Raw genomic sequence first — 57,671 nt, 5'->3', positions numbered from 1 at the left:
GTTGGTTTACCCGAAGACCTGCATCGGCACTGCTCTTTAACTGGAAAAAGTTTTGTGCCGCAATGACATCGCCTACGTTTGCACCTGGTATGGTTTGGCCACCTAAAAAAATGCTGTTGGGATCATAAATGGAGAAAAATCGCCTGAGTTGCTCATTGTGATCAAGTGAAACAGTACCATCAATTTGGGGCAACCCAATGCCTACTGTTTCTTTTACACGGGCTGTAGCAATTTTCTCATCGAGGTTTGCATTTTGAACGGCAATAGAATTTTGCAGGGCATATTCAACACACTGCTCTAACGTAAATGTTTGCTTACTATCTTGAGAATAGCCAACCAGTGAAACACTGAAAAATAATAGGGTAACGATATACTTCATAAAACTGATGAGGGTTGGTGGTTGAGGGTCTTACACTTTTGGTAGAGTTTTTTTCCTTTTTCGGTAACCAGTCCGTAAACGAAATGATCGAAGATTTGCTCCTGCACTTCGGCTAACTTGTATTGGTTTGGAGGAAAAATTTCATTGTTAAACGCAAGCTGCACCAATTCGATGCGCATCGCGGCCATTATTTCCGGATTTATATCAGCCCGGATGTAACCATCCGCTATGCCCTTGGACAAATTGCGGATTACATTTTCCCGTATGTATTTGTTTTTGAATACAATCCATTCGCCCCAGGCTTTGGGGTGAAATTTCTGCAAGTCAAAAAGCAACGTTGGGTTCATGGTTTCCATGTTTGTACGCATGCATGCCGAAATTTGAGCCAACTCTTCAATAGGATTCTTAGCACTTTCCCAAATACCTTCAAACTCAGCTTTATTTCGTTGCAGGTGGCTGCGTGAAACCGAAAGCACCAGGTCATCTTTATCGGCAAAGTGCTGGTACAACGTTTTCTTTGAAACCGTAAGGTGCCGCGCAATGTCATCCATGGATATGCTGCGTATGCCGTACCGCATAAACAACTCCTCGGCACCTTTCAAAATCTTGTCTTTTACGTCTAGTTCTTCCATAAGGGGGGCAAAACTATGGAAACTTTTTATATTACAAAAGTTTCTTACGTTTCCTTAAACGCCCTAAATCCATCAGGGTTTAGGTTTTTAGATTAAATTTTTGAGATTTTTTTGGATAATGTGGCGCAACCGTTTGAATGACATCAATTGGGCGCGGTTGGCTCATCGGTTGGCATCCTGCACCATTTGTCTTTCATCCTTTCTTTAAACCGGGCACGTTGCTCAGGTGTCATGGATGACCATTTTTCGTAATAGCGATGCTTCCAATGCCCGGAGTGGCCACGCTTACCGCCAAACCCTGAAAACAAAATTTTAGAAAGAACCAACAGGCCCAACGCCTGCCAAAAAGTTAAGGTTGGCCCGTTAAAAAGTACTGGCACAAGCCAATTCCATAACTGCATGGTAATCAAGCCAACAACTCCAATGAATACTGTGCCCAGCACAATCCATTTCAATATTTTCAATCCCTTTTTCATGTCCGTCAATTATTCAAGTTCATCATACCATCGTTGTAATTTTTTCCTGAGCGCCAGTATTGCGTAACGCTTTCGCGAAAGCAAAGTGTTGATGGATATACCTGTAGCTTCTGAAAGCTCACGGAAACTCTTTTCTTCCAATTCATTTTGAATAAAAATGTCGCGTTGGTCGGCAGGCAGTTCCTCTACGGCATCCATTATAGCATCCCACATGGATTCGCGCAGCAGAACCTCATCCGGTGAGTTTCCAAAATCCGGAAGTATGTCCTGCAGGGTAAGTGGCGAATCATCATCAAATTCTGAAACCGAAGTAAAACCTGCTTTTTGAGGCCTGGCCGATTCCTTCCTGTACCGGTCAATAATCTTGTTCCGTGCTACTGAAAAGAGCCATGAGGTAACCCTGTCAAACGATTCAATGGTATCATAACCGGCTATGAACTGGTAAAATACATCTTGCAGAATGTCTTCAGCTTCTTCAAGCGAGGAAACACGGTTGCGAATGAACCCCAGCAACTTGCCTTTTTCTTTCAGAAATGTTTCTTCTTTTAACTGCATAGCCAGGTCCATCGCTTGCTCATTTAACAGGATAGTCGATGAAAGCAACTGATTTATTGTAGTGCCTGCAAAATATTAACTTATTTGGCACACAGCTATATGGCTATCTTTGCAAGCATCAGGTCATTCAAGCTTGTAAACGAAATGCATTACGTCTCCGATAACTTCTTTTCTTATAAAAATATCGTTTTACAGTATTACAAGATTGGTAATGGCGCTAAAGCTTTGATTTGCTTTCACGGTTTCGGACAAGAAGGTACGGCTTACCTAAACCTGGCCGAAAAAAACGGAGACCAATACACATTTTATTCATTCGATTTGCCCTTTCATGGTAGAAGTTCGTGGACGTTGGGTGATAAACCAATCGAGAAAAAACAATGGCTTGAGTTCATCGGAGCTTTTATTACTGAACAAGGCATAAAAAAGTTTGCGCTGGCAGGTTTCAGTTTAGGTGCCCGTTTTGTACTGGTCATGACCGAATGTTTTAGCAACCAAATCGATCGCCTTTACCTGATAGCACCGGATGGTATCAAACCAAGCACCTGGTACACCCTGGCCACCTCAACCGCCTTGGGGCGAAGCTTTTTTAAAAGCATGATTTTCAATCCGCATCGCTTTTTCAATCTTGCCCGGATAGTGGCCAAATTAAACCTTGTCGATAAACGCCTGATCCGTTTTGCCATAAGCCAAATGGATACCGTGAACAAGCGCACCAAGGTTTACCATGCCTGGGTTGTGTTCCGCAAACTTTCAATTTCAAGGGCAAACCTTATCCGTAACCTAAACCAGCACAACCTGCCAGTTACCCTGATTTTAGGGGACGGGGATCGGATGATTACAAAAAAACATGTAAAACAGATTTTAAAAAATGTACACACTGCTTCGCTTGTTATACTGCCGTCCAGCCACCATGCCTTGCTTTCGGTGATGGCCAAAACCGGTTTACCTGAATAATTAATAATCACCCATAGGGCATACAGCCAAACTCTTATTATTTTTGGGCTTCCAATAACGAGCCCCGTTTTATCAATGATTTTGTTCTTCCGCTCCCCCGCCAACACAGTATTTGCTGTTGGCACGGTACAGCCTTTACAACATACTGATATCCAAAAACTTGAATGGCTATTCGGTGGTGCTGCTCCCGTACAGGGAGCAACATTTAACGGCTATTTTGTGGGGCCGCGAAAGGAAATGGTGACACCGTGGAGCACTAACGCGGTTGAGATTACACAAACAATGGGCATCAGTGGCATTACCCGGATAGAGGAATTTGCTGTGGTAAAGGATGAGCATGCCCCGTACGACCGCATGCTCCAGGTGCTGTACAAACAACTGGACCAAGAATTATTCACCATACACCATCAACCCGAACCCGTACTTGAGATTGAAGATATTGCCGCCTATAACGAAAAAGAAGGCCTGGCACTGAGCCACGAGGAGATTGAATACCTTAAATCTGTTAGCAAAGAACTGGGGCGAAACCTTACCGATAGCGAAGTGTTCGGCTTCTCGCAGGTAAATTCAGAACATTGCCGCCATAAAATATTCAATGGAACATTTATAATTAATGGCGAAGAGAAAAAAAGCACGTTGTTTCAACTCATAAAAAAAACATCGAAGCAAAACCCCAACTACATTGTTTCAGCCTACAAAGACAACGTAGCGTTTATCAAAGGCCCAACCATTGAACAGTTTGCACCCGCGCGGCAAGATGTAGCAGGCTTTTTCGAACTGAAGGACATTGATTCCGTGATTTCATTAAAGGCAGAGACCCACAACTTTCCCACCACGGTTGAACCGTTTAATGGCGCAGCTACGGGTTCTGGTGGAGAAATCCGTGATCGTTTAGCCGGGGGAAAAGGTTCCTTACCGTTGGCCGGAACGGCTGTTTATATTACCGCTTACCCTCGTTTGGAAGGTGGCCGTGCATGGGAGAAGAAATTTGAAGCGCGTAAGTGGCTATACCAAACCCCTGAAGAAATATTGATCAAAGCATCTGATGGGGCTTCGGATTTTGGCAACAAGTTTGGGCAACCCCTCATCAATGGCAGCGTGCTGACCTTTGAACACTTTGAAGGAGACAAGAAGTTTGGCTTCGATAAAGTGATTATGCTTGCGGGTGGCATTGGCTTTGGAAAACAAAAAGACAGTCAGAAAGAACACCTCACCCCGGGCGATAAAATTGTTTTGCTGGGAGGTGATAACTACCGCATCGGTATGGGTGGCGGGGCGGTTTCATCAGTTGCAACCGGTGAATACGGTAATGCCATTGAGTTAAATGCAATACAACGCTCAAACCCCGAAATGCAAAAGCGCGCCATGAATGCCATTCGGGCCTTGGCCGAACTTGACCACAACCCCATTGTTTCCATACACGATCACGGTGCCGGAGGGCACTTCAACTGCCTTTCGGAATTGCTGGAGGAGACCGGGGGCGTTGTTCATATCGAAAAAATACCGGTGGGCGATCCTACCTTATCCGACAAGGAAATACTGAGCAACGAATCGCAGGAACGGATGGGTTTGGCAATCCATGAAAAAGACCTTAGCCTGCTCCAAAAAATTGCCGATCGCGAACGCGCGCCTATGTATGTAATCGGTGAGGCTACCGGTGACAAGCGCCTTGTGTTTGAAAAGAAAAACCAACAAAAAAAGCCAGTTGATTTTGAGGTAAGGCATCTGCTGGGCTCATCGCCTAAAACTATTTTAACGGATACCGCAAATGCTTCCAGGTTCAACCCTGTGCAATATGATGCCTCCTATCTGCAATCCTATATTGAACAGGTGTTACAACTTGAGGCGGTAGCCTGTAAAGATTGGCTTACCAATAAAGTAGACCGATCCGTTACCGGAAAAGTGGCAACCCAACAAACCTGCGGAGCCATTCAATTGCCGCTGAACAATGTTGGGGTTATGGCACTTGATTTCACAAGCAATAAAGGCATGGCTACCGCCATTGGCCATGCCCCCGGTGCGGCCCTTGTTGATGCGGCAGCCGGAAGCAAGCTTGCCATTGCCGAAGCGCTTACCAATATTCTTTTTGCGCCACTTGCACATGGATTAAAGGGAGTTTCGCTAAGTGCCAACTGGATGTGGCCGGCAAAACAAGCTGGCGAAAATGCGAGACTATACCAGGCGGTTGAAGCGGTAAGTGATTTTGCCATCGCCTTGGGCATTAATATCCCAACAGGAAAAGATTCGTTATCGATGACGCAGAAGTACCCCAATGGTGATGTCGTTCTTTCCCCGGGAACGGTTATCATTTCGGCAGTAGCTGAGGTTGCCGATATACGCAAAACAATTTCGCCTGCATTGCAAGCGGTAGATCACACTTCCATCGTTTACATCGATTTATCGAAAGACCACTATAAGCTTGGCGGCAGCAGCTTTGCCCAGATCAACAACACATTAGGCCATGAAGTACCCACCATTGGCGATCCACAGTATTTTGCATCAGCATTTAACGCTATCCAGCAACTCATCAGCACTGAAGAAGTAGTGGCCGGTCATGACATTTCATCCGGTGGTTTAATTACAACACTCTGTGAAATGTTATTCCCATCAATAGGGTTGGGTGCCCATGTTGATATCTCTTTATTGGGGGAAGATATCATCAAAATTCTTTTTGCTGAGAACCCGGGCGTTGTACTGCAATTAAAAAATGAAGCGCTGCAAGCATTAGAACTTCAACAGGTTAACTATAAAAAAATCGGGCATATAACCACATCACGCGAATTGGTTATTCAACACCTTGGCCGGTCTTATCCGTTTTCCATCAATTCCCTGCGGGACATTTGGTTTACAACCTCCTACCTGTTGGACAAAAAACAGCGCAACCCCGGCCATGCAAAAGCCCGGTTCGATAATTATAAAAAACAACCGCTGGCGTACGCTTTTCAAAAAAGCTTCACAGGAAAGTTATCAGCCTATGGCATGGATGCAAAACGAAGAAAACCTACCGGTATAAAAGCAGCGATTATACGCGAGAAAGGTGTAAATGGCGACCGTGAAATGGCTTACTGCCTTTACCTGGCAGGCTTTGACGTTAAAGATGTGCACATGACCGACCTGGTCTCCGGCCGTGAGGACCTGGCTGATGTGAACATGATTGTTTATGTTGGTGGGTTTTCAAATTCCGATGTGCTGGGATCGGCAAAAGGTTGGGCTGGTGCTTTTTTGTATAATCCAAAAGCCAAGCAAGCCCTTGATAATTTCTATAAACGAAACGATACATTAAGCCTTGGCGTATGCAACGGCTGCCAGCTTATGATGGAGTTGGGGTTAGTGTACCCCGAAATGGGTGCCAACCATCCACGCATGCACCATAACGGTTCAGGGAAATTCGAATCCGCTTTTGTAAACCTTTCTATTCCAGAAAATAACTCCATTATGCTTGCCTCACTGACAGGAACCCGATTAGGCGCTTGGGTGGCCCATGGTGAGGGGCGGTTTATCCTGGCTGATGGTTCCTATTCAACTGCTGCAACGTATTCGTACGCACAATATCCCGGTAATCCCAATGACTCCGATGGTGCCGTAGCCGCTCTGTGCTCACGCGATGGGCGGCACCTGGCAATTATGCCGCACATCGAACGATCTATGTTCCCCTGGAACTGGCCTTATTACCCGGCCGAAAGGAAAGCTGATGAAATTTCGCCTTGGATTGAGGCCTTTTACAACGCCCGCGAATGGATTGCAAAAAAAATAACGCAACCTTTTACTTAAGTTATTGTTCCTTTAGGGCCGGGGCATTACCTTCATTAATCTAAATTTATTCCCTATGAGAAATTTATTTCTTCTCATGCTCTCCTCTACCCTATTAGTTGGCTGCCTGGGATACAAGGAATTGCCGGTTGAATACGATTACAGTTATAAAGGGCAATTTAAAAAGTACCGAAGCTTTGAAATCATGAAACCCGCTGGCCTGTCGGATGTATCGATGGCCAATGAACAAATTGAATCAGCCATCATTTCTCGTATGAAATTTCTGGGCTATCGCCAAACCGACAATAAACCCCATTTACTCATTAGTTTCAGGATGTACGAAGACAGTTTAAAATTCAATGGGTACAACCAACCTGAAATTGAAGAATGGATCAAAAACCAGGATCCTAACCTGAATTACGATCGGAAAAAACTTGATTTACGAACCGGGACCCTTCTCATTCAATTTTACGACAGGCGACAAAACCGTTCGGTTTGGCAAGGTTATGCAACTACCCTATATGGCCCTATAGATTACAATAACCAACGGCACCTTCGTAATGCTGTTATTTCAATTTTAGATAAATACCGGTTCTGGGCTGAAGGGTTTATGGAAGGCACCGCCAGTAAGGACACCGATATATAACACCGCAAAAAGTCCAGAAAAATCAGGGGCCGAACTCCTTTTTCAGAAAATTAATTCTACCTTTGCAATCCCAAAAAATAGGGTTTTCTTGCTTTAAAACAAGGAAATTGTCCGATGGTGTAACGGTAGCACAGAAGATTTTGGTTCTTTTAGTCAGGGTTCGAATCCTTGTCGGACAACAAAATCCCTCCCAGGCGGGAGGGATTTTCGTTAAAATCCAACAGCATGGCGGTAAAGCTTTTTAGCGGCAGAGCAACTACATATCTGGCAGAAAAAATTGCTGATGCCTATGGCGAATCCCTGGGCAAAGTAATGTACCAGCAATTCAGCGATGGAGAAATGTCGCCCTTTATTGCCGAATCAGTGCGGGGCCACGAGGTATTCCTTATCCAATCTACCATACCGCCATCCGATAACCTGATGGAGCTTTTGCTGATGGTTGATGCCGCTAAACGGGCCAGTGCTTCCAGCGTAAACGTAGTAATACCGTATTTTGGATATGCCCGTCAGGATAGAAAAGACAGGCCACGTGTGTCCATTGCAGCCAAACTTATTGCAAACCTTATATCAGCGGCCGGTGCCGATAGGATAATGACCTGCGACTTACATGCCGATCAGATACAGGGATTTTTTGACATTCCGGTTGACCACCTGGATGGTTCATACATTTTTGTTCCATACCTGAAATCACTCCAATTGGATAACATCATATTCGCATCGCCCGATGTTGGTGGTATTAAGCGCGCCAGAAGCTTCGCTAAGTTTTTTGATGCCGACCTGGCCGTGTGCGATAAATACAGGAAAGAAGCAAACAAAGTGGAATCGATGCGATTGATTGGTGAAGTGGAAGGGAAAGACGTTATCCTGATCGATGACCTGGTGGATACCGCAGGAACCATTTGCAAAGCTGCTGCCTTGCTGAAAGAAAAAGGTGCAAAAACAGTTCGCGCGGCTTGCACACACCCGGTATTGTCCGGTAAAGCTTACGAAAACATTGAAAACTCGGTGTTGGAGGAATTGGTCGTTGCCGATACATTGCCCTTAAAGCATGCGACACCTAAAATTAAAGTATTAACCGTATCGGATTTATTTGCGAAAGCCATTCGCAAAATCCACGATCACGAATCAATAAGCTCCTTATTTATAAAACTTTAATTCATATAACTAACTAAATTTTAAAACTATGAAAACTGTTGAGGTTGTAGGGTATAAAAGAGCGAATCTCGGCAAGTCTGAATCTCAAAGACTGAGAAATGAAGGATTTGTTCCCTGTGTTGTTTATGGCGGAGATCAGCAGGTGCATTTTTATGCGCCTATGATCCTTTTCCGCGAATTGGTGTACACCAATGAAGCGCACTTTGTTCACCTGAACATTGAAGGCGAAGAAAGTCAAGCCATTCTTCAGGAAGTTCAATTCCACCCGGTAAGTGAAATTATCCTGCATGCCGACTTCCTGAAAATTGAAGAAGGCCGGAAAATCAAAATGAATATACCGATACGCCTGGTTGGCAAAGCCCCCGGTGTAGATAAGGGCGGTGCATTGATCCGGAAAAAAGCTACGCTAAAAGTTTCTGGGTTCCCCAAGGATATGCCTGATCATATTGATGTGGATGTATCAACACTCGATTTCCACCATGCCGTTAAAGTTAGCGACATGAAAATGGAAGGACTTGAATTCCTTGATCCGAAAGCTGCTGCCATTGCTGCGGTTGAAGTGCCACGTGCCGCGAAACTGGCGGCTGAAGAAGCTGCTGCTGCACCGGCTGAAGGTGCTGCACCGGCTGCTGGTGCTGCTGCACCGGCTGGTGATGCCAAGAAAGCCGAAGCACCTAAGAAGGAAGAAGGCAAGAAATAATACTTTGAAAATTGCCTTAGTTGGTGATTTGAAAATTTTGCGTCTTTTTGAATTTAAACCTTCCCGGTACCGGGAAGGTTTTTTTGTTGGTCATGGAATCATAAATTGAAATGAAATTTTCAAATCAATTCATTTTCAAATTTTAAAATTAATCGTGTGAAATACCTGATTGCCGGACTTGGAAACATAGGACCAGAATATGAGTTGACCCGTCATAATATTGGTTTCCTCGTGCTTGATCGACTGGCCGATGTGCAAAAGGTTTCTTTTACCATAACCCGTCATGCAGAAAAAACCGAACTAAGGTTCAAAGGCAAGCAAATTCACCTGATTAAACCCACCACTTACATGAACCTTAGCGGTAAGTCCATTGCCTATTGGCTTCAGGAACTGAAAATACCAAAAGAAAACCTGCTTGTGGTGGTAGACGATATTGCTCTACCCTTTGGAACATTGCGCATGCGCAAACAAGGCAGTGCAGCCGGCCACAACGGGCTCACCCATATTGAACAGGTTCTTGGGGGATCAGACTATGTGCGCCTACGCTTTGGTATTGGAAAGAACTTTAACAAGGGACAACAGGTAGACTATGTACTTGGAAATTTTACACCAGAAGAATTTCAGGCATTGCCACCGCTGATGGATAAAGCCAGTGAAATGATTTTATCTTTTTGTACGATCGGTGCTGATAAAACGATGAGCCTCTATAATTCTTGATCCCTGAACTTTTATTAGTGATTTGAATAATAACTAATGACCAATAATTAGCTAACCGTAGAACCCGGAGTGACTATTTCTGAAGGAAATACAAGTCTGAGCTTTCCATCCACATCTTCCGCCATTAAAATCATTCCCTGTGATTCAATCCCCATCATTTTGCGAGGCGCCAGGTTAGCGATTAAAGTAACTTGCTTACCTACCATTTCTTCGGGGGAATAGTGTTGTGCAATACCACTCAAAACCGTTCGCTGATCCACACCGGTATCAACAATTAGTTTTAGCAACTTATTCGATTTCTCCATCCGCTCAGCCGACAACACCTTACCGATTCTTATATCCAATTTAGCGAAATCATCAATTGAGATTTCAGGTTTTAATGCCTTAACGGTTGAAACCGGTTTCTCGTTTTCCATTTTTGTCTTTCGTAATTTTTCAATTTGCTTACCAATTTCTTCATCCTCAACATTTCTGTACAGCAATTCTGGTTTTCCCAACAGGTGGTTGGCAGGAATCGCATTTATCAATTCCTCTTTTACCCACAATTGCTTCCACATACCATCCAGGGAGGCACCATTCAATTGCTTCTTCATATTCAACGAAGCATCCGGAAGAAACGGATCACTTGCTACGGCAAGATTAGCCACCATGTTAAGGGCATTAGATAAAATAAAACCCACTGCCTCCATATCTTCTTTGGCTAATTTCCATGGCTCGGTATCGGCCAAAAATTTGTTGCCTATGCGGGCTATGCTCATCAGTTGAAACTGAGCTTCCCTGAACCTGAATTCCTGGAGCGCACGGATCATTTCCTTCACACAGACGTTCAGATCAGCCTGCACCTTTTGATAATGCTCCAGGATTTTCTTTCTCCTTTCATCCGTGCCGGATAATTCAAATCCGGTTGGGACTTTGCCACCAAAATATTTCCACGTAAGCACCATTACTCGGTTTACAAAATTGCCCAGAATGGCCACCAGTTCACTATTTACCTTTTGTTGGTAATCTTTCCAGGTAAAATCGGCATCTTTTGTTTCGGGTGAAATAGAGGTTAGAACGTAGCGAAGTTCATCCCTTCTTCCCGGAAAATCAGCCAGGTATTCATGCAACCAAACTGCATGGTTACGCGATGTGGAAATTTTATCCCCTTCAAGGTTTAAAAACTCGTTAGCCGGAACATTATCGGGTAAAATGTAATCGCCTGCAGCTTTTAATATGGACGGGAAGATTATGCAGTGAAATACAATATTGTCCTTGCCGATAAAATGGATCAGTCGGGTTTCGGTATCTTTCCAATACTTTTCCCAATCCTTAGGTTTTAACTCTTTGGTGGCCGATACGTAACCAATGGGTGCATCGAACCAAACATACAGAACCTTGCCCACGGCATCAGGCAAAGGAACAGATACGCCCCAGTCAAGATCGCGGGTTATGGAGCGTGGTTGTAAGCCCTGATCGATCCATGATTTACACTGACCATAAACATTAACCTTCCAGTCTTCTTTGTGGCCCTCAACAATCCATTCCCGTAACCAGGATTCGTATTTATCAAGCGGAAAATACCAATGCCGGGTGGGCTTAAGCACAGGGGTTTTTCCCGATACGGTAGAACGCGGATTGATCAACTGTTTTGGGCTTAAACTAGTACCGCATTTTTCACATTGATCTCCATAAGCATTGGAGTGTCCGCAGTTTGGGCATGTTCCAACGATGTAGCGATCGGCCAGAAAAATCTGCTCCTGCTCATCAAAATATTGATCAGATGTTTCCTCCAGGAAGATTTGCTTATTGTAAATATTCGTAAATAACGCTTGTGCTGTTTCGTGATGCGTTGGGTTAGAAGTACGTGAATAGATATCAAAGCCTATCCCGAAATCAGCAAAGGCCCTTTTCATCAGCTCGTGATATTTGTCAACAAACTGTTTGGGTGATATACCTTCCTTTTTGGCACCTAAGGTGATGGCCACACCATGCTCATCAGATCCACAAATAAATATCACATCTTCACCCCGCTGACGCAAAAACCGAACGTATGTATCGGCCGGTAAGTAGGCCCCGGCAATATGCCCGATATGGAGCGGCCCATTGGCATACGGGAGTGCAGCCGTAACGGTGGTGCGTTTAAATTTCTTCATAAAACTGTAACGAACTAATACAACTAAACCGCAAAGATGAACATTGAAATGGAGGTAAAAAAATTTACACCCGAACCGGAGGAGGGATCATCTTATTGTCTTCCTTCTTTTCCAATAGTGCTTCCGGTATTTTCAAGGGCAGGGTAACATAAAATTCAGTGAAGGATTCCGGGGTGAGGCGTAAGCCAACATCGCCACCAAGGCGGGTGGATGCTTGCTTAATCAGGTACAGGCCCAGACCGCCCGTGCCTGATTTTTCAGATGCCCGGGTGAACATTTGAAAAATCTTATCCGGCTGAACCGAGGATATGCCTACCCCATTGTCAATCACGTGGATGTTTAGGTTCTTCTCATCGGTATAGATCCTGATCAGGGCAAACGGTTGGATCCGTTCGGAGTCGTTATAAAATTTAACTGCGTTATCAATAAGGTTTTCAATGATAATCCGCATCAACGCATCATCCGACTTTATGTTCATGTTGCGTTGGATTTCGCGCTTGAATGTGAAATCGGCCGGTAACCCCTTTTTCGACTCAAACCGGATGATATCATCCACGATCAGGTCTATATCAAGCGGTTCGGGATTTGGGGTAGCATTATTGATTTGATTGATGATGAGCAGGCGCGTGAGAATACGGTTTAATTTCGTTGCCGTAACATCCAGTTTGCGCAGGTAATCCAATGCCAGGTCATCTTTCACATCAATGAGGGCCACATTGCACATTCCCTTTAAACTGGCCAGTGGGCCACGTATATCGTGCGATGTTTTATAAATGAAGTTATCGAGTTCCTTATTTACATTATCCAGTGCCTGATTTGAAATCAGCAGGTCGGCTGTAGCCTTATTCACCTCTGCTTGCAAAGTATTGGAATGTTGCTGAAGTTGTTTGTTCTGCTCGGCAATAATGGCGTTGGCATCCGAAAGTTTGGCGTTAACCCTGCGCTTTACTTTATTACTTTGAAACAATACAAAAACTAACAGGGCAGCTAAAAAGGCAATAGTTCCTATAGCCAGGTTAAGCATGCGCTGGCGAGAGAGAGCTTCTTCTTTTAGCGCAATTGTTTTTATGTTTTCGCGCTCTTCAAATTGGGTTTGGGTACGCGCAATGTTTTTCACCAGTTCTTCACCAATCAGGCTGTCTTTCAGGTTTATGTATTGATTCTGATAAACCGATGCATTCTGAAAATCCCTGGAAAGGTTGTAGAGATTCGAAAATTCCCGATAGCTATCCAATAATAGCTGGTTATATTTGTACGCGCGGGCAATTTCTTCTCCTTGTAAAAGATATTCTTTGGCTTCTGGCAACCGATTGGTTGTTATGGCCAGGCGAGCCAGGTAAACAAGGTTTTCGGCCATCCATCTTTTGAAATCTAGTCTTTGCGCCAATTCGTAAGAGACTTTGAAATGACCTTCGGCCTGTTCATAATTCTGTAAATTAAAATTTGCTACGCCTCTGCCAAATTCTCCCTCAACGACAATTTCATCCGAACAATTATTACCACAAATACCAAATCCGGCATTAATGCTTTTTAGTGCTTCCTGGAAATTCTTGAGGTGAATGTTGCAAAGCCCAATGTTTATATAAAGTCTATCCAAGTCGTGTAAGTCGTTTTCACTTAGTTTTAACTTTAAAGATCTAAGATAATAGTCTAAAGCCTTTTCATAATTTTTCAATTTAAAGTAAACAAATCCAATATTATTTAAAGTAATACTCACTTCAGATTTTGTTCCAGTCTCTTCTCTAAGAATTAGTGATTGAAAATGGAAATCAAGAGCCCGATCATACTCAGCCTTTAAAGAATGTGCAACAGCAAGGGAATTCAGAAGAATTTTACGTTCACTCAAGAAATTATTCCGGGTCGAAATTTCTAAGCCATACTCTGCTGCCTTAATTGCGCTGTCGATTTGTTCTAATCTTCGAAAAGCTGAACTAATTACCAAAGAAGCCTTTACTATCCTCAGGCTATCACCAATCTCTAACGCAAGTTGCTGACTTAATCTTGCATTTTTAAGGGCTCCCGAAAGATCACTGAATATATACTGATAAGCTAACTGGTAAAGAAGATCAACCTTCTCTGTTCTAACACTAGTAGTATTCAGCATTTTATTGAGTGAGTCGAGCTCTCTGGTCTGAGAAAAAGCATGAAAAAATTGAGAGAGGCCCAACATAAGTCCCAGTAATAGGCGCACGCTTTTTGTAAAGTTAGAAAATTGGTACACTAGTAATTTCAAAAAATTTATTAGCGAAAACAGTTAAAGTACAACTATGATATTTGCCTAGTAAATTAATAACAAGAACAAAATTTTAGTAATTAATAAACTTAAACCCCATAAAATGTTATGAAAAAGCTATTCTACATCTTTTTATTTCTTTCAGCCAGCTTGGTATCGATAACTTCATGCAGCGAGGAAGAAATTAAACCCTCAACTGAATTGGAAAATGGTGGAGGAGGTCTGTCCACAGATAAAGGTTTCTAAAGTTGTCCATTTTTTAATTGAAAAAAAGTATGAAAAACAAGATAATTTCCGGCCTTATTTTGATAGCTATTGCAACCTTCTCTTTCACTGCAATCTCAACTCAACGATCAGTTATTGCTACGCGTACTACTACTAAAGAACTAAAGGTAGTCAAGAAATTACAAAACGAACCAATCGGTGGTTTTGTATCAGAGGATCAATTTTAACTATTTGTAATTCATAGGGTTACAGTACTTGTGGGTAAAGCCGCGGGTACTGTTTCCTTTTTAACTGCCTTTCAGTAGTTGTCCTCCAACACGAATAGTATTGTCTTCCTGATCGATCCAACTTAAAATTTTAACAACACCTTAATAGTGTGATTCAACTGCTATAGCATTCATTCATTGTAGGGTGTCAAAGAACACCTACTAAAGAACGGTCTATTCATTTTGAGATAAATTCAGGGTTTCAACCAAACACTACAGGCGTTTAACTTCACTTTAGGTTGATGACTGGCAGGTGGTCACCTCAGGATTTTAAACGCCATGATGTTTGATTTCAAGATGAAACCGCTAAAAAGTCGGTTGATCGCCAACCTGTGCCAGGCAGTTAATTGAAATGCCCATGTATAAAAGGTACTTAAAGTGTTACTTTAAGTACCTTTTTTTACAAAATCCGCTTAAACCTTACATGGAAATCAGTCGGTTTTTCGGGGGTAAACCCCTTATCCAACAGGCCAATCAGGGCACCTTATTGAATCTGCAATTCAAACGGCATCCTGGCCTGTACCCCTTCAAACTGCTTCAATTTAACGGCTTGTAGATACCAGGTGTAATACTCACCCATTTCCTTCTTCAGGGTATTGGTGCGGGCATTCTCGCTTAATGATTCCATAAGCTGCTCAAAGAATGGCTTCTGGCGTGGATAAAGTTTTAAAGAGTAATCAGCAAGTCCTGCTGCCTTGGCGGCAATGTCAATGGCATCGTTATAGCCGCCCAGAACATCTACCAATCTGCGTTCAATAGCCTGCGAGCCTGTCCACACTCTGCCCGAAGCCACTTTCTTCAAATCATCCTGGTTCATGCTGCGGCCTTCAGCTGCCTTGCCAGTAAAGGTTTCATAAATTTCTTCGGTGCGTGTTTGCCAAACGTTTTTCTCACCTTGTGTTAACGGGCGACTGATGGTAACCAGTTCGCCAAACTCACCGGTGTTCACTTCATCGAAGGTGATGCCCAGTTTATTTCCTAAAAAACCGCTGGCGTCAAATAAAACACTGAATATCCCAATCGATCCTGTAATGGTGTGTGGTTGTGCCACAATGGTATCGGCTGCCATGGCCAGGTAATAACCGCCCGAAGCCGCATAATCGGACATGGAAGCGATAACGGGTTTAACTTCTGTAGCAAGTTTTACTTCGCGCCACATAGCATCGGAGGCCTGAAAAGCTCCACCCGGTGAATTCACACGCACCACAATGGCCTTTACTTTTTTATTCAGGCGCGCTTTTCGTATTTCCTCAGTTATGGTTGCTGATCCGATAATTCCTTCGCTTGATTTACCCGGCATAATGGTACCATCCGCAACAATCACAGCAATTTCATCTGCACTTCCTTTCCTTTCACTTATGCTCTTATTGTATTTATTACGGGCAATGAATTTTACTTTTTCCGTTTCTTTCAAACCCAGGCGGCCACGAAGTTCGTCAAGCACTTCATCGTAGTATAACAAGTCATCGACAAGCCCATGCTCTACCGCCAGTTTCGCATTCCGCACAAGCATCTTGTCGGATATTTCACGGAGCTTCTGTTGAGGAATGTTTCGCGATTCTGAAATACCCGACAATACGTGATCGTAAATAGAGTTTATCAACGAGGTAAGTTGTAAACGGTTTTCGTTGCTCATCTTCTCCAGCATGAAAGGCTCTACCGCGCTTTTGAAATCTCCCACCCTGAATATCTCAGGTTTGATTTCCAGTTTGTCGAACAGTTTTTTGAAAAAACTGATCTCCACCGTAAGGCCATTGAATTCCACTTCACCTTCCGGGTTCAGGTAAACTTTATCGGCAACAGAGGCCAGGTAATAGGCTGGCTCCGACATCGCATCGGCATAAGCCACCACCCACTTTCCACTTTCTTTAAAATCAATAAGCGACTGACGGATTTCTCCCAAAGTCGAGAAGCCGGTCATGGGAAAACTCACGTTTAGAAAGATGCCTTGAATTTTAGGGTCGGATTTAGCGTGTCGAATGGTTTCCTTCAGCTTTAACAGCCCAATATTTTGTACCTCGCCACCAGGAAAAGGAAGTCCCGCAAAAGGGTTTTCAACTTCTTGCTCCGTAATCTGGGCATCCAGCTTGAGGTGCAATACAGAATTGTTGCTTACCACCACCTTCTCCTCCGCTCCGAGGGAAGCTAAAATGCCAATCATGAGCAAAAAGCTAACTACCGTAAAAACCGTTAAGGCTAAAAGGGCCGCTAAAAAAGACTTGAAGAAATTCATATCAATACATTAAGTTTTACAAAATAAACACAGGCTTCAGCTAATTCGAAGTAAGTTTACCGGCAAATTTATGACAACCGTTCATCTTCTCTTAGGCAGCAACCTAGGTAACCGGGAACACAACTTACAGTTGGCCAGCCGGGAAATTGGTCGGCTTTTAGGGCCGATTATTACAGCCTCTTCTTTTTATAAAACAGCAGCCTGGGGCAAGACAGATCAGCCGGAATTTTATAACCAGGTAGTGGTTTCAACAACCGGAAAATCGGCTGAAGAAGCCCTCCAGTTTATCCGCGACATTGAAGACAGACTGGGCAGAAAACGAACTGAAAAATGGGGTTCACGGATCATCGATATTGACATTTTGTTTTGGGATGATCAGGTCATTTCAACCCCCGAACTAACGATACCTCATCCGGGTATCCCCCAGCGAAGGTTTACGCTGATCCCTTTACAGGAAATTTCTCCGGATTTCATTCACCCCATTCTCCATAAATCTGTTCATGAACTTTTACAAGAATGTACAGATAGGCTACCGGTTGAAAAGGTACTACACTAGATACTCATGGCTTCCACGTGGGGTGCTATTTTCTTCACAAGGCCCTGAAGTACTTTACCGGGCCCGCATTCAATAAAGGTTGTGCCACCATCAGCCACCATCTTCTGTACCGATTGGGTCCACCGAACAGGGGCGGTGAGTTGTGCAATCAGATTTTTTTTGATGGTGTTAACATCAGATGATGGTGAAGCATTTACATTTTGATACACCGGGCAAACGGGTGTACTGAAGTGAGTGGTTTCAATGGCTGCTGCAAGTTCTTCGCGGGCAGGTTCCATTAAAGGGGAGTGAAACGCCCCGCCTACCTGTAGCGGAAGTGCACGTTTTGCTCCAGCTGCTTTCATTTTTTCGCAGGCAATTTCAATTCCTTTTATGGAGCCGGAGATAACTAACTGACCCGGGCAATTGTAGTTAGCTGCCACAACAATCTCATCGGTAATGGAAGCACATATTTCTTCAACTTTAGCGTCATCCAAACCCAGTATAGCGGCCATAGTTGAAGGATTAATTTCACAGGCGCGTTGCATGGCCATGGCGCGTTTGTATACAAGTTTTAAACCGTCTTCATACGAGAGTGCTTTATTGGCAACGAGCGCAGAAAATTCTCCTAAGGAATGTCCGGCTACCATATTGGGCGAAAACGAATCATGAGACAATGCACTGGCAACCGAATGAATAAAGATAGCGGGTTGTGTAACACGGGTTTGTTTTAGCTCATCGGCAGTTCCATTAAACATAATGGAAGTGATGTCAAACCCCAACACATCATTGGCCTGATCAAACAAAATTTTGGCTTTGGGGTTGGCATCGTAAATATCTTTACCCATTCCGGTAAACTGTGCACCCTGGCCAGGGAAAACGTATGCTCTCATAGTGGGATAATATAAGTTTCGAAAATACAAAAGACAGGACAAACGACACAAGCCTTAGGATATAAGACAATCACAATTGCAGATTATCCAAAAAGCGATTCTTTAAGTCAGGTGTTGGTATCCAACATTCATCCTTCTTTCCAAACCACCGATAGCGGTTGCGGGCAACCCAATTATAAATCGGGTCGCGCAGAAAACGAGGAACGATTTTAAAAGTATGAAGTAGTGGCCAGGCACCCGATAAGTGTCGTGCTATTTCCAATGCAGCGTTGCTTCTTTCTTTAAATGTATTGCCCTGCACCAGAATAATACTATGCAGGTGCTGTGTATCCAGTTTAAACTGGCTTGACAACTTTTGTCCAAAGGCTGACTGCAACGAAGCAAATCGAAACTTTGCCGTTGGATCTCTTTTGATAATGAATTGAACGGAATTACTGCAAAGATTACAAACACCGTCAAATAAAACGACCGGCCGGTTTTCTAACGAATCACTCATCGCACCAGATGAACCCAGCCCTTAATAGTTTGATTTCGTTTAGCCGGGTCAGCCATATCGAAGGTTACATTAGCAACATAATAATACACAGCAGAGGCCAGTGCGTTACCATTTTTATCTATACCATTCCACCGGATATAGATTCCGTTTTCATCATTTTTTCTTCCCGAGTAGGCATATACTTCATTTCCCCACCGGTTGTAGATTTTGACATCCACCTGTTCAACAAATCGAGCACATTTTATTCGAAAGGTCTCTGAGTTTGGATCTGCACTGTTGCAAAGCACGTTTGGGCCGGGGTTTTCTTCACCCACCGGTGGCACAAATCCCCACGCTCTGAATTCATCGTTGCAATTATCTCCGTTAGGTGTGAAGATGTTTGGTAACTCATAGTAGGGACAATTCTCAAAACACACTTCATTACTAAACCCGCTTTCATTTCCTGAGCGATCCAGAGCTGTAATTTTATAGCATCGTGCAAAGGATGGTAAATTTGAATCGACATAAAAAGTATCACGCACATTAGTTGCCAGTAAAGAATATGTTCCATCCTTGGTTGATGCCACATAAATATTGTAGCTGCGGGTATCGGAAAGACACTCTACGTCTGTAGGACGATTCCATCGCAAGGTATTACTAAACGTATTGGAATTACAAGCTTCCTGAAAGCGATAATCGTTACAGTCAAATTCTTCAAGAACAAGTACAGGCTCACAAGGTGGATCTTCATCTAAAGGTTGCGCACAAATAATTTGTGAAAAATTATCCTGAGGCACATCAATCTCTGGATTACCATAGCTACCCCGTGTCATTACCCGGTAGCAATAAACGGTGTTGTCATCAAGTCCTTCATCTAAAAAATAAAAACCTCTTTCAAATATGTTTTTCTGGGCGATCAGAACCAGTTCACTTTCCGTGGCACCTTCCGGACCTCTGTATATATAGTGCTCCGGAAATGATTGTATCTGGTTAGACCATGGAACTGCGGCTGACCAGGTTAATTCCATTTGTCGCGATGATGGTCGTAGTTCAAGCCGGACGGTAGAGGCTGGAGCCGATTGATCAAAAGGTTGACCTTGCGAAAAAGCGACTACGCGATAGTTAAAAATTCGATTTTCCGTATCCAGGTCGGTATCGAGAAAGGTTGTATCGCCTGGTAATGTACCCGAATGAACCGGAACGTAATTCGTACCGGTAAATCCTTCGGCACGCTCTAAGCGGTAATCATAGCCATAGGGCTCCTTAGGGAATTGAGCCGGGTCGGCATCAAAAGGTGAACGCCAGCTTACCCGAATTTCGCCATCATTTGTGGATGTCTTGTCGATGGTTACATGCGTAATAACCGGTGCATCAGCCAATATGGGTGGTATACATATTTCCTGCGACACATAACTTTCACCTCCGCCCGGTAACGGAAAAACCGCCACAAGCCGGTAGCAATAGCGCGCACCCGCATCCAGACCGGTATTGGTAAATTGTGTTTGCGAAGATGGTACCTGCCCTATTAAAGAATAGCCGAGAAAAGCAGGCATACCGGTTTGACAATCATCGGGGGTAAAGTTTATGCTATCCACCTTGCGCCATACTTGAATAGAAGCACCCGGCCGTGCGCAGGCGTAGTTCTGCCAATCAAGGTTAGCACTTCGATCGGCAAAATTTACGGTAGCCGTATTCCAAATGGGTGGCGGTGCCACTACTTTTATGCGCCAGGTTTTAAAGGTTACCAACCGGGGGCCTTGGGGCGGGTTGTCGGTTATTTTGAACACCACCTGATAAAAGAGTTCTTTTACATGAACACACGATGTATTCCATGTAAACTGAAGTTGTGCCGGAGGATTGGAAGGTTGAAAATCGTTTGGTCCCGGAACCGGACTAAAGGTTGCCGGTGAAGGGAACCCTAAGGCAAAAATTTCAGAAAAGGCTTCAATTTTTACGGGATGGTTTTCAGGGTCGATACCGAAAATAGTGGCCGTTAACGTAGTGCCTGCCACCACGCATACATCTTCTGGAACAATTAAATCAGGTCGTTCATTGTTGCAGTCTTCCACTATAATCTGCATATCTCTGCGAACAAAACCCAACCTGAACCAGATGCCATTTACTTTTCGCCATTCAACAATTATAAAAGCAATATTGTACTCACCCTGCCGGCCGGGTGCATCCCAAATAATAGTCCCGTCTACAGGATTGATCGTAAATGTTGGTGGGCCGGTACCTTGCTCATTTCCAGTGGGAAAATTATTGTAAAAGCTGGGGTGATTGGGGTCTCTGTAGTTGGCAACGGTTTGATTTTTATCGCGGAGGGGCACCACAAACTCGTATGATAAACTGTCTCCATCCGGATCGAAAGCACCGGGGTTATGAAAAAAAGCAACACCAACACACCCACGGTCGATGGGGGGTATTAGAAGCCTAGGGGTAAATTTATTACAAAAAAAAGGATCCAAGTTAATCTGAGTCTCTAAGTAAAATGTCGTTGAGATAGAGTTATCCATATTTAATACCCCACCATTTCGATTTGGCTCAAGGTAACTTATGGTGTACCTTCCCTCACCAGGATAATCATGCTCGATTGTAAAGGAAGCCTTACCAATTCCTGGACCAAGGGCGGGATCAATTATATTTGGGGTTTCAGGAACAAGAATGCGAGGAGAACCGTCACCAAAATCCAGGTAATCCATTTCGCCACCAAAGAGTACGGGCGAGCCGGTATTGGTATAAACGGTTACGGTTATTCGGAATCTTCGTGTAAAGCATTGCGGAAGAACCCGCTCAGCCACAATTTCTCCAGCCCTTAAATGGGTTGCACTTACAGTAGATACTGAGATTACTGATAAAAATGTAACTACGGAAATCAGGAATATGAAGCCTATTCTTCTCATGAATCAAACCAACATAACCGTAAATGTTATTAATTAAAACGTGCAATTTGTCGGCATAAATATACAGTTTAACGAAAGCAACTGGTAACTTATTGTTAACAAAATAAATTAGTCTGAAAGTTCATTTAATGTCCCCAACTTAAACAACAATTTTATGAAAATCTTTCTATCGAGTACAGTACTATTATGCTTGTTTTCAGTCATCCTAACCGCTCAAAATCTAGGCTCTAATGGGGTCGGTTTTATTGAGAATAAGGGTCAGATTTTGGATCAAAATAAAAAACCTATCTCTGAGATTTTGTATTTGTTTCCAACAGCAAACAACAACGTAACTTTAAGAACTGATGGGTTCAGCTATGATACCTACAATTTAGAATACGGAAATAAACTTAAGACCGAGTCTCAAAGCAAAACCGGGAACACTAATCCCAAAAAAATGTATCATCGAGTCGATGTTTATTTTAAGAATGCAAATCCAAAAGTGCTAATTGAGGCAAGCGAAAAAGCTACTGACTATCTGGTTTATGCTACTGGAATAAATAGTGATAATAATTTAGTGTCTCATTTCAACAAAATAACTTATAAAAATATCTACCCCGGAATAGATGTGGAGTTTATAGCCAATCAAAGTAGCAACAAGCCATTTGAATATAATTTTATACTTCATCCAGCTGCGAATATTAATGACATTCGATTATTATATAAGGGCTCAGATTCTGGTAGTTTGTTAAATGGAAATATTGTTCTCACTCTCACACACGGCCAAGTTACCGAGACCATTCCCGCTAGTTATTTTCTAAAGAGTAAAATACCCGTAGACATTAGTTACGATCTCATTTCAATTAATGAAAATGAGTTATTAGTTGGATTTTCAGGTTCGATTTCTAGTCAAAGTGAAGAAAGCCTAGTTATTGACCCTACACCCCATCTTTCATGGGGTAGCTATTATGGTGGCTCATCGTTCGATCAAGGTGAGGCAATTGCGATTGATGGAAGTGGGAATGTATACATTGCTGGTTCTACCAATTCCACGGGATCTATTGCGACTTCAGGAGCACATCAGACAACAATTTCAGGTACCAATGATGCTTTTATTGCAAAGTTCAATAACGCAGGAGTGAGGCAGTGGGCTACATATTTCGGTGGCACATCAGATGATTCTGCAATAGGTATTGCTATCGATGATTCTGGAAATGTATATGTTGTTGGTGAAACGAGATCAAGTTCTTCTATTTCAACTTCAGGCGCACATCAGACAACTCTTTCTGGTAGTGTTGATGCTTTTATAATTAAGCTGAACTCAAGCGGAGTTAGACAATGGTCTACCTACTATGGAGGAAGTGGTACAGATTGGGCAGAAGGTGTTTGTACGGATGGCTCTGGCAATCTATTTGTTGTTGGAACCACTACTTCAACAAACTCAATTGCAACTTCCGGTGCACATCAAACTACCTATGGTGGTGGAATTCAAGACGCTTTCATTGTAAAGTTTAATGAAAACGGTGTGAGACAATGGGGATCATATTACGGAGGAAGTGGTTCGGATTATGGTGAGGGTGTTAGCATCGATGGATCAGGTAATATATATATTACAGGTGGAGCATATTCAACATCAGGTATAGCAACAACAGGCGCTTATCAAACAAGTCATTCTGGAAATGGTGATGCGTTTTTAGCTAAACTTAATAGTAACGGAGTAAGGCAATGGGGTACTTACTATGGCGGTTCTGGAAGCGATTATTCAGAAGATGTTGCTGTAGACGGTTCAGGCAATATCTATATTGTAGGAAGTACTGCATCCACCAGCTCTATTGCCACAACTGGGGCACATCAAACTTCACATGCAGGAGGAACATTAGACTGTTTCATTGTAAAATTTAATAGCAGCGGAGCAAGACAATGGGGTACCTATTATGGCGGCACACAAAGTGATAATGCTAGGTGTATAGCAACAGACGGCTCCAATAACATTTATATAACTGGTAATACACAATCTACAGGTGGCATTGCCACAAGTGGGGCTTATAAAACCTCTTATGGAGGCGGAATAGATGCTTTTCTAGCAAAATTCAATTCAAGTGGAGCAAGACAATGGGGTTCCTACTATGGAGGTTCTGGTCAAGAATCTGGTCAAGGTATTTCTGCTTATGGCTCAGGGGAAGCAAATGTATATTTAGTTGGGTATACTGCATCAAGTTCATCTATTGCTACATCTGGTGCACATCAAATTACATATGGGGGCGGCTCTTATGATGCATTCATTGCAAAATTTACGTGTGACCCAACAGGAACTATTTCTGTGGTTGGCAACTTTTGCCAAGATGGATATGTGCAATTGACAGCTGGAAGTGGAAGTTCGTATTCTTGGTCAACTGGTGCCACAACTCAGGTTATAACGGTTTATGCAGGCGGGGCATATTCAGTTTCATACATATCCCCAACTGGCTGTAACAAGACAGCTCAAACTTACGTGGATGATAATTGTCCTAGCTGTCCCGATCCCTACAATCCCCTGTGTCCATGTCCACCTGGTGAAAACTGCGCACGTATGAGAACACCTGATGCCGAACAAGAGCAGGATTTGATAGAATCATCTCAACCTGGGCTATTTCCAAATCCAGCAAAAACTGAGTTTAATGTTACATTGTCTACCTCAGCAAATTTTGATACTAAAATTGAACTTTGTGATATGAATGGAAAGGCTGTGATAACCGATATAATCAAGGCTGGTGAAAAAAATAAAACAATCAATACACAACTACTTTCAATGGGAGTTTTTTTAGTAAGGTACATGGACAATGGCGTGCTTCAGGTCAAAAAAATAGTTATTGCGGGTGATTAATGCTATTTAGCGAAGTCAAATTAATTTTTAGAGGTTCCGAAATTAATTTCGGAGCCTCTATTATTTAAAACTTTGTCATGCGCATCATAGGCGAAATACCAAACCCGGATTGCAAAATCACCCTGTTTAGCTGGAATAACCGGTACCTGATCAAACTTGAACAAGGCCTTTTGGAGCAAACGTATAAAATCAACCAGTTTGAGTTAACCAGTGAAAACGACTTGCAAAAGATTGTAAATACTGAGTTTATCAACGATGCCCTCGCCCGGTTTTCCTCCATGGCCAGCACGTTACAGCGGTCGCTCGAAAACTTATAATCAATTCGTGTTTAGCGCAGGTGATTGAAATTATAGTATTTTGTGCCCGTGGAAGTACTGGAGAAAAAGAATAAGAACAAGCAATACAAGCCCATTCTGGAAGGAATACCCGACTGGCCGGTATACCGGCTAAGCCGAAACCGGAAGGAATTTATTGAAGAGGTTGCACAGAAATCTGCTGAGCGCATCAAGCAACTTCGCCCAACCCGCAAACAACTTATTGACGAACTGGAAGCCACCGTTTACCGGGAACAACAACGCATGAAGCGTAACCGCTGGCGCGTTGATCCCCCCGATGAAGGTAAATTCTGGTCGAAGATCAAGCAGGATTTAATTGACCTTTCCGGTAAGCCCCTGGATGAGCATAACCGAAAAGAGGAGGAAATCCTGAACGTAATTGTGCATCGGTATGCCAGTGAAATAGCCGGTAACTTTAAACCCAGCTCCTACCGCTTTGCACGGGAGATGATAAAGTTTTGGTTTTCACGATTACTCAATGCCTCACGCGTTAAAAAATTCGGAGGATTCTTTCGCAATCAATATACACTGCGAGACAAGATTCAGATTGTGGGCAAGGTAAAGCAATTGCGCAGCCTGGCACGAAAGGGCACCATCGTAATGGTACCAACACACTTCAGCAATCTTGATTCAATTTTAATTGGCTGGATTATTCATGCCTTAGGTTTACCGGCCTTTATATATGGTGCAGGGTTGAATCTTTTCAACATGAAAATATTCGCCTACTTTATGAACAGCCTCGGAGCGTATAAAGTAGACAGGCGCAAAAAGAATTTGCCTTACCTGGAAACACTGAAGATGTATTCCGGTATTGCCATTCAACGTGGCGCACATAGTTTGTTCTTTCCTGGTGGCACCCGGTCACGCTCAGGTATGATCGAAAAAATGTTGAAGTTGGGATTACTCTCCACCACCGTGGAGGCACAACGGAATATTTATCTCAATACACCCCCCGGGGAAAAACCGCAGAAAATTTTTGTGGTACCCGTTACGCTTAACTATCATTTTGTGCTGGAGGCTCCGGAACTTATTGATGATTATCTATCCATTAAAGGACAAGATCGCTACCTGCCTGAGCAAGATCCGCATGGCAGCTGGGGACTTGTTAAATTTATGATTAAGTTTTTCACGAAAGGATCTAACATTTCCGTATCCATTGGCCGTGGGTTAGATGTGCTGGGCAATTACGTGGATGATGAAGGTAACAGCCTGGATGTACACGGCCGGGTAATCAACACCGAAGACTATTTCATTTCCAACGGCCAGCTTACAGTTGATGCCCAACGGGAGAATGAATATACCCGGATGCTCAGCCAGCGTATTGTTACGGAGTATCATCGCATCAATCGAATTTTCGCGAGCCACCTGGTAGCGTTTGTGGCATTTGAGATGTGGCAAAAAAAACACCCTAAACTGGATTTATTTGGCTTGTTGCGATTGCCGGAAGAAGAGTTAGCGCTTGATTATGCCGAATTCAGAAAAACCTGCAAGCGCATCCGCAAGAAGATTTACCAACTTAAAAAAGAAGATAAGGCGAATCATGCTACACACCTCAAGGGAAAGATAGATTTAGTGATTAAACACGGTCTTGAGAATGTGGGCATATTTCATCTGAAGCGCCCCCTGCTCTACAATAAAGAAGGCAACATCATCACGCAGGATCTCAACCTGCTCTACTATTATCATAACCGGATGGTTGGCTATGACCTCGAAAAATTTATCTGACACCCGACCTGTAGGCGTAATTGGTGCCGGTAACTTTGGTAGCGCTGTGGCCAACTTGCTGGCCCGCCAGCGCAATGTGCTGTTATATGTTCGCGATGAGAAAGTTAGTAATCGCATATCGCAAACCCGCGAAAACCGTGGCCACACCATCCATAAAAATGTTACCCCTACCAACGATTTGGAATATTTAGCTCGCGCGTGCGAAGTGATTTTTCCCATAGTACCGTCATCGCACTTCCGCTCCATGATGAAAAAACTCTCGCCCCACCTTCACCCCTACCACATATTAATCCATGGAACAAAAGGCCTTGACATTACCCTTCCAAAAGGGCATACGATAGAGTCGGTAACGAAGCTTAACCGAAGTCAGGTAAAAACGATGAGCGAAGTTATCCGCGAAGAAAGTGTAGTGGTACGCGTTGGTTGCCTGGCCGGACCAAATTTGTCGAAAGAGCTTGCTGCGCGACACCCGGCCGCCACGGTAATTGCAAGCCCGTTTAACGAGGTGATTAGTTTAGGTAAGCGTTTATTGCGTAACGATCGGTTTCAGGTGTACGGCAACAACGAATTAATAGGTGTAGAACTGGCCGGGGTATTAAAAAACATAATTGCCATTGCATCGGGTGCATTAAGCGGTATGGGGTATGGCGAAAACGCCCGGGGCCTGCTCATCAGTCGTGGGGTAGTTGAGATGATCCACGTGGGGCGGGCGCTGGGCGGAAATGTAAAGGCTTTTCTGGGCGTAGCCGGAATTGGCGACCTGGTGACTACCAGCAACAGTACCTTAAGCCGCAACTTCCAGGTAGGTTATAAACTGGCACAAGGCATGACGCTCGAAGAAATTTTAGCCAGCATGGACGAAATTGCCGAAGGGGTTAACACGGTGCGCATTGTTAAAAAGTGTGCCGACTACTATAAACTGAGGGCGCCCATCACAAACACTCTTTATAAAGTTCTTTTTGAAGACCTTACCGTAAAGCAGGCCATCAGCTACCTGATGCGTTATCCTTTAAATGTGGATATTGATTTTCTCGATTAGGTCGAAAAATCAGAACAAACACCTAAACCTATCCTGAATAAACCTTAAGCGTTTGCTGAAAAAGCTTTCCTGATTTTCCCGGCTACTGATGCCAACTCCTCTTGCGATGGTTTCAATTTGGGTTGCGAAAAATTAATATCGGCCATGGCATTCATAGGCACCAGGTGAATGTGCGTATGGGGCACTTCAAGACCAATTACCGCAACACCAATGCGCTTGCAGGGTACTGCTTTTTTCACGGCAATGGCTACACGCTTGGCAAAAAGATTAAGCGCTGCGAGCGTCTCATCATCCAAATCAAAAATGTAGTCAACCTCTTGTTTGGGCACCACCAGGGTGTGGCCCATCACCAAAGGCATGATGTCCAGAAAAGCAATAAAGCGGTCATCCTCCGCCACAATGTGGCCGGGGATTTCGCGGCTGATAATGCGGGTAAAAATCGTAGCCATAAGGTTTACACCGAAATGTTTGTTATCTCAAATTCAACATCACCGGCAGGTGTTTTTATAACAGCCGACTCACCTTTTTTCTTGCCCAGCAACCCTTTCCCAATGGGTGACATGGTTGATATTTTTCCGGCCTTCAGGTCCGCCTCTTCTTCCGAAACCAGTGTATAGGTAAACGATGCACCGTTCTTTTTATTCTTGATGGTTACTTTAGCGAGTATAGAAACTTTGGAAGTATCTACGTTGGTTTCATCCAGAAGCCTGGCGTTAGCCAACAGGTCATCCAGGTGCGCAATCTTGGCTTCCAGGTGACCTTGTGCATCTTTAGCTGCATCGTACTCGGCATTTTCGCTCAAGTCGCCTTTGTCGCGTGCTTCGGCAATCTGTTTGGCAATTTCAGCACGTCCCTTGGTTTTGAGTTCATTCAATTCGGCCTTTAGCTTATCCAGGCCTTCGCGGGTATAGTACGATACTTTCTTGCTCATGACAACTTAACTTAAAATACAAATGCATTAAAAAAAGAAACAACGGCCTCAGTGCGGAGGCCGTTGTCATAATGTTGATACAAAGGTAATGGTTTATACCATTTGAACAAAAACGCTATGCACCCACCAATTCGGGCAGGTTGGTTTTAATCTGATCAAAAATTTCATCATCGAACTTGGCCAGGTAAAGTGTTTTCGCTTTTGAAAGCTGTTCTACAGTTAAGCCTTTGGCGCCACGCAGGTCGGCCTTATACAAGCTTGCGTTTTCAAAATCGGCTCCCATCAGGTAACTGTTTTGCATATTGGCTTCCATCAGGTAGGCGTTATTGAAATTCGACTTAATCAAAAAAGCGCTTTCAAACTGAGCCTTTATCAGGAAGGCATCTTTAAAGTTCGCGCCACTGGCATATGCACTTTTTAAGTTTGCCTGGTTAAGGTTAGAGTTTTCAAAGTTGGTTTGATTCAGGCGTGTGTTCTCAAGGTTTGCCTCGATCAATGATGACTGTGAGATGTTGGCCGAGTTAAGGTTTGATCCGCTAAGGTTGGCGTAACTCAGGTTGGTGCGCGCCAAAAAACAATTCACCAGGTTAATTTCATAAATCTTATGCCGGTTCAACCGCTTGATATTACCCACCGTACGGAAGGCCGCTTCTTCCGATTCCCACAAACGGAAGTCATCAATTTCATCTTTATAAAAGCGAATGCGTTGCCGGATTTGCCCGTTTTGGTTGAGCCAGAAAATCAGGATACCGATTACCGCAATGTCGAAAATCATTCCGTGTGCCTCGGCCAGGATTTGCTCCCAAAAGTTATCAAAATCGTTGATGTAATACCGTAGGCTTAAACCGATTACCAGGGTTGCTACCGCCACCAATACAATGGTAGAGGTAAGCAATGGCTTTTCAATTATATCATTGAACGTTTCGCCTAATCGTTTAAACCTGTTCTTCAAAAAAAGCATCGGTAGAAATTATGATCAAATTATTCAGTTTTAACAGATTATCAAAAATTCGCAAGGAGACAAAGCTACGCCAAATTCCTGTTTCACGAACAGTCCATCCACCTGCATAAAACAGGTAATTATTACATTGGTTGGTTACACCAATAGCTTTTTGGCAATGGTTTGAACTTGCTTAAACTTCCCAAAACAACAATTCTTTGTACAATAGCTGGAAGGGCTTACCCACCTGGACTTAAATGAACGTTAGGAACCTATTTCAAACCCTGCCAAAAACTTACATTCTACAACAGCATGTGAACGGTGAAAAAGTAAATGGTTAGGCCAAGCAAATCGTTGGTGGTGGTGATGAAAGGCCCTGAGGCCAGTGCCGGGTTGAACCCAAACCGGTTAAGTATGAGGGGTGTAATCGTACCCACGAATGATGCAAAAATAATCACACTGATTAAGGCAATGGATACTACCATGGAAAGCCTGTACTCACCGAACATTAAAATATTTGCCCCGTACACCAGCGTTGAAAGAAACAATCCGTTTAGGATGGCAACCAGAAACACCTTAATTAAGCGCTGCCATAAACCATCGTAAACAAAACCGGGATTAGCCAAACTTTGCACAATAACCGATGAAGACTGTATACCAACATTACCCCCGGTAGCTTGTATGAGCGGTGTAAAAAAAGCGATGGCCGTTATGCGCGCCAGCTCAGCTTCGAACAACCCCATAAACTTGGCGTTCATCAACCCCCCAACAATTCCAATCAGCAGCCAGGGCAAACGCGCCCGGGTGTTGCGCCACACGCTGTCATCTTCTTCTACATCTTCACTGATACCCGTCATCAACTGGCGGTCTTCTTCGGCTTGTTCAGTAATCACATCCACCACATCGTCAATGGTAATACGGCCTACGAGTTGCCCACGAACATTGACCACCGGTACCGATTCAAGGTCATACTTACGCATAATGCCGGCCACCTCCAGGTCTGACAGATAAGTCTCTACGGTGACAATGTCTTTCTCACATAAATCAGAAACTACTTTTCGGGCATCGGACAACACCAGGTCTTTCAGGGAAACCCGCCCAACCAGAAAGTCGCTGTCATCGACTACATAAACCGCATAGAATTTATCGACATTTTCGGCCTGCTTGCGAACTTCATCAATACATTGAACTACCGTCCAGTGATCGCGGACTTTAATAAGTTCTTTGGCCATCAACCCACCGGCAACATTTTCTTCATAACGCAGCAGTTCGGTAACCTGGGTACGCAACTCGCCATCCAGGGCCGATAACACCTCCTCGCGTGTTTTCACGGGCAACTCGTTCAGGATGTCCGCGGCATCATCGGAATGAAGCATATTTACAATACGCGACAACTCATCCGATTGGTATATCTTCAGGTACTTAACACGGGTGTCTGTGTCAAGGTCATTGATGATTTCGGCCTGTATGTCGATGGGCAGGAGATCAAGCACATACTTTGATTCCTCGGAATTAAACTCGTAAAGCAAGGCCGAAATATCAGCTGCTTTTACACCATACAGGGTTTCGATGATAAACGAACGGTCGCGCTCATCCAGGGCTTGTTGAAACCGCTCAACAAACTCTTTCGTCAACTCAAACTGTACCAACTCCTCCACGATGCTTTTCGATTAATTGGGTAAGGTAAATGAAGTCTTCAACCGTCAATTGCTCTGCCCGCTTGTCCAGCAGCTCATGCGCTAAAAATATTTTTACGGCACCTTCCGGCTGGGCTTGCAAGGCCGCCAAAATTAAATTTTTTAAGGCGTTGCGCAAGGTTTTCCTGCGGTTATTGAAACCTTGCTTAACCACCTGTTTAAACAACTGTTCATCACAGGGTAACTGTGCGCGCTCGTTACGTTCAAGCCGCACCACGGCCGACATCACTTTTGGAGGGGGGATAAAAACACCGGGCGCAACTTTGAACAGGTAATCAATTCGGTAATACGCCTGGAGCAAAACACTTAGTATACCATACGTTTTGCTGCCGGGGGGTGCGGCTATCCGGTCGGCTACCTCCTTTTGCAACATTCCCACTACTTGCCAAACCTGGTCGCGGTGCTCGTAAACTTTAAAAAGAATTTGCGATGAAATGTTGTAGGGAAAATTACCGATGATTGAAAACTTGCCTGAAAAAATTGTTGAAAAATCAGCTTCCAGAAAATCACCTTCAATGATCGATAACCGCGGATAGTGTGTTTTCAGGTAACTCACGGAGTCGCGGTCGATTTCAATAACCTTCAGGTTACACCTGCTTTGTTCTATCAGAAAGTGGGTTAACACACCCATGCCGGGACCTACCTCCAGCACGGCCTCCTGCTCAACTGTAAATTTTAATGACTCAACAATTTTCCCGGCTATATTTTTATCGTGCAGAAAATGCTGACCAAGAGATTTCTTTGGGCGAACCGGAGAAGCTGATTTGTTGAGCATGGCGGTAAAATTACAAAGTGGCCATGAGCAAATAACGATCTAAGATCAGTTCTTTCCGCGCTGCACAAACATTGTAAGCAACTGTAATTTTAGGTAAATAGCGTCCGTTAATTCCTGCTATGAGTACACACCAAAAACCCCGCATCGGTATTACACTAGGCGACCTGAATGGGATAGGCCCTGAAGTTGTGATCAAAGCACTGCACGATAACCGGCTTACCAATTTAATAACGCCAGTTGTTTATGGCTCAACACGGGCGCTGTCATTCTATAAAAAGCAATTAAACATTGAAGAACTAAACTACGGCCATATAAAAACCCGCGGGCAATACATACCCAAAACCATCAACGTGGTCAATTGCTGGGAAGATGTTATTGAAATTAACCCGGGCAAGCCGGCAAAAGAAGCCGGTAAAGCGGCATGGCTTGCCTTGAAGCAAGCCACGCAAGATCTGAAAGAAGGGCTGATTGACGCCCTGGTTACCGCACCCATCGATAAGAATACTATCCATAGTGACGAGTTCCCTTATCGCGGCCACACCGAATACCTGGCCAATTTTTTTGAAGCCCGGGAGTTTGTAATGTTGATGGTGAGCGACAAACTGCGTGTAGGGTTGGTTACCGAACATATTCCGGTTAAGGAAATCACACCCCATATTACCCGCGAACAAGTGGAATCTAAACTTAAAATACTGGAACAATGCCTGCGAAAAGATTTTGGGATAAACAAACCTAAAATTGCCGTGCTGGGGCTTAACCCGCATGCCGGGGATGGCGGGCTTATCGGTACGGAAGATGACACTATACTCAAGCCGATTATCCAGGATTGGAAAGCAAAAGGAAAAATCATTGCCGGGCCATTTCCTGCCGATGGTTTTTTTGCTTCCGGAAATTATTCAAAGTACGATGTTGTGTTGGCCATGTACCACGACCAGGGTTTAACACCTTTCAAATTATTGTGCTTTGAAAGTGGCGTGAATTACACGGCCGGGCTTCCGGTAATCCGCACCTCGCCCGACCACGGCACCGCCTACTCCATAGCCGGTAAGAACATGGCCAACGAAGGTTCTATACGCCAAGCCATCTATACGGCCATTGATGTTGTAAATTCAAGAACACAACCTCCCAAAGATTAGGAAAAGCATTCGTTGATCCATTTTACCATTTAACCGAACCAGGCGCAACAGCATCATTAATTGATTAACTTTGAAGCTACCCTTTCACTATGGATATTGTTACCAAAAAATTGATCAACATTTTAATCCAGTTGGCCGAAGCAGATAAACATTTTGCCAAAGCCGAGCGGGAGATGATTTTTAAAATCGCCAAAGAAAAGAACTTCCCCGAGGCATCGGTAACCGAACTCATCAAAAACCCCGAGCCCATCGAAACCCTGGGAGCACTGTCGCAAGAGCAAAAATTTGAATACCTCTACACCACTATTGAATTGATCTTTGCCGACCACAACATCTTTGACAGCGAAGTTTTGTTTTGCAAAAACGTAGCCATCAAGCTCGGTTTTAAGAAAGGGATCATTGACTATTTTCTGGAGCATTATGGCCGCAAAACCCGCGAAGAATTTAAGGCCGTAGCCATGGGCCAATTCCTGTAGGAAGCCCCAAAAACCCCAAACAGGGCCTTCCTTTTAAAATCTGATTAATTCTCCTAAATTTGCCGACTAATTTTTAAAACCCGTAAGGGGTGGTTCTTTGGAAGCGTATCGTGTTAATATTCAGGGCCTAAGCAATACCATTCACCATTTCGACTACCAGTTTGGTGATGAGTTCTTCAGGAAATATGGGGCCGATTTGGTCTCAGCCGGAAACATCAAGGCCCTTGTTACCCTGGATAAGCACGAAACCTTTATCGAGGCCAATTTTAGCCTTACCGGAACGATAAAATTAGTTTGTGACCGCAGTTTGGATGAATTTGATTATCCAATTGCCATTGACAGGAAGGTGATCTTCAAATTCGGGCATGAACCGGGTGAAGTGAGCGATGAAATCATCGTGATCGACTTTAATACCGTTAGCCTTGAACTCGGACAGTTTATGTACGAATTCATAAGCCTGGCCGTGCCAATGAAAAAACTTCATCCGCGTTTTGAACAAGACGATGAAGCCGAAGAAGGAATTATCTACTCGTCAGACGCGGAAGACAAGAAAGATGAAATAGACCCCCGTTGGGAAAAATTAAAGAACTTGAATAAAAACAAATAGTTATGCCGAATCCGAAACGAAAAACCTCGAAAACCAGAAGAGATAAAAGAAGAACGCATTATAAAGCTTTTGCTAAGGAGCTTGTAGTATGCCCTACCACAGGTGAGCATCACCTGCCCCACCGTGCTTTCTGGCACGAAGGCAAACTTTACTATAATGGTAAGGTGGTGATGGAAAAAGAAGTGCTAGCATAATGCCGGTTAATCACATTTTTGCCCTGACTGCTGGCCCTCAGGCCACCATCAAACAAAAGTGTTGATTCATATTCGATTTAGTAAACGCTCGATGCAAATCGGGCTTTTTCTTTTTTAAAGGATTTAGGCGTACTGTTTTTCAATCTTCAAGCGTATGACAAAAATTCACGCAGCAATTACGGGTGTGGGAGGTTATGTGCCCGATTACATCCTCACCAACAAAGAACTCGAAACCATGGTGGATACCAACGATGAGTGGATAACCTCGCGCACGGGTATCAAAGAACGAAGAATATTAAAAGGCGAAGGGTTGGGCACCTCTTACATGGGCACACAGGCGGTGAAACAACTTTTGCAGAAGACCAACACCGATCCGAAAACCATTGACCTGATCATATTTGCCACCGTAACCCCCGACATGCCCTTTCCGGCAACGGCCAATTTAGTAGCCGACCAGGTAGGTGCCACCAATGCGTTTAGTTACGATATAAGCGCTGCTTGTTCAGGGTTCATTTACGCCCTTACTACTGGTGCAAAGTTTATCGAATCAGGTACCTATAAAAAAGTAATTGTTATCGGGGGTGATAAAATGTCATCCATTATCAATTATAAAGACCGTACCACGTGTATCATATTTGGTGACGGAGCAGGTGCGGTTCTGTTGGAACCTACAACCGAAGAAGTAGGCATTATGGATTCCCTGCACAAGAGTGACGGATCAGGAGCCAACTACCTGCACATGAAGGCCGGGGGAAGCCGCATACCTGCTACACACGCCTCCATTGATGCACAGCAGCACTATGTTTACCAGGAAGGATCAGCAGTATTTAAATTTGCCGTTACCAACATGGCCGATATTTCAGCCCAGGTAATGGAGCGGAACAACTTAAAAGGAGAAGATATTGCCTGGCTGGTCCCTCACCAGGCGAATAAACGTATTATCGATGCTACGGCCAACCGCATGGGCGTTACGGAAAGCAAAGTGATGATGAACATTGAAAAGTATGGCAATACTACAGCCGGAACTATTCCGCTTTTGTTGTGGGATTACGAAAAACAATTGAAAAAAGGCGATAACCTGATTATGGCTGCCTTTGGCGGGGGCTTCACCTGGGGAGCCGTTTATGTAAAATGGGCATATAACTAAACTTACAACCTAACATCTTAGATTTTTAATTTTTTATCATGGCTACTATTTCAGATTTAAGCAGGGGAAATTATGTACGGTATAATGGAGAAATACTCCAGATAGAAGAACTTCAGCATCGCACACCCGGTAACCTAAGAGCATTTTACCAGGTAAAGATGAGGAATATACGCAACGGAAAAATTGCCGAGAACCGTTTCAGGCCGGGCGATGAAATTCAAATACTGCGCGTGGAAACGAAGGAATACCAGTACCTGTACCCGGAAGGCGACAGCCTGGTGTGTATGGACAATGAAACCTTCGACCAGATTTACCTCGACAAAAATTTGCTGGGCGACTCAGTAAATTTCATTAAAGAAGGTGTTACATTATTGATTGCCTTTGAAAACGGAACCTCGCCCATCACAGCCGAAGCCCCGCCCAGTGTAGTTATGGAAATCCAGTATACCGAACCGGGCATACAGGGCGACACCGCCACACGTACATTAAAAGCTGCCACACTTGAAAATGGGGCTGAAATCAGGGTACCTTTATTTGTAAATACGGGCGACAGCGTAAAAATCGATACGCGCACCGGTGACTATATTGAGCGTGTAAAATAAAAAGTGTATTATGGCTAAAAGTAAGGCAACAAAAACATCCAAAACCGGAACAGCGCCAACACGGCCAACTTCCACCAACACATCAACAACTATGAAAACAACCGAAATACGCGACCTTATTGATTTTATTTCCAAAACAGGGCTGAATGAAGTAAACATCGAAACCGGTGAATTAAAACTTCACATCAAGCGCGAACCCGACCAAAAAGTATTGAAATCATCCGCCCCGGTTGTAGCTGCGCCTGTTCAAACCGTGGCACCGGCAATACAGCCACAAACGGTAGCGCAAACTGCCCCCCAACCAAAAGCTACCCCAGTTGCCGAAGCATCATCGGGTAAGAAAACAGTTGATATTAAGTCACCCATGATCGGAACATTCTATCGTTCCGGAAATCCCGATTCGCCCCCGTTTGTTTCCGTTGGCGATAAAGTTTCCAAAGGCCAGACCCTTTGTATTATTGAAGCGATGAAACTATTCAATGAAATTGAATCAGAAGTTTCAGGCACCATTGTTAAGGTTAATGTGGAGAATGCATCACCGGTTGAATATGACCAGGTGCTGTTTGTTGTTGAACCCGATTAAGACACATTTAAGATTTTAGATTTAGGATTTTAGATTCATCAGAAGTTCAAGTCGTTCTGGGTTAAATCAAAATCTTAAATCGTAAATCGTAAATCTAAAATCAGAACTATGTTCAAAAAAATATTAATAGCCAACCGAGGTGAAATTGCCCTGCGCGTAATACGCACATGCCGCGAAATGGGTATCAAAACCGTTGCTGTTTATTCAACAGCCGATCGCGAAAGCCTGCATGTTCGCTTTGCGGATGAGGCCGTGTGCATCGGTGCAGCGCCAAGTAAAGATTCCTATTTAAATATTCCTCGAATAATCTCAGCAGCAGAAATCACCAATGCCGATGCCATTCACCCCGGTTATGGTTTTCTTTCTGAACGCGCAGAATTCTCTTCCATTTGTCATGAGTATGGAATAAAATTTATCGGCCCTACCCCGGCCATGATTGAAGCCATGGGCGATAAATCGACAGCCAAGGATACCATGAAAAAAGCAGGCGTTCCTACCATACCGGGTTCAGATGGTTTGCTCAGTTCTATGGAGGAAGGTGTTAAACTCGCCAAAGATATTGGCTACCCGGTTATTGTTAAGGCTACTGCAGGCGGTGGCGGTAAAGGCATGCGCATCATCAACAATGAATCGGAATTTCAAAAAGCCTGGGATGATGCCAGGCGCGAAGCCGGTGCTGCCTTTGGCAACGATGGCCTGTACCTTGAGAAATTTGTGGAGGAGCCCCGACATATTGAAATTCAAGTGGTAGGCGATCAATATGGAAAGGTGTGCCACCTTTCTGAGCGCGATTGTTCTATTCAGCGCAGGCACCAGAAGTTAGTTGAAGAAACACCTTCGCCTATTGTAAGTCAGGAATTGCGCGAACAAATGGGAGAAGCTGCCATTAAAGGCGCACAAGCCATTAACTATGAGGGAGCAGGAACGATAGAGTTTCTGGTAGACAAGCACGGCAAGTTCTACTTTATGGAAATGAACACCCGCATTCAGGTGGAACACCCGATTACCGAAGAAGTTACCGACTACGACCTGATTAAAGAGCAGATTAAAGTTGCCGCAGGTGTACCCATTTCGGGTAAAAACTATTTCCCGAATTTGTTTTCGATGGAATGCCGTATTAATGCCGAAGACCCAGCCAACGGCTTCCGCCCTTCACCTGGAAAAATTACCAACTTGCACTTGCCCGGTGGGCATGGTGTGCGTATTGACAGCCATGTGTATGCCGGCTACACCATCCCACCCAATTACGACTCGATGATTGCCAAACTTATTGTAAGCGGTCAGTCAAGAGAAGAAGTAATCACCCGTATGAAACGCGCGTTACAAGAATTTGTAATTGAAGGTATTAAAACCACAATACCTTTCCACATTAAACTGATGGACAACGCTATTTTCCGGTCGGGTAAGTTCACCACTAAGTTTTTGGAGACTTCGTTTGATTTCAGCGACCTGAAATAAAAATTAAGGAGGCTGTCTCAAAAGGGGCAGCCTCTTTTTGTTCAGGATTTAACGTGCTCTTCGACATTTGAAATGTCGAAGCTAAGACAAAACGGATTTTAAATCCTTTGTATCCGGGTTCGGGATTACAAATCCCGAACAGCGTTGATTGAGGGGGATTAAAAAAACATTCACCTTGAAAACATTACTTATTACCCCCGAAGGCCTGGAGAAGTTAAAAGCGGAACTGGATCACCTCTGGCGGGTGGAGCGGCCGGACATCACGCAGAAGGTGTCATGGGCAGCCAGCCTGGGCGACCGTTCTGAGAATGCCGACTACCATTACAACAAAAAGCGCCTTCGCGAAATAGACAGGCGCATTTTGTACCTGCGCAAACGCATTGACGACCTGAAGGTAGTGCACTACTCCCCTTTCCAGGAGGGCAAGGTGATGTTTGGCGCCTGGGTGGAAATTGAAAACGACAAAAGCTTGAAGAAATGATTCCGTATCGTAGGGGGCGAGGAAATCATTGGTTCAACCGACTGCATCTCCATCGACTCACCCATGGCCCAGGCACTCCTGAAAAAAGAAGAGGGGGATGAAGTGGTGGTACAAACCCCTGCGCATCAGTTTACTTGGCGCATCACGAAGATTGAATACCAGAAGCAGGAAGGAAGCGCTGCAGAGAAAGAGGTTCCTGGCGAATAACATGGATTGGATTTAATCCTGTTTCTTAAACTTCCTCCGGACCTTGGCCGGCAGTTTCTTAAGGCTGGCCTTTTTCAGCTGGATGCGCACCACACGTGCTCTTCGACATTTGTAATGTCGAAGCTAAGATAAAACGGATTTTAAATCCTTTGTATCCGGGTTCGGGATTATAAAGCCTGCGATAGGCAGGTCCCGAACAGCGTTGATACCTCCTCCTATTTACTAACCTCCACCTTCTCAATCTCACGCACCAATTCATCATACCACGCCTGTCCGTATTTTCTTACCAATGGATCTTTAAGAAATTTATAGAGGGGCACCTGTAACTCCTTGCCCAAGGCGCAGGCGGGTGAGCAAATACTCCACTTGTGATAATTCACGGCTTCAAAATTTTTCTTTTTGGTTATGCGAATGGGGTAAAGGTGGCAGGAGATAGGTTTCTTCCATGTAATCTTACCATCATAATAAGCCTGCTCAATCCCGCATTTCAATATGCCCTTAGCATCATACAACGCATAGGCACATTCTTTACCACCAATGGTAGGGGTTGAAAAATCGCCATCATCATCCAGCACATGTGTACCCTGCTCTTCAATGGCTTTTATTCCTTCCGGGGTGAGGTAGGGCTTTACTTTCGGATAAATCTTTTTCAGGATGTCCAGTTCATCATCTTCCAGCGGTGCGCCATAGTCGCCTTCCACACAACAGGCGCCTTTGCACTTTTCCAAATTGCAGACGAACTCCTTCTCTTTTATATCGTCCGATACCAGCACATCACCGATCTTGATCATAGGTATTAATTAAGCGCATAAACATAAGGCATTATTTCGGAATAGGATAATCCGGAAATTCAGAATTAATCAGGTTTCGACAGGCTCAACCTGACAAACAAGATAAGTTGGTAAATCACACCGCATCAAACAACGTGAACTGATTGTGAACCGTTTCTTCCACCTCGCGTTGAATAACCCGTGCCGGGTATGCTTTTGAAAATATTCCTACATAGTAAATCGGCAATTCCATCAATCCGGAATCCAGCCGCTGTACCGCCAGTGAACTGTTCATGCCCAACACCAGCATATTGTTGCGGATCATCCGAACGGTGCGCTTGTAAAACTCCAGGTTGCTTTTTACATCCTCCAGCTTTTCAATGTCTTTGTAACCACCCAGGTATTTTTTTAATTTCTCCCGGTGCTCGTTCAGGTAAAAACGATAGTTGTGCCGGTCGTTCAGGCTAAAGGTAAACGGAACAACAAAGCTAAAGCCCATGCCTTGCAGCGTGTCCAGCATCGAAAAGGGCACATCAATGGCAAACGGATCGACTATACAAAACACGCTTACGCGGTATCCCCGTTTTGATTGCGGAACGTAATACTGAAGTTTCTCCGGCAGTTTCTCCAGCGAATCTTCAAAAATCAAAACATTTTTACCCTTGAAATATTTGTTAACCCTGATCTTCAACGCTTTCGCGGATTCCGGATCGCGCTCACAAAATATCCATTTCGAAATGGGAAGATCGGCCTGCAACGAGGCGAGGCACGACCCGGCAAACAGTTCTTTCTGGTAGCCTAACGAATACAATCCGCTGCCAGCAAATAAATCCACCACAATAATCTCATCCGATTTTTCAGCGCAATGGGTAACAAAAGATCGCAAATACCGCTGGATGAGTTGAACTTTTACTTTAAACCACGGCTCGGCTGCCGTTATGGGAAACCCATCGTGAATAAAAAAAGAGTTATCGGATGATGTCAACTAAAAAGCGGTTTAACAAAAGTAGACGGATCGGAAGAATAATTTCAATTCAAACAGGAAAAAATATAAACCGAAACTTTATTCATGGTGTTGATCGCTTAATTTGCACCCCGATATGGATTACCTGGATCAACTGAATGAAGCGCAACGTGAGGGAGTAATCAACACCGAAGGCCCCACTATGATTATTGCCGGGGCCGGCTCAGGAAAAACCCGTGTACTGACCTACCGCATTGCCCACCTGATTCGCGATAAGCAGGTGGATCCCTTCAGTATTATGGCGCTGACGTTTACCAACAAGGCCGCCAAAGAAATGCGCGAGCGGATTGAAACCGTTGTTGGCGGTGATGCCCGCAACCTGTGGATGGGTACGTTTCACTCGGTATTTGCACGCATCCTGCGGGCCGAAGCACACCTGTTGGGGTACCCCAACAGCTTTACGATCTATGATACTGACGACTCCAAAACACTGATAAAAAACATTGTTAAGGAACTGGGTCTTGATGAGGCCACCTACAAAGCCAATGTGGTGTATAATCGTATTTCAGCCGCCAAGAACAGGCTGATAAGCTGGCAGGAATACCTCGCCAACCCGGAGTTGAAAAGCGATGACGCTTCCAATATGCGCCCGGAGATGGGCAACATTTATAAAGCCTACGCCCTGCGTTGCTTCAAAGCTGGCGCTATGGATTTTGATGATTTATTGTTCAATACCGACAAGCTCTTTAAAGAACACCTGGAGGCGCTGAACAAATACCAGCACAGGATCAAGTATGTATTGGTGGATGAGTTTCAGGACACTAACCTGTGCCAGTATTTCATTATCCGCAAACTTTGCTCACGCTGGGAAAATATTTGTGTGGTAGGCGATGATGCGCAAAGCATATACGCTTTCCGCGGAGCAGATATTACCAACATACTGAATTTTGAACGCGACTACCCTGACCTTAAAGTTTTTAAGCTGGAGCAGAATTACCGCTCCACACAAACCATCGTAGAAGCGGCCAACTCAGTTATCCAAAAAAACAGGGCCCAACTTCCTAAAACGGTCTGGACGGCCAACGAAGAAGGAAACCTGGTAGAATTGATCAAAGCCGTTTCGGATAATGAAGAAGGGCGGTTGGTGGCTTCGTCCATCTTTGAGGAAAAGATGCAGCACCAGCTCAAGTTCAGCGACTTCGTTATACTCTACCGAACCAACAGCCAGTCACGGGCAATTGAAGAGGCCTTGCGCAGGATGAACATCAAATACAAAGTGGTTGGCGGGTTATCGTTTTATCAACGAAAGGAAATTAAAGATTTACTGGCCTACCTCCGTTTTGCCCTCAATCAAAACGATGAAGCCTCTTTCAGAAGAATAATCAATTTACCCAAGCGGGGAATTGGCGATACCACCGTTGATAAGATTGTTATTGCCGCCAATGACCACGCCATTTCTATTTGGGAAGTGTTGCAAAATGCTTCATCGTTTATTGGCGGCCGCGCAGCCGGAGCGGTAGATGATTTTGTTACACTTATCAAACGCTTTAGTATTGAGATTGAAAGAAAAGATGCCTATGATGCGGCCTTTGAAATTTCTAAAGGTTCAGGTTTACTGCGTGAATTGTATGAAGATAAGACCGTAGAAGGGTTAAGTCGTTATGAAAACGTTCAGGAATTATTGAACGCCATTAAAGAGTATGTAGATGATCCGGAGAAAACAGACAAATCGCTAAGCGCTTTCCTTCAAGATGTATCACTCATTACCGGGCAGGATGAAGACAAGGATAAAGATCCGGAAAAGGTTACGCTGATGACCATCCACATGGCGAAAGGTCTTGAGTTTAAATACGTGTACATTGTTGGGCTGGAAGAAGACTTGTTCCCCTCGCAGATGATGCTCAGCAGCCGGGCCGAACTGGAAGAAGAACGAAGGCTTTTTTATGTAGCCATTACCCGTGCGCAAAAACGATTGTTTCTCTCCTACGCACTAACACGTTATCGCTTTGGCCGGTTGAAAAATTGCGAACCCAGCCGTTTTTTAGATGACCTCGATCAGCGGTATATCAAAGTCAGTACAAAGTTTAGCGGACTGGAATCCTCTCCGCGCCCGTCAGGAAACTATGCCCGGTCGCTGGTCAATGGCATCAAACGAACAACCTCCTCAGCACCGGTTCAAAAGTCGGCAACCTCCTATAAAACCCCGGTCGACTTTACCCCAAGCGATACCTCCATATTGCAGGAAGGCATGAAGGTGGAGCATCCTAAATTCGGTTATGGAACGGTAACCAAAATGGATGATTCCGGGGCCGACAGGAAGGCTAAAATACTATTTGACGATTTTGGTGAGAAGACCTTATTACTTAGCTTTGCCAAACTCAGAATACACAATTAAGGCAGAATATTGATTTTTACGGTTCTGCATCCATAAATCCAATTACATGATAGGCGAATACAACACCGCAAGACCACACATTATTTTAAAGGAATACGGACGCAACGTTCAGAAATTAGTGGAGTACATCCGTAGCGTTCCCGATAAGGAAAAGCGTACTGAACTGGCCGCTACACTGATTGAACTGATCAAACAGCTTACACCAAGTTTAAAAGACCAACCTGAAAACCCACAGCGCCTTTGGGATGACCTGTACATCATAGCCGATTTTAACCTCGATATCAACAATCCATACCCGGTGCCCGAACCCGAAGTACTTTTCAAGAAGCCTATGAAAGTGGACTACCCGCAAAGCAAGGTAAGGTTCAAGCACTATGGCAAGAACATTGAGAAGCTGGTGAAAGAGGCCATGAAAAAAGAAGATCCATCTGAACGGGAAGATGCGATCATCTACCTGGGTAAACTGATGAAAACCTTCTTCGGAGCCTGGAACAAAGAAACACTGGACGATTCAGTTATCCTCAATGACATCAGGATCATGTCGGAAGGGAGACTAACGCTTAACATCGATAAGGTGCGTGAAGAAAACCTGTTCGAGATGCTTTACCGTGAAAAGAAAAAACTACAGCCTGTACAAGGCGAGCGTGAGCGCGACCGGAACAATGGAGGTGGCAAACACCGCCATCAAAAGCCTTTCAACAAGAATAAGAATCGCAGAAGAAGAGACTAATATTTGTCAGCCTGAGCTTGTCAAAGGCTATTTCATTTTTTTATTTCAGGTTTCAACAAGTGACTGACAGTTCTATTGTGGTTATGGAATAGCCAACAGAAATCTTTATTATTGTCAATTGTTAGCTATCAACTGTTAATTGACTACATGAGTATATTCCGAATTAAGGGCGGTAAAAAACTGAAAGGTGAAATTACACCGCAAGGTGCCAAGAACGAAGCGCTTCAAATTATTTGTGCCGTACTCCTTACCGATCAACCGGTAACCATACACAATATTCCTGATATTCGTGATGTCAACAAACTGATTGAGTTAGTATGTGATTTAGGTTGCCAGGTTGAAAAACTTGACACTGGTTCATATCGTTTTACGGCCAAAACTATCCACACAGAATTTTTAGAAACCGATGCCTATCGTACGAAAGCAGCAGCCCTTCGCGGCTCGGTTATGTTACTCGGCCCCATATTAGCCCGCTACGGAAAAGCCAACATACCTAAACCCGGTGGCGATAAAATCGGGAGAAGAAGATTGGATACTCACTTTATCGGATTTCAAAAACTGGGAGCCGAATTCAATTTCGAATCGAACGATCAGCTATTTCACATTGATGCCAGTCACCTGAAGGGCACGTACATGCTGTTGGATGAGGCTTCTGTTACCGGAACGGCCAACATTATTATGGCGGCTGTGTTGGCAAAAGGCACAACAACTATTTATAATGCAGCATGCGAGCCCTACCTTCAACAACTTTGCCTGATGCTTAACCGCATGGGTGCAAAAATCAGTGGCATCGGCTCCAACCTGATTAGTATTGAAGGTGTTGAAAAATTAAACGGCACCGAGCATACCCTGCTGCCCGACATGATTGAGATTGGTAGCTTCATTGGCCTTGCGGCTATGACGCAATCGGAAATTACCATTAAAAATTGCCGTATTGATATGCTGGGCATGATACCCGATGTTTTTAAAAAGCTGGGCATTAAAATGGAGTTCAGGGGTGATGATATCCACATTCCCGCACAAGCGAATTATGAAATCGAAACCTTTATCGATGGCTCAATCTTAACTGTTGCCGATGCCCCCTGGCCGGGCTTTACTCCCGATTTGATCAGTATAGTTTTGGTAGTGGCTACACAAGCCAAGGGAACGGTACTCATCCACCAGAAGATGTTTGAAAGCCGGCTCTTCTTTGTAGATAAACTGATCGACATGGGCGCACAGATTATTTTGAATGATCCGCATCGTGCTACTGTAATTGGTTTAGATCGCAAACATCCGTTGCGTGGAATAAAAATGGCTTCCCCCGATATTCGCGCTGGGGTAGCCTTACTGATTGCAGCACTATCTGCCAATGGTGTTAGTGAAATTTCCAGTATCGACCAAATTGACCGGGGTTATCAAAATATTGATGGACGGTTGAAATCCTTAGGTGCTGACATTGAACGAATAAACTGATGCAAGCAAAACACATCGGTATTGGCTGTGCAGTTCTTCACTTTCTGATTGCCTTGTTTTCTATTCTTCAATTCGCCTCGCTGGAATTAAGCTTCCAGCTTCCATTTGGTTCATGGCATGACCAAACACCCGTACGGTTTTTTATGGACTTCGCTTTCTTTCTAACGCTGGGTGTTGCTACAGGCTGGTCGGCCTTTAAAGCCGACCGTAGGGTGCAAAAGCTTTTTCAGTTGCTTTCGGTAACTGTTTTTGTGCTGTACTTTCTGAATTAAACCTGAATGGTAAGCCCTATCGGGCAATGATCGGACCCGTAGTACTCATTGTAAATTGTTGCTGATTTGATTTTATCCACCAATAATTTACTGGCCAGAAAATAATCTATTCTCCATCCCACGTTTCGTGCGCGTGCATTGAACATATAATTCCAATAGGTATACTTTACCGCCTCCGGATGAAAATGCCGGAAGGTATCAACAAACCCGGCATCCAATAATTTTTGAAAGCCATCAATTTCAATTTGGGTATAGCCGGCTGACTTGTTGTAGTTATCTTTTGCCCGTGCAATATCAATCGGTTGGTGTGCCACATTCAGGTCACCGCAAATAATAACTGGCTTTCTGCGGTTCAAACCAACCACATACTTACGGAATTCCTCATCCCATTGAGCACGATAATCCAGTCTTTTCAATCCTTCACCTGCATTGGGTGTGTAAACGGTAACCAGGAAAAACGACTCAAACTCAGCCGTTACTACCCTGCCCTCCTGGTCATGTTCTTCAATGGCCATATCGTAGGTAACTGAAACCGGTTCTGTCTTGGTTAGAATAGCCGTGCCGGAATAACCTTGCCGCGCTTTGGATGAATTGATATAGCCTTTGTACTCGGGCATGAGCTCCAACACCGATTTAACATCCTCTACCGAAGCCTTGGTTTCCTGAAGGCATAGCATATCGGGTGCCATGGCTTTTACATCTTTTAAAAAATCCTTTTTAATAATCGAACGGATGCCATTTACATTCCAGCAAACAAGATTCAAAGGAGCCATAAACGAGTAGTAGTTTTAAGGTCTGCAAGAAACTAAGAAATGCAATCTGCCTGCAAGCCATAGGTTAAAAAATAAAAGCCCTTGCTCGATAAGGAGCAAGGGCTACTGTATAGTAGTGGTAAAATGTAAAGGACTGATCAGGCTTTCTTCGCCTTGAACGCTTCTTTAATTTTCTCGATATCAACGTTCTTAATGACAGGCTTAGCATTTTGGATTTTTAAGCTCTGACGTCTTACCGCGGATTTTGACTTATCCTTGCGGTTCTTTCTCTTTAAACGGGTTACTGCCATGACTTTTGTTGTTAAAAGGAGCGCAAAAATAATGCTTTCCGCCACATAGGCAAAAGCCCATAGCCAATATTGTGTTTTTAGCTTAAAAATGAGCGTAATTACCCTTGCTTTCCGCAATCGTATTAGCTTTGCCCTTGTATGGAAAAACCTGCTTTACCGAAAGGAACACGCGATTTCGGGCCTTCTGTAATGGCTAAGCGCCAGTTTATTCTCACCACCATCCGCACGGTATTTCAAAAGTATGGTTTTCAGCCATTGGAGACCCCCGCCATGGAAAACCTCAGCACCCTGACAGGAAAGTATGGTGATGAAGGAGATCAGCTTTTATTCAAAATCCTGAATAGCGGAGACTTTCTGAAAGATGTGGATAAAGACAAGCTCGAAACACGAAACTCAAAAAGTATTGTAGCAGAAATTTCTGAAAAAGGCCTTCGTTACGACCTCACGGTTCCGTTTGCCCGCTACGTGGTGATGAACCGGCATGAAATATCGTTGCCCTTTAAACGCTATCAAATTCAGCCTGTTTGGCGGGCTGATCGTCCGCAGAAAGGCAGGTACCGGGAGTTTTATCAATGCGATGCCGATGTGGTGGGTACTGATTCACTGATCTGCGAAGCTGAGATCGTGTTGATGATTAAAGAAGTAATGCACAAACTTAACATCAACAACTATTCGATTAAGATTAATCATCGTGGTGTGCTGAATGGGATTGCCGAAGTTTTAGGTGCTGTCAGGAAAGTGAATGATCTTTTTGTGGCCATCGATAAACTCGATAAAATTGGTGAAGCTGGTGTGCGCAATGAATTGACTGAAAAAGGTTTTTTGGCAAATCAAATCGATAGATTGTTTAACCTGCTCAGCACAAAAGGAACTAACCGTGAGAAGCTTGACGCGCTGAAAACAACATTCACCCAATCAACAGCAGGTTTAAAAGGTACAAGTGATCTGATAGAAGTTTTAGATTTACTCAACCAGTACCAGGCAGATGATGAACATGTTGAATTTGACATTGCGCTGGCCCGCGGCCTCAGTTATTATACGGGCTGCATTTTTGAAGTGAAGATTAACGATGTGGCCATTGGCAGTGTAAGCGGTGGCGGCCGGTACGATAACCTTACGCAAGCTTTCGGCTCGAAAGAACAATTGTCGGGTGTAGGAATTTCTTTTGGTATTGATCGTCTGTACGATGCGATGGAGGAACTGAAATTGTTTCCGAAAGAAACATTGTCGTCATCGAAAGTTCTTGTTTGTCATTTTGATGAATCAACCCGCTCCTATGGCTTGTCGCTGCTCACAAAACTAAGGGAAGCCGGAATTAACTGTGAAATCTATCCGGATGTAACCAAACTTAAAAAGCAGTTGGATTATGCCAACAAGAAAATGATTGCGTTTTGCCTGGTAGTGGGCGAAGAAGAAATGAAGAGCGGAGATCTCACCATCAAAAACATGCAAAGCGGAGAGCAGGAAAAACTTACCATCAACAACATCATTCATAAACTCACATACTAATCCAGTTGAAAAAAAAGCACGCTATATCTTCCCGGGAGCTCACGCTTGATGATCTGAGCACATTAGCGTTCAGTGATATTGAAATTACCTTATCCGATGAAGCCAAACAAAAAATCAATCACTGCCGTGATTACCTGGACGAAAAGCTAAAAAATACCACCCATCCGATTTATGGTATCAACACCGGCTTTGGCTCGTTGTACAATACCTATATCGCACACGATCAACTTGAAAAACTCCAGGAGAATCTAGTGAAGTCGCATGCCTGCGGTGCAGGGCCGGAAATTCCTGATGAAATCGTAAGACTCATGCTGTTCCTGAAAGTTCAGTCCTTGGCTTATGGTTACTCAGGCGTTCAGTTGCAAACCGTTCAACGACTGGCCGATTATTTCAATCATAAAGTTTACCCGGTTATCTATGAAATGGGCTCACTGGGTGCGTCAGGCGACCTGGCACCTTTAGCGCACCTGGCGCTAACGCTTATCGGGCATGGTGAAGTACACCATCAAGGCAAATTGCTTACAGGCAAAGAAATCAACGAGCACTTCAACTGGGAGCCAGTCCATTTCAAAGCAAAAGAGGGATTGGCACTTTTAAATGGAACACAGTTTATGAGTGCCTATGGTGTGTGGTGCACATTACATGCACACAGGCTGATTAAACTTGCAAATATTATCGGTGCACTTTCGTTGGATGCATTTGACGGCCGGATTGATCCGTTTCTGCCGAACGTTCATGCTATTCGCCCACAGAAAGGACAGGTAAATGTCGCTGCAGAATTTCTATCCTTACTGGAGGGCAGCGATTTAATTAATCAAAAGAAAAAGCATGTGCAGGACCCTTACTCGTTCCGGTGCATACCCCAGGTCCATGGCGCCAGCCTCGATGCAATCAATCATGTAACCGGTATTATCCTTACCGAGGTGAACAGCGTGACCGATAACCCTAATGTTTTCCCGGAAGACGATGCCATCATTTCAGGCGGGAACTTTCACGGACAACCGTTGGCCTTATCACTAGACTATCTGGCGATGGCGTTGGCCGAACTGGGAAGCATCTCAGAACGAAGGATATATCAACTAATTTCTGGTTCACGCGACTTACCGAATTACCTCGTGGCCAATCCGGGTATTAATTCAGGTATGATGATTCCTCAGTATACTGCGGCCTCACTGGTAAGCCAGAACAAACAACTCTGCACGCCCGCTTCGGTTGATTCAATTGTGTCGTCCAACGGGCAGGAAGACCACGTAAGTATGGGCGCTAACGCAGCCACCAAAGCTCACCGGGTTGTTAATAACCTCTATTCAATATTGGCCATCGAATTGACCGTGGCTGCACAAGCGCTGCATTTCCGCAGGCCGTCAAAAACATCCCCTAAACTTGAGAAAATTGTAGATACTTTCAGGCAGGCTGTTCCGTTTGTAGAAGAAGATCGCGTTCTGCACCACGACCTGGTGAGTGCCGAACGGTTTATTCGCGAATTAAACATTTCATGATTATCCGGCTTGTAATTAGTCTGTTGGTACTATTCCCCCTGTTGGCACAGGCACAATACATAAGTCGCCTGGGCCGCTTTTCGGTTGATGAGCGCAAAGGTTGTACACCCCTTACTGTTACCATTACCAACACCAACCTTATTACAACGGGCTTTTGTACCGGTGGCAACCCCTGCGATATTGATTGGGGCGATAACTCCACCCCACAGCAAAATATATTTGTACATACCTACACCCAACCGGGCACTTACTTGTTACGGGTTTTATACCAGAACCTTGGCATCGATGACATACAAATAGTGGTTACCCCAAACACACCTCCGGCTTTTGATGTGTACACTTGTGGCGGAAACCAGGTGCAGGTTCGCGTTACCGATACCAACTACGATGCCTACATTATAAATTTCAATGATGGCAGCCCGGAAGTACAGGTGCCAAAAGGTGCCGCGGCTGTCAGTAACCATACCTACGCAACCAGCGGAAATAAAACCATTTCTGTTCGGGGGAAGGATGTAAATGCAGACGACAATTGCGGATCAAACACCTTACCGGTAAATGCATTGGCCGTGTTACCGCCACCATTCATCAACGAACTTACCGTTATCAATTCAACTTCAATTGCACTCAATTACACGGCCGCACCCAATATCTTATACCGGCTTGAAGTCGCTACCAACAACAACACTGCTTTTCAACTTGCACAAACACTTTATAATGCCTCCACAACATCGCTTACCAATCTTAGGCCTGATGATAATTACTATTGCTTCCGGTTAGGAGCATTCGATCCTTGCAATAATACCACGGTCTACTCCAACATTATTTGCAGTGCCGATTTGAATGCTGTAGCTCAGAATAATCAGAATAACCTGACTTGGGCAACAAACGCAACCGGTATTTCAAATTTTTCCATTAATCGCGATGGGTTACCGGCAGGAACAACCGCCACTTCTTCTTTTATCGACAATAATGTGGTCTGCAAAACAGAGTACTGCTATCAACTCACTTCAAACTATACCAATGGTAGCCGAAGTATTTCCCTTGTTAAGTGTGTTACTGCCTTTTCAACCGATATACCAACGGCTATCAATAACGCCACAGCACAAGTAACGGCAACAGGACTTGATCTGACCTGGCCTCAGGATCCGGCTTTTCAACCCATTGATTATAGTGTTTTAAGAAAACCCGGTAGCGGTAATTTTCAGCTTATTGGTAAACCCACCCTGGCCCAGTATTTTGATAACGCGTACACTACCCTTGATGAATTCTGTTATCGGGTGAACTACGTTGACGTGTGTGGCAACAGCGCACCACAGGGGATTGAAATTTGTCCGATCAGGTTAACCGGAAACCTTACACCCGAAAATTACTCATCCCTTAGCTGGTCAGGCTACGAGGGATGGCTGAATGGAGTCAATCAGTATATACTCGAAAAATATAACCTTCAGGGCCAGTTACTGCAAACTATACCGCTTGGAGCTGGTACTTTAACCTATCTGGATTCCGATGTAAATCCTAACGAACAAGTTTATCGCTACATCGTAAGGGCCAACGCAAACCAGGCTGGTTTAGGCCAGGCTGTTTCCAATGAAATTGAATTAAAAAAGGAACCAAAATTATTTTACCCAACGGCTTTTACCCCCGACAAACAAGGGCCAGTGCAAAATGAAGAGTTCCGCGTTTTCGGTCAATACATTGCCCGGTTTGAAATGCAAATCTTCAACCGTTGGGGCGAACTACTCTTCTCCACCAGCGACATTGATGTTGGGTGGGACGGTACATTCAGGGGAAAAGACCAACCCGAAGGGACATACGCTTTCGTTGCGCGGTTAACCGACCTGTCGGGAACATCGTTTACACGAAGCGGCTCGGTTGTATTACTGCGGAAGAGATAGCACAAATTGGTAGATTTGCTGCGAATTATTCGACAACCTACAATCCCTGCTTATGTTCGACATGATGAAAATGATGGGCAAAATGAAAGAGGTGCAGGCCCGTATAAAAGAAGCACAAGACAACTTAGATAAGATTACAGCCCATGGCGAGTCGGGCGGAGGCATGGTTAAGGCAACTGTAAATGGAAAACGTAAACTATTAGCGGTTGATATTGACCCATCGTTATTGAAAGCCGATGATAAAATTATTGTTCAGGACCTGGTCATTGCAGCCGTGAACAAGGCCTCAGAAGAAGCAGAACTACTGGCTAAAGAAGAACTTCGTAAAAGCACTGAAGGGTTATTGCCCAATATACCCGGCATGGACCTTAGCGGCATGATGGGCTAAAACAGACGCTTGAGTAAGGTATCCGTTGTCATATTAAATTATAATGGCGAGAAATTGCTCAAGCAGTTTCTCCCGATCGTGGTTGAACACACCGCCAATGCTACTATTGTTGTGGCCGACAACGGATCTTCTGATCAATCTATCCCTTATGTTAAAAAGAACTTTCCAACTGTTGAGGTTATTCAACTTGACAAAAACTATGGTTTCTGTGGTGGATACAACCTGGCCTTGAAAAAAATCAATACACCTTATTATGTCCTGTTAAACTCCGATATCGAAGTGACACCCGGATGGCTGGAGCCGATGATCACCCTATTGGAAAACGAGCCCCAGGTTGCGGCCGTGCAGCCGAAGATATTGTCCTACCACCAGAAAGATCAGTTCGAATATGCCGGTGCCGGTGGTGGATTTATCGATACGTTGGGTTATCCTTTTTGCCGGGGAAGGATTTTTAACCATACCGAAAAAGATGAGGGGCAATACAATGATACCCGCGAGGTGTTCTGGGCTTCTGGTGCATGCCTGGTCATCAGGAGCGATACCTACCATTCCCTGGGGGGCCTTGATGAGACATTTTTCGCCCACATGGAAGAAATCGATTTATGTTGGAAAATCCACCGAATGGGCAAAAAGGTATCCTATTGTGGTTTAAGTACAGTTTTTCATGTAGGTGCCGGTACCCTGCCGCGTAACAACCCGCGCAAAACCTATTACAACTTCCGTAATGGGCTCAGCCTCATCTATAAACACCTGCCCACGGCCCAACTCCTGTATAAACTACCCCTCCGTTTGCTGCTTGATATGGTTGCTGCCCTAAAATTTATGCTTGAAGGGCATGTAAACGATGGCATAGCGGTTATCAAAGCCATACTGCACTTTCTAAAATCCCTTCCCGGCACACAGCGTCAGCGCACAATGCTTAGGGAGGTATACCCGTACAGCCTTGACAAGGTTTTCCGCGGGATGATTATCGTAGACTACTACCTGTTGGGGAAAAAATCTATACCATTTAAAAATCCCAAATAGGGCTTCTTTTGCGCAATGACTTGCGCAGGTTCATAATAAAGGCCAAGGCCAGGTAAATAATCACTGGCGATCCGAAAGTAATGAAGGAGGCATAAATAAAGAACAGTCGTATGGTTGAGGTGGCTATCCCAAATTTTTCACCTAGCCGGGCGCACACGCCAAAAGTGTATTCCTCCAAAAATAATTGAAGTTTATCAACCATATTACCCATAATTATTTGGCTTTCGTCTGTATTATCGTTCGTTTACCGACTAATGGACATATTCACAAATATAAGGTTCCGCCAAACCTTAACCGAAGGCCGAAATCTTTATTTTTTGACTATAATTGCAAAAAAAAGCATAGAAGGCTACATTTGCCACTCGCTTAAAACAACCAAAATATAAATCCAATGAGAAAATTTGTTTACGCATTCTTGATTGTAGGCGCCCTTAGCCTGGCTGGGTGTACCCTCCCCCAGATGGTTAAAATGTCGAAAGAGCAGCAACTTACTGTTACCCCTAACCCGCTGGAGGTGCACAAGGACACTGTATCGTTCGATATGGCCGCCAATCTTCCGGTAAAAATGTTAAAAAAGGGTACTGTTTATACAGTTAATACCTTTTACAAATATGGTAATCAGGAAACCGCCCTTGCTCCTATTGAGTTTAAGGCCGAAGATTACCCGAACAGCAACACAGAACAACCTCGTGTAACCAAAAAGTTTGACTTTGCTTACGTTCCAGCCATGAAGTCTGGCGTGTTACAGGTTGAGGGTGTTGCTTCCAAAGGATCAAAATCAAAAGCAACACCTCGCATGGATGTTGCCGTTGGTGTTATCACCACCTCAAAACTTGTTAAGCCTGTGGCTTTCGCGGCTTATGCAAACCATGGTTATAACAACCAGGAAGAAATTATACCGATTGTAATCCCCGACTTTATTTTTGAACAAGGCCGTTCTGTACTTCGCACCTCCGAAATAAAGAGCGACAAAGGAAAGCAATTGGATGCCTTTATCGCTTCTAAAAACATTACCAAAACCGTTTCCATCACCGGAACACACTCACCTGAAGGTGCTGAACGGATCAACAGCAAACTTTCCCCTGATCGCGCAAAGGCCATTGAAAAATACTACCGCGATCAAATGAAGAAATACGACTACAAGGATATGGCTAAGGACATCCAGTTTATCCTGAAGCCGGTTGTACGTGATTGGGCTGAATTCCGCACGGCACTTTCCGCTTATGATGGTATTACTTCAGAAGAAAAAGCCGAATACCTGAACATCATTAACGGTGGCGGAACATTTGAAAGCCAGGAAAAACAAATGGCAAAATTGAAGACCTACAAAAAAGTTTTCAAAGATGTGTACCCTAAATTAAGAACTGCCAAGACCGAAATCCTTACCATCAAAGACAAAAAGACTGATGCTGAGATTGCTGTTCTCGCCAAGCAAATTACATCCGGTCAAGCGAATGCAGGCGCACTTTCTTTTGAAGAATTGATGTACTCCGCAACGCTTACTCCTTCTTTAGAAGAAAAAGCTTCTATCTATGAAGCTGCTACTAAAAAAGGAACAAACTGGAATGCCCATAACAACCTGGCTGCAGCTTATATCGCTCAAGCTATTGATAATACTTCCAACTCATCTTCATTAATCGATAAAGCACAAGCTCAACTTGACCTTGCAGCCCGCATTAATGCAAATGCTCCGGAGGTTAACGCAAACCTTGCTTCTGTTGCTATGTTGAAAGGCAATGCTTACGCAGCCTACAACAATGCTAACAAAGCCCTTAGCGGAGGTCTTCGTGGCGATAATGCTGCCGGTGTAAACGGTGTTAAAGGTTCAGCCGCTATCGCCATCGCTAAATACAGCGAAGCGGTCAGCGCAACATCCTCTGCTGCCAATACAGCGGATAATTTATTCAACAAAGGACTGGCGCAAGTCTTGAACAAAGACTATCAAAATGCATTGACTTCATTTGGTGAAGCCACTCGCCTCAACAGCAATCATGCGCACGCATTTTACGGTGCAGCAGTAGCTTCGGCCCGTTTAGGCAATGCCGATGGTGTGGTGAGCAACCTTACCAATGCCGTAAAAATTAACCCTGATTTAAAATCAGCTGCCTTGACTGACCTTGAGTTCAGCAAGTGGGCTACTTCTGAAGCTTTCAGGAACGCCCTCCGCTAATACGTAACCTCATTGGATCAAAAACCACCCTGGCACTCCCGTCAGGGTGGTTTTTTTTATTTTGTCAATCACCCTGCAGGCACTATTTTTACGGCCTCTGTTTAAAAAGAAAAGCATTATGCGAGAAATACAATTCCGGGAAGCATTACGTGAAGCGATGAGCGAAGAAATGCGCAGGGATCCTAGCGTATTCCTGATGGGTGAAGAGGTGGCTGAATACAACGGTGCCTACAAAGTAAGCCAGGGCATGCTGGATGAATTTGGACCGGAGCGCGTAATCGATACGCCCATTGCCGAACTGGGCTTTACAGGGCTAGGTATTGGTGCGGCTATGAACGGACTTCGGCCTATTGTAGAGTTCATGACATTTAATTTCTCGCTGGTGGCCATTGATCAGATCATTAACTCGGCTGCCAAAATGTATTCTATGTCTGGTGGGCAGTACCATGTTCCTATTGTTTTTAGGGGAGCAACCGGTAATGCCGGACAATTAGGAGCACAACACTCGCAAAATTTTGAAAACTGGTATGCCAACTGCCCAGGTTTAAAGGTAGTTGTGCCTTCAAATCCATACGATGCAAAAGGTCTGCTTAAAACATCGATACGGGATAACGACCCTGTTATTTTTATGGAATCGGAGCTGATGTATGGCGATAAAGGCGAAGTTCCACAAGAAGAATACCTGATACCCATTGGGCAGGCAGACATTAAACGGGCCGGGACCGATGTTACAGTAGTTTCCTTTGGCAAAATTATAAAGGTGGCGCTGGCGGCTGCGGCCGAACTAGAAAAAGATGGCATCTCCGTTGAAGTGGTCGATCTGCGCAGCGTCAGGCCAATTGATTACGCTACTGTAGTAGAATCCGTTAAGAAAACGAATCGACTGGTAATTGTAGAAGAAGCATGGCCGTTGGCTTCTATTTCCAGTGAAATTACCTATCACGTACAAAAGCATGCCTTTGACTACCTGGATGCCCCGATTCATCGCATTACCAGTGCGGATGCGCCACTACCTTACGCACCAACTTTAATTCAAGCCATTTTACCGAATGTAGAACGTACGGTTAAGGCAATTAAACAGGTATTATATAAAGACTAAAAGAAGTAACCCCGGAAATACCGGTTCTTTGTTTCATAATCGAGGTGTTTTCAACTTCAGTTCGGATTTTACAAAAGCTTTCTCGTATTCTTTTTTCACCTGAGCTGCCTCACTTTTCTTTCCTTGGGCCTCCAGACTTTGGTATAGCCCAAAAAGTGACCATCCATTATTTTTATAAAATGTAAGGTCCTCCCGGAATCGCTTCTCCGCTTCGATTGGATTTTTTGCTTCCAGCAAAATCGATCCTAATATCTGCCTTACCGGATGATACCAATCGGGTGGTTCCTGATAGAGCAGATTATCTTCAACATCGATTGCTTGCGTTAACAACTGAATAGCGCTGTTGTAATTTTTTTGCCGGGCTTCAATTTCAGCTTCGAGCACGTTTCGTCCAATGCCAAGAACACTTCTGAAACTATTGAAACCAGCAATGGTCATCTCCATGAAGGGATCTTCAATAAGGATTTTAAGACTTGCCAATTCAGCCTTTGCTTCGGGTATTTTGTTTTTTCTAACAAAAGCCATACCCCGTGCATAGTGCCATACACTTTTCACATACTTGAATGAATCTACCGGTTCGGTTATTTTTAGAATATCATCCCACTTTCCAAACCGCACCATATTATACCACGGCATAGTGTACCAATGCTGCAAGGTTACCAGATCAGGAACATTCATAATTTCAACAGAAATATTTTTATTCAACGCATTTGCCGCATCTGCTGACTTTTTATTTAGTCCAGCCATTTGAGCACATGCCAGTAAGAAATGATAATTATGCGGATAGTAGAAGAGTGGGTAAATACTTTGCACGTTACATTGGGCAATATATTCTTCATCTGTTTTTACTGCACGTTCGTTGGCTTCCACCCCATCTAAATACCTGCCCACACGGATGTAAATATGCGAGGGCATGTGTACCAGATGTCCCGCTCCGGGTACCAGATTGCGCAACCGATCAGCACTTTCCGATGCTCTTTCAGGTTCAGGTGAGGCCTCAAGTATATGGATGTTCAAATGATTAGCCCCAGGGTGATCTGACTTTTTAGAAATTACTGATGCAATCAATTCAACAATTTGTGGCGTCCATGGCTGGGCCTGACCCGCTTTCCAATAATCCCACGGGTGTAAATCCATCAGTGATTCAGCATACAAAGTAACTACATCCAAATCATCAGGATACTGATTGGCCACAACTTCCATTGCATTTGAATATGCTTCATCCAGCGGTTTACGATCCTCCAGCGCCTCCGCTGTATAGCGTTTAGCCAATGCATTAATCAAGGCACGTTCCTTTGGTGATGCCTTATCATGAAGAGACAGGGACTTCTGAACAGCTTTATAAACAGTCTCTGTATCTGCGGGATCCATGGGTAGATTAATATTTGGCCCCAGTGAC

The 57,671-nt window shown here is 44.1% G+C and carries 53 protein-coding genes, 1 tRNA gene and 1 pseudogene (2 of these 55 only partly in view); 34 read left to right on the top strand and 21 right to left on the bottom strand.

All coding sequences use genetic code 11. The features are described from left to right. The 4 genes from KIT51_07330 to KIT51_07315 all read right to left on the bottom strand — a co-directional run. Window positions 1-379, bottom strand: the 5' portion of a protein-coding gene (locus tag KIT51_07330) for a TolC family protein (GenBank protein UYN88053.1). It extends 1,040 nt beyond the left edge of the window; 379 of the gene's 1,419 nt are visible here — the first part of the coding sequence; its start codon is at window positions 377-379; its stop codon lies off the left edge, out of view. Continuing rightward, a complete protein-coding gene (locus tag KIT51_07325) occupies window positions 376-1,011 on the bottom strand; it encodes a TetR/AcrR family transcriptional regulator (protein UYN88052.1) in 636 nt (211 codons plus the stop codon). Before KIT51_07325 ends, KIT51_07330 begins: the two co-directional genes overlap by 4 nt. A gap of 143 nt (window positions 1,012-1,154) precedes the next feature. After that, window positions 1,155-1,487, bottom strand: a complete 333-nt coding sequence (locus KIT51_07320; GenBank protein UYN88051.1) for a hypothetical protein — start codon at window positions 1,485-1,487, stop codon at window positions 1,155-1,157. A 9-nt stretch (window positions 1,488-1,496) separates the two neighbouring features. Next, the gene (locus KIT51_07315; protein ID UYN88522.1) at window positions 1,497-2,054 is read right to left on the bottom strand and encodes an RNA polymerase sigma factor; all 558 of its coding nucleotides are present in this window, start codon (window positions 2,052-2,054) and stop codon (window positions 1,497-1,499) included. An 87-nt stretch (window positions 2,055-2,141) separates the two neighbouring features. Here KIT51_07315 and KIT51_07310 point away from each other — a divergent pair, with 87 nt between their 5' ends. The 7 genes from KIT51_07310 to pth all read left to right on the top strand — a co-directional run bounded on the left by KIT51_07310 (window position 2,142) and on the right by pth (window position 9,964). Then, window positions 2,142-2,996 (top strand): alpha/beta hydrolase, encoded by an 855-nt coding sequence (locus KIT51_07310; protein UYN88050.1) that lies wholly within the window; start codon window positions 2,142-2,144, stop codon window positions 2,994-2,996. Between the two features lie 75 nt (window positions 2,997-3,071). After that, a complete protein-coding gene (gene purL / locus KIT51_07305) occupies window positions 3,072-6,767 on the top strand; it encodes a phosphoribosylformylglycinamidine synthase (protein UYN88049.1) in 3,696 nt (1,231 codons plus the stop codon). A 55-nt stretch (window positions 6,768-6,822) separates the two neighbouring features. Beyond that, window positions 6,823-7,392, top strand: coding sequence for a DUF4136 domain-containing protein (locus KIT51_07300; GenBank protein UYN88048.1), 570 nt, complete (start codon window positions 6,823-6,825; stop codon window positions 7,390-7,392). 108 nt (window positions 7,393-7,500) lie between these two features. Beyond that, window positions 7,501-7,571 (top strand) — tRNA-Gln (locus KIT51_07295). Window positions 7,572-7,617: 46 nt separating this feature from the next. Next, window positions 7,618-8,547: a ribose-phosphate pyrophosphokinase gene (locus KIT51_07290; protein UYN88047.1), complete on the top strand. Its 930-nt coding sequence runs from the start codon at window positions 7,618-7,620 to the stop codon at window positions 8,545-8,547. Window positions 8,548-8,575: 28 nt separating this feature from the next. Then, the gene (locus KIT51_07285) at window positions 8,576-9,247 is read left to right on the top strand and encodes a 50S ribosomal protein L25/general stress protein Ctc (protein UYN88046.1); all 672 of its coding nucleotides are present in this window, start codon (window positions 8,576-8,578) and stop codon (window positions 9,245-9,247) included. A gap of 156 nt (window positions 9,248-9,403) precedes the next feature. Beyond that, the gene (gene pth, locus KIT51_07280) at window positions 9,404-9,964 is read left to right on the top strand and encodes an aminoacyl-tRNA hydrolase (protein ID UYN88045.1); all 561 of its coding nucleotides are present in this window, start codon (window positions 9,404-9,406) and stop codon (window positions 9,962-9,964) included. Between the two features lie 47 nt (window positions 9,965-10,011). Here pth and metG read toward each other — a convergent pair whose 3' ends face one another. Both metG and KIT51_07270 read right to left on the bottom strand, forming a co-directional pair. Then, complete coding sequence (gene metG, locus KIT51_07275; protein UYN88044.1) at window positions 10,012-12,099, bottom strand: methionine--tRNA ligase; 2,088 nt, start codon at window positions 12,097-12,099, stop codon at window positions 10,012-10,014. Between the two features lie 64 nt (window positions 12,100-12,163). Next, complete coding sequence (locus KIT51_07270) at window positions 12,164-14,203, bottom strand: tetratricopeptide repeat-containing sensor histidine kinase (protein ID UYN88043.1); 2,040 nt, start codon at window positions 14,201-14,203, stop codon at window positions 12,164-12,166. A gap of 237 nt (window positions 14,204-14,440) precedes the next feature. Here KIT51_07270 and KIT51_07265 point away from each other — a divergent pair, with 237 nt between their 5' ends. After that, the gene (locus KIT51_07265) at window positions 14,441-14,578 is read left to right on the top strand and encodes a hypothetical protein (protein UYN88042.1); all 138 of its coding nucleotides are present in this window, start codon (window positions 14,441-14,443) and stop codon (window positions 14,576-14,578) included. Window positions 14,579-14,607: 29 nt separating this feature from the next. Further along, the gene (locus KIT51_07260) at window positions 14,608-14,784 is read left to right on the top strand and encodes a hypothetical protein (GenBank protein ID UYN88041.1); all 177 of its coding nucleotides are present in this window, start codon (window positions 14,608-14,610) and stop codon (window positions 14,782-14,784) included. A 523-nt stretch (window positions 14,785-15,307) separates the two neighbouring features. Here KIT51_07260 and sppA read toward each other — a convergent pair. Continuing rightward, a complete protein-coding gene (sppA, locus tag KIT51_07255; GenBank protein ID UYN88040.1) occupies window positions 15,308-17,056 on the bottom strand; it encodes a signal peptide peptidase SppA in 1,749 nt (582 codons plus the stop codon). A gap of 70 nt (window positions 17,057-17,126) precedes the next feature. Between sppA and folK the strand changes: the two genes are divergently transcribed. Continuing rightward, window positions 17,127-17,612 carry a 2-amino-4-hydroxy-6-hydroxymethyldihydropteridine diphosphokinase gene (folK, locus tag KIT51_07250; protein ID UYN88039.1) on the top strand — a complete coding sequence of 162 codons (486 nt, stop codon included), beginning with the start codon at window positions 17,127-17,129 and terminating at the stop codon, window positions 17,610-17,612. Here the strand turns inward: folK and fabD are convergent. From fabD to KIT51_07235, 3 genes are all read right to left on the bottom strand, one after another. After that, the gene (gene fabD / locus KIT51_07245; protein ID UYN88038.1) at window positions 17,609-18,484 is read right to left on the bottom strand and encodes an ACP S-malonyltransferase; all 876 of its coding nucleotides are present in this window, start codon (window positions 18,482-18,484) and stop codon (window positions 17,609-17,611) included. The two genes, folK and fabD, sit on opposite strands and share 4 nt — an antisense overlap. 70 nt (window positions 18,485-18,554) lie before the next feature. After that, window positions 18,555-18,980 (bottom strand): thiol-disulfide oxidoreductase DCC family protein, encoded by a 426-nt coding sequence (locus KIT51_07240; GenBank protein UYN88037.1) that lies wholly within the window; start codon window positions 18,978-18,980, stop codon window positions 18,555-18,557. Further along, a complete protein-coding gene (locus tag KIT51_07235; GenBank protein ID UYN88036.1) occupies window positions 18,977-21,862 on the bottom strand; it encodes a gliding motility-associated C-terminal domain-containing protein in 2,886 nt (961 codons plus the stop codon). The genes KIT51_07240 and KIT51_07235 overlap by 4 nt, the downstream gene beginning before the upstream one ends. A 154-nt stretch (window positions 21,863-22,016) precedes the next feature. Here KIT51_07235 and KIT51_07230 point away from each other — a divergent pair, with 154 nt between their 5' ends. From KIT51_07230 to KIT51_07215, 4 genes are all read left to right on the top strand, one after another. Beyond that, on the top strand, window positions 22,017-24,704 hold the full coding sequence (locus tag KIT51_07230; GenBank protein ID UYN88035.1) for an SBBP repeat-containing protein: 2,688 nt from the start codon (window positions 22,017-22,019) through the stop codon (window positions 24,702-24,704). Between the two features lie 77 nt (window positions 24,705-24,781). Then, the gene (locus tag KIT51_07225; protein ID UYN88034.1) at window positions 24,782-25,021 is read left to right on the top strand and encodes a hypothetical protein; all 240 of its coding nucleotides are present in this window, start codon (window positions 24,782-24,784) and stop codon (window positions 25,019-25,021) included. A gap of 48 nt (window positions 25,022-25,069) precedes the next feature. Continuing rightward, window positions 25,070-26,764 carry a 1-acyl-sn-glycerol-3-phosphate acyltransferase gene (locus tag KIT51_07220; protein ID UYN88521.1) on the top strand — a complete coding sequence of 565 codons (1,695 nt, stop codon included), beginning with the start codon at window positions 25,070-25,072 and terminating at the stop codon, window positions 26,762-26,764. Beyond that, entirely contained in the window at window positions 26,742-27,803 is a 1,062-nt protein-coding gene (locus KIT51_07215; protein UYN88033.1) for an NAD(P)-dependent glycerol-3-phosphate dehydrogenase, read from the top strand. Before KIT51_07220 ends, KIT51_07215 begins: the two co-directional genes overlap by 23 nt. 44 nt (window positions 27,804-27,847) lie before the next feature. Here KIT51_07215 and KIT51_07210 read toward each other — a convergent pair whose 3' ends face one another. The 5 genes from KIT51_07210 to rsmA all read right to left on the bottom strand — a co-directional run bounded on the left by KIT51_07210 (window position 27,848) and on the right by rsmA (window position 32,146). Next, on the bottom strand, window positions 27,848-28,252 hold the full coding sequence (locus KIT51_07210; GenBank protein ID UYN88032.1) for an HIT family protein: 405 nt from the start codon (window positions 28,250-28,252) through the stop codon (window positions 27,848-27,850). Between the two features lie 5 nt (window positions 28,253-28,257). Continuing rightward, complete coding sequence (gene greA / locus KIT51_07205; protein ID UYN88031.1) at window positions 28,258-28,734, bottom strand: transcription elongation factor GreA; 477 nt, start codon at window positions 28,732-28,734, stop codon at window positions 28,258-28,260. Between the two features lie 115 nt (window positions 28,735-28,849). Beyond that, on the bottom strand, window positions 28,850-29,695 hold the full coding sequence (locus tag KIT51_07200; protein UYN88030.1) for a pentapeptide repeat-containing protein: 846 nt from the start codon (window positions 29,693-29,695) through the stop codon (window positions 28,850-28,852). 281 nt (window positions 29,696-29,976) lie between these two features. Next, on the bottom strand, window positions 29,977-31,332 hold the full coding sequence (gene mgtE, locus KIT51_07195; protein UYN88029.1) for a magnesium transporter: 1,356 nt from the start codon (window positions 31,330-31,332) through the stop codon (window positions 29,977-29,979). Beyond that, the gene (rsmA, locus tag KIT51_07190) at window positions 31,310-32,146 is read right to left on the bottom strand and encodes a 16S rRNA (adenine(1518)-N(6)/adenine(1519)-N(6))-dimethyltransferase RsmA (GenBank protein UYN88028.1); all 837 of its coding nucleotides are present in this window, start codon (window positions 32,144-32,146) and stop codon (window positions 31,310-31,312) included. The genes mgtE and rsmA overlap by 23 nt, the downstream gene beginning before the upstream one ends. A gap of 119 nt (window positions 32,147-32,265) precedes the next feature. On the opposite strand from rsmA, the gene pdxA reads away from it, so the two are divergent. The 9 genes and pseudogenes from pdxA (at window position 32,266) to greB (ending at window position 39,037) form a co-directional block, all read left to right on the top strand. After that, a complete protein-coding gene (gene pdxA / locus KIT51_07185) occupies window positions 32,266-33,282 on the top strand; it encodes a 4-hydroxythreonine-4-phosphate dehydrogenase PdxA (GenBank protein ID UYN88027.1) in 1,017 nt (338 codons plus the stop codon). Between the two features lie 89 nt (window positions 33,283-33,371). Beyond that, window positions 33,372-33,758 (top strand): TerB family tellurite resistance protein, encoded by a 387-nt coding sequence (locus KIT51_07180; protein ID UYN88026.1) that lies wholly within the window; start codon window positions 33,372-33,374, stop codon window positions 33,756-33,758. A gap of 97 nt (window positions 33,759-33,855) precedes the next feature. Beyond that, window positions 33,856-34,365: a DUF177 domain-containing protein gene (locus tag KIT51_07175; protein UYN88025.1), complete on the top strand. Its 510-nt coding sequence runs from the start codon at window positions 33,856-33,858 to the stop codon at window positions 34,363-34,365. A 2-nt stretch (window positions 34,366-34,367) separates the two neighbouring features. Then, window positions 34,368-34,559 (top strand): 50S ribosomal protein L32, encoded by a 192-nt coding sequence (gene rpmF / locus KIT51_07170; GenBank protein ID UYN88024.1) that lies wholly within the window; start codon window positions 34,368-34,370, stop codon window positions 34,557-34,559. Window positions 34,560-34,713: 154 nt separating this feature from the next. Next, complete coding sequence (locus tag KIT51_07165) at window positions 34,714-35,706, top strand: ketoacyl-ACP synthase III (protein UYN88023.1); 993 nt, start codon at window positions 34,714-34,716, stop codon at window positions 35,704-35,706. Window positions 35,707-35,744: 38 nt separating this feature from the next. Then, window positions 35,745-36,308: an elongation factor P gene (efp, locus tag KIT51_07160; GenBank protein UYN88022.1), complete on the top strand. Its 564-nt coding sequence runs from the start codon at window positions 35,745-35,747 to the stop codon at window positions 36,306-36,308. A gap of 91 nt (window positions 36,309-36,399) precedes the next feature. Then, window positions 36,400-36,891 carry an acetyl-CoA carboxylase biotin carboxyl carrier protein gene (gene accB, locus KIT51_07155; protein ID UYN88520.1) on the top strand — a complete coding sequence of 164 codons (492 nt, stop codon included), beginning with the start codon at window positions 36,400-36,402 and terminating at the stop codon, window positions 36,889-36,891. A 108-nt stretch (window positions 36,892-36,999) separates the two neighbouring features. After that, complete coding sequence (gene accC / locus KIT51_07150) at window positions 37,000-38,349, top strand: acetyl-CoA carboxylase biotin carboxylase subunit (protein UYN88021.1); 1,350 nt, start codon at window positions 37,000-37,002, stop codon at window positions 38,347-38,349. A gap of 175 nt (window positions 38,350-38,524) precedes the next feature. Further along, window positions 38,525-39,037: pseudogene (gene greB, locus KIT51_07145) on the top strand (transcription elongation factor GreB). Between the two features lie 215 nt (window positions 39,038-39,252). On the opposite strand, the gene KIT51_07140 reads toward greB, so the two are convergent. Then, window positions 39,253-39,828: a DUF3109 family protein gene (locus KIT51_07140; protein UYN88020.1), complete on the bottom strand. Its 576-nt coding sequence runs from the start codon at window positions 39,826-39,828 to the stop codon at window positions 39,253-39,255. 115 nt (window positions 39,829-39,943) lie between these two features. Then, complete coding sequence (gene tcmP / locus KIT51_07135; protein UYN88019.1) at window positions 39,944-40,792, bottom strand: three-Cys-motif partner protein TcmP; 849 nt, start codon at window positions 40,790-40,792, stop codon at window positions 39,944-39,946. 115 nt (window positions 40,793-40,907) lie between these two features. Between tcmP and KIT51_07130 the strand changes: the two genes are divergently transcribed. The 4 genes from KIT51_07130 to KIT51_07115 all read left to right on the top strand — a co-directional run bounded on the left by KIT51_07130 (window position 40,908) and on the right by KIT51_07115 (window position 45,623). Continuing rightward, window positions 40,908-43,166, top strand: a complete 2,259-nt coding sequence (locus KIT51_07130) for a UvrD-helicase domain-containing protein (GenBank protein ID UYN88018.1) — start codon at window positions 40,908-40,910, stop codon at window positions 43,164-43,166. A gap of 46 nt (window positions 43,167-43,212) precedes the next feature. Continuing rightward, window positions 43,213-43,896, top strand: coding sequence for a DUF4290 domain-containing protein (locus tag KIT51_07125; protein ID UYN88017.1), 684 nt, complete (start codon window positions 43,213-43,215; stop codon window positions 43,894-43,896). Window positions 43,897-44,043: 147 nt separating this feature from the next. After that, window positions 44,044-45,351, top strand: a complete 1,308-nt coding sequence (murA, locus tag KIT51_07120) for a UDP-N-acetylglucosamine 1-carboxyvinyltransferase (GenBank protein UYN88016.1) — start codon at window positions 44,044-44,046, stop codon at window positions 45,349-45,351. Further along, entirely contained in the window at window positions 45,351-45,623 is a 273-nt protein-coding gene (locus KIT51_07115) for a hypothetical protein (protein ID UYN88015.1), read from the top strand. The genes murA and KIT51_07115 overlap by 1 nt, the downstream gene beginning before the upstream one ends. Here the strand turns inward: KIT51_07115 and xth are convergent. Then, window positions 45,620-46,396 carry an exodeoxyribonuclease III gene (gene xth, locus KIT51_07110; protein UYN88014.1) on the bottom strand — a complete coding sequence of 259 codons (777 nt, stop codon included), beginning with the start codon at window positions 46,394-46,396 and terminating at the stop codon, window positions 45,620-45,622. The genes KIT51_07115 and xth overlap by 4 nt on opposite strands. Before the next feature lie 137 nt (window positions 46,397-46,533). Next, complete coding sequence (locus tag KIT51_07105) at window positions 46,534-46,803, bottom strand: hypothetical protein (GenBank protein ID UYN88633.1); 270 nt, start codon at window positions 46,801-46,803, stop codon at window positions 46,534-46,536. A gap of 21 nt (window positions 46,804-46,824) precedes the next feature. Between KIT51_07105 and hisS the strand changes: the two genes are divergently transcribed. From hisS to KIT51_07080, 5 genes are read left to right on the top strand one after another with little or no spacing between them, the layout of a single operon-like run. Next, window positions 46,825-48,195 carry a histidine--tRNA ligase gene (gene hisS / locus KIT51_07100; protein ID UYN88013.1) on the top strand — a complete coding sequence of 457 codons (1,371 nt, stop codon included), beginning with the start codon at window positions 46,825-46,827 and terminating at the stop codon, window positions 48,193-48,195. Between the two features lie 5 nt (window positions 48,196-48,200). Further along, a complete protein-coding gene (gene hutH, locus KIT51_07095) occupies window positions 48,201-49,694 on the top strand; it encodes a histidine ammonia-lyase (protein UYN88012.1) in 1,494 nt (497 codons plus the stop codon). Then, window positions 49,691-51,589 (top strand): gliding motility-associated C-terminal domain-containing protein, encoded by a 1,899-nt coding sequence (locus KIT51_07090; GenBank protein UYN88011.1) that lies wholly within the window; start codon window positions 49,691-49,693, stop codon window positions 51,587-51,589. The genes hutH and KIT51_07090 overlap by 4 nt, the downstream gene beginning before the upstream one ends. 52 nt (window positions 51,590-51,641) lie before the next feature. Further along, entirely contained in the window at window positions 51,642-51,977 is a 336-nt protein-coding gene (locus KIT51_07085; protein UYN88010.1) for a YbaB/EbfC family nucleoid-associated protein, read from the top strand. A 9-nt stretch (window positions 51,978-51,986) separates the two neighbouring features. Continuing rightward, window positions 51,987-53,003 (top strand): glycosyltransferase family 2 protein, encoded by a 1,017-nt coding sequence (locus KIT51_07080; protein ID UYN88009.1) that lies wholly within the window; start codon window positions 51,987-51,989, stop codon window positions 53,001-53,003. Here KIT51_07080 and KIT51_07075 read toward each other — a convergent pair. Next, window positions 52,987-53,205: a PspC domain-containing protein gene (locus KIT51_07075; GenBank protein ID UYN88008.1), complete on the bottom strand. Its 219-nt coding sequence runs from the start codon at window positions 53,203-53,205 to the stop codon at window positions 52,987-52,989. The genes KIT51_07080 and KIT51_07075 overlap by 17 nt on opposite strands. 189 nt (window positions 53,206-53,394) lie before the next feature. On the opposite strand from KIT51_07075, the gene KIT51_07070 reads away from it, so the two are divergent. Next, a complete protein-coding gene (locus KIT51_07070) occupies window positions 53,395-55,173 on the top strand; it encodes a hypothetical protein (protein UYN88007.1) in 1,779 nt (592 codons plus the stop codon). A gap of 118 nt (window positions 55,174-55,291) precedes the next feature. Next, on the top strand, window positions 55,292-56,272 hold the full coding sequence (locus tag KIT51_07065; protein UYN88006.1) for a pyruvate dehydrogenase complex E1 component subunit beta: 981 nt from the start codon (window positions 55,292-55,294) through the stop codon (window positions 56,270-56,272). A gap of 33 nt (window positions 56,273-56,305) precedes the next feature. On the opposite strand, the gene KIT51_07060 is transcribed toward KIT51_07065, so the two are convergent. Beyond that, window positions 56,306-57,671 carry the 3' portion of a hypothetical protein gene (locus KIT51_07060; GenBank protein UYN88005.1) on the bottom strand. 374 nt of this gene lie beyond the right edge of the window, so 1,366 of the gene's 1,740 nt are visible here — the last part of the coding sequence; the start codon falls outside the window, past its right edge — the gene reads right to left on this strand; its stop codon occupies window positions 56,306-56,308.

Source organism: Cyclobacteriaceae bacterium, assembly GCA_025808415.1.
GTDB lineage: Bacteria > Bacteroidota > Bacteroidia > Cytophagales > Cyclobacteriaceae > UBA2336.
The sequence above is the reverse complement of the archived record's forward strand: the minus strand, read 5'-3'. Positions and strand labels throughout refer to the sequence as shown.

Coding starts and splice junctions, on each gene's coding strand:
- KIT51_07325 (UYN88052.1), bottom strand. CDS start 1,011: ATGGAAGAACTAGACGTAAAAGACAAGATTTTGAAAGGTGCCGAGGAG.
- KIT51_07320 (UYN88051.1), bottom strand. CDS start 1,487: ATGAAAAAGGGATTGAAAATATTGAAATGGATTGTGCTGGGCACAGTA.
- KIT51_07315 (UYN88522.1), bottom strand. CDS start 2,054: ATGGACCTGGCTATGCAGTTAAAAGAAGAAACATTTCTGAAAGAAAAA.
- KIT51_07310 (UYN88050.1), top strand. CDS start 2,142: ATGGCTATCTTTGCAAGCATCAGGTCATTCAAGCTTGTAAACGAAATG.
- purL (UYN88049.1), top strand. CDS start 3,072: ATGATTTTGTTCTTCCGCTCCCCCGCCAACACAGTATTTGCTGTTGGC.
- KIT51_07300 (UYN88048.1), top strand. CDS start 6,823: ATGAGAAATTTATTTCTTCTCATGCTCTCCTCTACCCTATTAGTTGGC.
- KIT51_07290 (UYN88047.1), top strand. CDS start 7,618: ATGGCGGTAAAGCTTTTTAGCGGCAGAGCAACTACATATCTGGCAGAA.
- KIT51_07285 (UYN88046.1), top strand. CDS start 8,576: ATGAAAACTGTTGAGGTTGTAGGGTATAAAAGAGCGAATCTCGGCAAG.
- metG (UYN88044.1), bottom strand. CDS start 12,099: ATGAAGAAATTTAAACGCACCACCGTTACGGCTGCACTCCCGTATGCC.
- KIT51_07270 (UYN88043.1), bottom strand. CDS start 14,203: ATGCTGAATACTACTAGTGTTAGAACAGAGAAGGTTGATCTTCTTTAC.
- KIT51_07265 (UYN88042.1), top strand. CDS start 14,441: ATGAAAAAGCTATTCTACATCTTTTTATTTCTTTCAGCCAGCTTGGTA.
- KIT51_07260 (UYN88041.1), top strand. CDS start 14,608: ATGAAAAACAAGATAATTTCCGGCCTTATTTTGATAGCTATTGCAACC.
- sppA (UYN88040.1), bottom strand. CDS start 17,056: ATGAATTTCTTCAAGTCTTTTTTAGCGGCCCTTTTAGCCTTAACGGTT.
- folK (UYN88039.1), top strand. CDS start 17,127: ATGACAACCGTTCATCTTCTCTTAGGCAGCAACCTAGGTAACCGGGAA.
- fabD (UYN88038.1), bottom strand. CDS start 18,484: ATGAGAGCATACGTTTTCCCTGGCCAGGGTGCACAGTTTACCGGAATG.
- KIT51_07240 (UYN88037.1), bottom strand. CDS start 18,980: ATGAGTGATTCGTTAGAAAACCGGCCGGTCGTTTTATTTGACGGTGTT.
- KIT51_07235 (UYN88036.1), bottom strand. CDS start 21,862: ATGAGAAGAATAGGCTTCATATTCCTGATTTCCGTAGTTACATTTTTA.
- KIT51_07230 (UYN88035.1), top strand. CDS start 22,017: ATGAAAATCTTTCTATCGAGTACAGTACTATTATGCTTGTTTTCAGTC.
- KIT51_07225 (UYN88034.1), top strand. CDS start 24,782: ATGCGCATCATAGGCGAAATACCAAACCCGGATTGCAAAATCACCCTG.
- KIT51_07215 (UYN88033.1), top strand. CDS start 26,742: ATGACCTCGAAAAATTTATCTGACACCCGACCTGTAGGCGTAATTGGT.
- KIT51_07210 (UYN88032.1), bottom strand. CDS start 28,252: ATGGCTACGATTTTTACCCGCATTATCAGCCGCGAAATCCCCGGCCAC.
- greA (UYN88031.1), bottom strand. CDS start 28,734: ATGAGCAAGAAAGTATCGTACTATACCCGCGAAGGCCTGGATAAGCTA.
- KIT51_07200 (UYN88030.1), bottom strand. CDS start 29,695: ATGCTTTTTTTGAAGAACAGGTTTAAACGATTAGGCGAAACGTTCAAT.
- rsmA (UYN88028.1), bottom strand. CDS start 32,146: ATGCTCAACAAATCAGCTTCTCCGGTTCGCCCAAAGAAATCTCTTGGT.
- pdxA (UYN88027.1), top strand. CDS start 32,266: ATGAGTACACACCAAAAACCCCGCATCGGTATTACACTAGGCGACCTG.
- KIT51_07180 (UYN88026.1), top strand. CDS start 33,372: ATGGATATTGTTACCAAAAAATTGATCAACATTTTAATCCAGTTGGCC.
- rpmF (UYN88024.1), top strand. CDS start 34,368: ATGCCGAATCCGAAACGAAAAACCTCGAAAACCAGAAGAGATAAAAGA.
- KIT51_07165 (UYN88023.1), top strand. CDS start 34,714: ATGACAAAAATTCACGCAGCAATTACGGGTGTGGGAGGTTATGTGCCC.
- efp (UYN88022.1), top strand. CDS start 35,745: ATGGCTACTATTTCAGATTTAAGCAGGGGAAATTATGTACGGTATAAT.
- accB (UYN88520.1), top strand. CDS start 36,400: ATGAAAACAACCGAAATACGCGACCTTATTGATTTTATTTCCAAAACA.
- accC (UYN88021.1), top strand. CDS start 37,000: ATGTTCAAAAAAATATTAATAGCCAACCGAGGTGAAATTGCCCTGCGC.
- KIT51_07140 (UYN88020.1), bottom strand. CDS start 39,828: ATGATCAAGATCGGTGATGTGCTGGTATCGGACGATATAAAAGAGAAG.
- KIT51_07130 (UYN88018.1), top strand. CDS start 40,908: ATGGATTACCTGGATCAACTGAATGAAGCGCAACGTGAGGGAGTAATC.
- KIT51_07125 (UYN88017.1), top strand. CDS start 43,213: ATGATAGGCGAATACAACACCGCAAGACCACACATTATTTTAAAGGAA.
- murA (UYN88016.1), top strand. CDS start 44,044: ATGAGTATATTCCGAATTAAGGGCGGTAAAAAACTGAAAGGTGAAATT.
- KIT51_07115 (UYN88015.1), top strand. CDS start 45,351: ATGCAAGCAAAACACATCGGTATTGGCTGTGCAGTTCTTCACTTTCTG.
- xth (UYN88014.1), bottom strand. CDS start 46,396: ATGGCTCCTTTGAATCTTGTTTGCTGGAATGTAAATGGCATCCGTTCG.
- hisS (UYN88013.1), top strand. CDS start 46,825: ATGGAAAAACCTGCTTTACCGAAAGGAACACGCGATTTCGGGCCTTCT.
- KIT51_07090 (UYN88011.1), top strand. CDS start 49,691: ATGATTATCCGGCTTGTAATTAGTCTGTTGGTACTATTCCCCCTGTTG.
- KIT51_07085 (UYN88010.1), top strand. CDS start 51,642: ATGTTCGACATGATGAAAATGATGGGCAAAATGAAAGAGGTGCAGGCC.
- KIT51_07075 (UYN88008.1), bottom strand. CDS start 53,205: ATGGTTGATAAACTTCAATTATTTTTGGAGGAATACACTTTTGGCGTG.
- KIT51_07070 (UYN88007.1), top strand. CDS start 53,395: ATGAGAAAATTTGTTTACGCATTCTTGATTGTAGGCGCCCTTAGCCTG.
- KIT51_07065 (UYN88006.1), top strand. CDS start 55,292: ATGCGAGAAATACAATTCCGGGAAGCATTACGTGAAGCGATGAGCGAA.